The organism is Paractinoplanes ferrugineus (genome assembly GCF_016862195.1).
In the GTDB taxonomy this organism is placed as follows: domain Bacteria; phylum Actinomycetota; class Actinomycetes; order Mycobacteriales; family Micromonosporaceae; genus Actinoplanes; species Actinoplanes ferrugineus.
Window position 1 is genome coordinate 1 of sequence record NZ_BOMM01000079.1, and the last position, 53742, is coordinate 53742.

General features: G+C 71.6%; 39 protein-coding genes and 1 pseudogene. 18 read left to right on the forward strand and 22 right to left on the reverse strand.

Annotation, left to right across the window (positions count from 1 at the left end):
* From Afe05nite_RS39785 to Afe05nite_RS39810, 6 genes are all read right to left on the reverse strand, one after another.
* The coding region (locus Afe05nite_RS39785; protein ID WP_203822516.1) for a glycoside hydrolase family 10 protein at positions 1-1292 on the reverse strand (1292 nt) is incomplete at its 3' end.
* A 375-nt stretch (positions 1293-1667) separates the two neighbouring features.
* The gene (locus Afe05nite_RS39790; RefSeq protein ID WP_203822517.1) at positions 1668-3938 is read right to left on the reverse strand and encodes a glycoside hydrolase family 3 N-terminal domain-containing protein; all 2271 of its coding nucleotides are present in this window, start codon (positions 3936-3938) and stop codon (positions 1668-1670) included.
* Between the two features lie 149 nt (positions 3939-4087).
* Positions 4088-5329: an MFS transporter gene (locus Afe05nite_RS39795; RefSeq protein ID WP_203822518.1), complete on the reverse strand. Its 1242-nt coding sequence runs from the start codon at positions 5327-5329 to the stop codon at positions 4088-4090.
* Positions 5326-6669, reverse strand: coding sequence for a GH1 family beta-glucosidase (locus Afe05nite_RS39800; RefSeq protein ID WP_203822519.1), 1344 nt, complete (start codon positions 6667-6669; stop codon positions 5326-5328). The genes Afe05nite_RS39795 and Afe05nite_RS39800 overlap by 4 nt, the downstream gene beginning before the upstream one ends.
* An 82-nt stretch (positions 6670-6751) precedes the next feature.
* On the reverse strand, positions 6752-8065 hold the full coding sequence (gene xynC, locus Afe05nite_RS39805) for a glucuronoarabinoxylan endo-1,4-beta-xylanase XynC (protein ID WP_203822520.1): 1314 nt from the start codon (positions 8063-8065) through the stop codon (positions 6752-6754).
* 103 nt (positions 8066-8168) lie between these two features.
* The gene (locus tag Afe05nite_RS39810) at positions 8169-8888 is read right to left on the reverse strand and encodes a pectate lyase (protein WP_239118562.1); all 720 of its coding nucleotides are present in this window, start codon (positions 8886-8888) and stop codon (positions 8169-8171) included.
* 451 nt (positions 8889-9339) lie between these two features.
* On the opposite strand from Afe05nite_RS39810, the gene Afe05nite_RS39815 reads away from it, so the two are divergent.
* Both Afe05nite_RS39815 and Afe05nite_RS39820 read left to right on the forward strand, forming a co-directional pair.
* Complete coding sequence (locus Afe05nite_RS39815; RefSeq protein ID WP_203822522.1) at positions 9340-10824, forward strand: endo-1,4-beta-xylanase; 1485 nt, start codon at positions 9340-9342, stop codon at positions 10822-10824.
* Positions 10825-10932: 108 nt separating this feature from the next.
* Positions 10933-12411: a GGDEF domain-containing protein gene (locus Afe05nite_RS39820; protein WP_203822523.1), complete on the forward strand. Its 1479-nt coding sequence runs from the start codon at positions 10933-10935 to the stop codon at positions 12409-12411.
* Here Afe05nite_RS39820 and Afe05nite_RS39825 read toward each other — a convergent pair.
* A complete protein-coding gene (locus Afe05nite_RS39825; RefSeq protein WP_239118563.1) occupies positions 12408-12971 on the reverse strand; it encodes a Uma2 family endonuclease in 564 nt (187 codons plus the stop codon). The genes Afe05nite_RS39820 and Afe05nite_RS39825 overlap by 4 nt on opposite strands.
* Positions 12972-13078: 107 nt before the next feature.
* Between Afe05nite_RS39825 and Afe05nite_RS39830 the strand changes: the two genes are divergently transcribed.
* Positions 13079-13618, forward strand: coding sequence for a sigma-70 family RNA polymerase sigma factor (locus Afe05nite_RS39830; RefSeq protein WP_239118564.1), 540 nt, complete (start codon positions 13079-13081; stop codon positions 13616-13618).
* Between the two features lie 14 nt (positions 13619-13632).
* Here Afe05nite_RS39830 and Afe05nite_RS39835 read toward each other — a convergent pair whose 3' ends face one another.
* A complete protein-coding gene (locus Afe05nite_RS39835) occupies positions 13633-14085 on the reverse strand; it encodes a MarR family winged helix-turn-helix transcriptional regulator (RefSeq protein ID WP_203822525.1) in 453 nt (150 codons plus the stop codon).
* 79 nt (positions 14086-14164) lie between these two features.
* Here Afe05nite_RS39835 and Afe05nite_RS39840 point away from each other — a divergent pair, with 79 nt between their 5' ends.
* Both Afe05nite_RS39840 and Afe05nite_RS39845 read left to right on the forward strand, forming a co-directional pair.
* A complete protein-coding gene (locus Afe05nite_RS39840) occupies positions 14165-15100 on the forward strand; it encodes a quinone oxidoreductase family protein (RefSeq protein WP_203822526.1) in 936 nt (311 codons plus the stop codon).
* Positions 15101-15275: 175 nt separating this feature from the next.
* Positions 15276-17402 (forward strand): M3 family metallopeptidase, encoded by a 2127-nt coding sequence (locus Afe05nite_RS39845; RefSeq protein ID WP_203822527.1) that lies wholly within the window; start codon positions 15276-15278, stop codon positions 17400-17402.
* Positions 17403-17412: 10 nt separating this feature from the next.
* Here the strand turns inward: Afe05nite_RS39845 and Afe05nite_RS39850 are convergent, their stop codons facing one another.
* Entirely contained in the window at positions 17413-18015 is a 603-nt protein-coding gene (locus Afe05nite_RS39850; protein ID WP_203822528.1) for a TetR/AcrR family transcriptional regulator, read from the reverse strand.
* A 109-nt stretch (positions 18016-18124) separates the two neighbouring features.
* Here Afe05nite_RS39850 and Afe05nite_RS39855 point away from each other — a divergent pair, with 109 nt between their 5' ends.
* Positions 18125-18769 (forward strand): SDR family oxidoreductase, encoded by a 645-nt coding sequence (locus Afe05nite_RS39855; RefSeq protein WP_275407550.1) that lies wholly within the window; start codon positions 18125-18127, stop codon positions 18767-18769.
* A 206-nt stretch (positions 18770-18975) separates the two neighbouring features.
* Here the strand turns inward: Afe05nite_RS39855 and Afe05nite_RS39860 are convergent, their stop codons facing one another.
* The 5 genes from Afe05nite_RS39860 to Afe05nite_RS39880 are packed head-to-tail and all read right to left on the reverse strand — an operon-like array spanning position 18976 to position 26075.
* Entirely contained in the window at positions 18976-21750 is a 2775-nt protein-coding gene (locus Afe05nite_RS39860) for a DUF5682 family protein (RefSeq protein ID WP_203822530.1), read from the reverse strand.
* Entirely contained in the window at positions 21747-22859 is a 1113-nt protein-coding gene (locus tag Afe05nite_RS39865; protein WP_203822531.1) for an ATP-binding protein, read from the reverse strand. Before Afe05nite_RS39865 ends, Afe05nite_RS39860 begins: the two co-directional genes overlap by 4 nt.
* An 11-nt stretch (positions 22860-22870) precedes the next feature.
* Positions 22871-24154 carry a VWA domain-containing protein gene (locus Afe05nite_RS39870; RefSeq protein ID WP_203822532.1) on the reverse strand — a complete coding sequence of 428 codons (1284 nt, stop codon included), beginning with the start codon at positions 24152-24154 and terminating at the stop codon, positions 22871-22873.
* Positions 24151-25578 (reverse strand): hypothetical protein, encoded by a 1428-nt coding sequence (locus Afe05nite_RS39875; RefSeq protein WP_203822533.1) that lies wholly within the window; start codon positions 25576-25578, stop codon positions 24151-24153. The genes Afe05nite_RS39870 and Afe05nite_RS39875 overlap by 4 nt, the downstream gene beginning before the upstream one ends.
* Positions 25578-26075 (reverse strand): hypothetical protein, encoded by a 498-nt coding sequence (locus Afe05nite_RS39880; protein ID WP_203822534.1) that lies wholly within the window; start codon positions 26073-26075, stop codon positions 25578-25580. Before Afe05nite_RS39880 ends, Afe05nite_RS39875 begins: the two co-directional genes overlap by 1 nt.
* 123 nt (positions 26076-26198) lie before the next feature.
* Here Afe05nite_RS39880 and Afe05nite_RS39885 point away from each other — a divergent pair, with 123 nt between their 5' ends.
* Positions 26199-26708 (forward strand): hypothetical protein, encoded by a 510-nt coding sequence (locus Afe05nite_RS39885; RefSeq protein ID WP_203822535.1) that lies wholly within the window; start codon positions 26199-26201, stop codon positions 26706-26708.
* 131 nt (positions 26709-26839) lie between these two features.
* Here Afe05nite_RS39885 and Afe05nite_RS39890 read toward each other — a convergent pair whose 3' ends face one another.
* A complete protein-coding gene (locus Afe05nite_RS39890; protein ID WP_203822536.1) occupies positions 26840-27208 on the reverse strand; it encodes a hypothetical protein in 369 nt (122 codons plus the stop codon).
* On the opposite strand from Afe05nite_RS39890, the gene Afe05nite_RS39895 reads away from it, so the two are divergent.
* From Afe05nite_RS39895 to Afe05nite_RS39905, 3 genes are all read left to right on the forward strand, one after another.
* A complete protein-coding gene (locus tag Afe05nite_RS39895) occupies positions 27198-27599 on the forward strand; it encodes a hypothetical protein (protein WP_203822537.1) in 402 nt (133 codons plus the stop codon). The genes Afe05nite_RS39890 and Afe05nite_RS39895 overlap by 11 nt on opposite strands.
* A gap of 137 nt (positions 27600-27736) precedes the next feature.
* Entirely contained in the window at positions 27737-28306 is a 570-nt protein-coding gene (locus Afe05nite_RS39900; RefSeq protein ID WP_203822538.1) for a nitroreductase family protein, read from the forward strand.
* Between the two features lie 265 nt (positions 28307-28571).
* Entirely contained in the window at positions 28572-30146 is a 1575-nt protein-coding gene (locus tag Afe05nite_RS39905; RefSeq protein WP_203822539.1) for a tannase/feruloyl esterase family alpha/beta hydrolase, read from the forward strand.
* On the opposite strand, the gene Afe05nite_RS39910 is transcribed toward Afe05nite_RS39905, so the two are convergent.
* The gene (locus tag Afe05nite_RS39910) at positions 30143-30760 is read right to left on the reverse strand and encodes a ribonuclease FAU-1 family protein (RefSeq protein ID WP_203822540.1); all 618 of its coding nucleotides are present in this window, start codon (positions 30758-30760) and stop codon (positions 30143-30145) included. The genes Afe05nite_RS39905 and Afe05nite_RS39910 overlap by 4 nt on opposite strands.
* Positions 30761-31021: 261 nt before the next feature.
* Between Afe05nite_RS39910 and Afe05nite_RS39915 the strand changes: the two genes are divergently transcribed.
* On the forward strand, positions 31022-31657 hold the full coding sequence (locus Afe05nite_RS39915; protein WP_203822541.1) for a DUF4360 domain-containing protein: 636 nt from the start codon (positions 31022-31024) through the stop codon (positions 31655-31657).
* A 63-nt stretch (positions 31658-31720) separates the two neighbouring features.
* Here the strand turns inward: Afe05nite_RS39915 and Afe05nite_RS39920 are convergent, their stop codons facing one another.
* The gene (locus Afe05nite_RS39920; protein ID WP_203822542.1) at positions 31721-32359 is read right to left on the reverse strand and encodes a DUF4360 domain-containing protein; all 639 of its coding nucleotides are present in this window, start codon (positions 32357-32359) and stop codon (positions 31721-31723) included.
* Between the two features lie 333 nt (positions 32360-32692).
* Between Afe05nite_RS39920 and Afe05nite_RS39925 the strand changes: the two genes are divergently transcribed.
* On the forward strand, positions 32693-33313 hold the full coding sequence (locus Afe05nite_RS39925; protein ID WP_203822543.1) for a DUF6518 family protein: 621 nt from the start codon (positions 32693-32695) through the stop codon (positions 33311-33313).
* A 5-nt stretch (positions 33314-33318) separates the two neighbouring features.
* On the opposite strand, the gene Afe05nite_RS39930 is transcribed toward Afe05nite_RS39925, so the two are convergent.
* Positions 33319-33486 carry a TetR/AcrR family transcriptional regulator C-terminal domain-containing protein gene (locus Afe05nite_RS39930; protein WP_239118565.1) on the reverse strand — a complete coding sequence of 56 codons (168 nt, stop codon included), beginning with the start codon at positions 33484-33486 and terminating at the stop codon, positions 33319-33321.
* Between the two features lie 3 nt (positions 33487-33489).
* Between Afe05nite_RS39930 and Afe05nite_RS39935 the strand changes: the two are divergent.
* Positions 33490-33729, forward strand: a pseudogene (locus tag Afe05nite_RS39935) (SDR family oxidoreductase); the annotation flags it as partial.
* Between the two features lie 120 nt (positions 33730-33849).
* Here the strand turns inward: Afe05nite_RS39935 and Afe05nite_RS39940 are convergent.
* Positions 33850-34902, reverse strand: coding sequence for an iron-siderophore ABC transporter substrate-binding protein (locus Afe05nite_RS39940; RefSeq protein WP_203822544.1), 1053 nt, complete (start codon positions 34900-34902; stop codon positions 33850-33852).
* Between the two features lie 101 nt (positions 34903-35003).
* Between Afe05nite_RS39940 and Afe05nite_RS39945 the strand changes: the two genes are divergently transcribed.
* From Afe05nite_RS39945 to Afe05nite_RS39965, 5 genes are read left to right on the forward strand one after another with little or no spacing between them, the layout of a single operon-like run.
* Complete coding sequence (locus Afe05nite_RS39945; protein ID WP_203822545.1) at positions 35004-36062, forward strand: FecCD family ABC transporter permease; 1059 nt, start codon at positions 35004-35006, stop codon at positions 36060-36062.
* On the forward strand, positions 36059-37132 hold the full coding sequence (locus Afe05nite_RS39950; protein WP_239118566.1) for a FecCD family ABC transporter permease: 1074 nt from the start codon (positions 36059-36061) through the stop codon (positions 37130-37132). Before Afe05nite_RS39945 ends, Afe05nite_RS39950 begins: the two co-directional genes overlap by 4 nt.
* Before the next feature lie 20 nt (positions 37133-37152).
* Positions 37153-37980, forward strand: coding sequence for an ABC transporter ATP-binding protein (locus Afe05nite_RS39955; protein WP_203822546.1), 828 nt, complete (start codon positions 37153-37155; stop codon positions 37978-37980).
* 2 nt (positions 37981-37982) lie between these two features.
* Positions 37983-39635, forward strand: coding sequence for an ABC transporter ATP-binding protein (locus tag Afe05nite_RS39960; RefSeq protein ID WP_239118567.1), 1653 nt, complete (start codon positions 37983-37985; stop codon positions 39633-39635).
* Positions 39632-41350, forward strand: coding sequence for an ABC transporter ATP-binding protein (locus Afe05nite_RS39965; protein WP_203822548.1), 1719 nt, complete (start codon positions 39632-39634; stop codon positions 41348-41350). Before Afe05nite_RS39960 ends, Afe05nite_RS39965 begins: the two co-directional genes overlap by 4 nt.
* 33 nt (positions 41351-41383) lie before the next feature.
* Here Afe05nite_RS39965 and Afe05nite_RS39970 read toward each other — a convergent pair whose 3' ends face one another.
* The 3 genes from Afe05nite_RS39970 to Afe05nite_RS39980 all read right to left on the reverse strand — a co-directional run.
* On the reverse strand, positions 41384-41593 hold the full coding sequence (locus tag Afe05nite_RS39970) for an MbtH family protein (RefSeq protein ID WP_203822549.1): 210 nt from the start codon (positions 41591-41593) through the stop codon (positions 41384-41386).
* Positions 41590-52140: a non-ribosomal peptide synthetase gene (locus Afe05nite_RS39975; protein WP_203822550.1), complete on the reverse strand. Its 10551-nt coding sequence runs from the start codon at positions 52138-52140 to the stop codon at positions 41590-41592. Before Afe05nite_RS39975 ends, Afe05nite_RS39970 begins: the two co-directional genes overlap by 4 nt.
* Positions 52137-53742 (reverse strand): condensation domain-containing protein (locus tag Afe05nite_RS39980; RefSeq protein ID WP_239118568.1); only part of this gene is annotated, 1606 nt, incomplete at its 5' end. The genes Afe05nite_RS39975 and Afe05nite_RS39980, both read right to left, overlap by 4 nt.

Here is a 53742-nt window from a genome sequence, read left to right on the forward strand (position 1 = left end):
ATCGCCGCGGAGTTGCCGCTGCCGGCCGCGTCCAGGCACATGGAGCCGTACACCGTCAGTTGTTTGCTGGAGGTGTACGTCCACTGCTGGTTGGACTGGCGGTTGCAGTCGTACAGAGCGACCCGGGTGCCGTTGGTCTGCGAGGCGTTCGGCACGTCGATGCAGCGGCCGGACTGCGTGCCCCGGATCGCGTTCGCGCCGTTCGACGGGGCGGGCGTGGAGCCGGTCGGCGTCGGCCCGGTCGTCGGGGACGTGGGCGGCGTCGGCCCGGTCGGCGTCGGGGTGGCGGCGTTCAGCGCGTTGAGCACCGAGGTGTAGGCGGCCTTCTTGTTGCCGGAGCCGTCGAACAGCAGCGGGTTCTCGCTGGACCGCCAGGAGTCGCTGTCGCGCACTCCCCACACCGTGATGCCGATGCAGCGGGGCACGTTCATGCACGCCTGGGTCAGGCCGGCGTACTGGGACGTCGACGAGTTGGTGACGTCGACCTCGGTCAGGGCCACGTCCACGCCGGCGTTGGCGAAGTTGGTGAGCGTGGTCTGGAAGTTGCCGGGCAGCGAACTGCCACCGGTGAAGTGGGTCTGCAGGCCCACACAGTCGATCGGCACGCCCCGTGACTTGAAGTCCTTGATCATGTTGAGCACGGCCACGGTCTTGGCGTACGTCGCGTTCTCGATGTTGTAATCGTTGTAGCAGAGCTTGACCGACGGGTCGGCGGCACGCGCGGTGCGGAACGCCACCTCGATCCAGTCGTTGCCGGTGCCCTGCAGGTTGGAGCCGCGCCGGCTGCCGTCCTCGTTGTACGCCTCGTTGACCACGTCCCAGGCGGCCAGCTTGCCCTTGTAGTGGGCCATCACCCCGTTGATGTGGTCGATCATCGCCTGCCGCAGGGTGCTGCCGCTGAGGCTCTGCATCCAGCCGGGCTGCTGACCGTGCCAGGCGAGGGTGTGGCCGCGGACCCGCATGCCGCGCTGGGTCGCCCAGTTGTAGATCTGGTCGCCGGCGCTGAAGTTGAACTGGCCCCGGTTGGGCTCGGTGGCGTCCGGCTTCATCTCGTTCTCGGCCGTGATCATGTTGAACTCACGCCCGGCGATCGTCGCGTAGGTCGAGTCGCCCAGCCGGCTCGCCGCGATCGCGGTGCCGAAGTAACGGCCCGACTGGGCCGCGGCGGCACCCAGCGTGCCGGCCGCCGCCTCGGCGGACGGGACGAGGACCGCCACGCCGGCCGCCACCAGCAGACCCGTCGCGGCGGCCAACAGCAACCGGCTCGGGCCGGATCTCTTCAAGCGATTCATGACACTCCCTGATGACCTCGTGCCGGGTGGTGGCGTGCCGGTTGCCGGCGTGGGTCGCGCGGGTGTGGCGTTCTCGAGGCGGTGACCGGCCGCCCGGTGTACCCCGGCGAGCGGCGGCGTCCGATCGAGGCGGACCCAAGCCGTAAATATTCCGAAACATTACGGCAACTTTCGGCGAACGCTACTCCGGCAGATAGCAACCGGTCAATGCCTCAAGATTTCGCCTTCTGCACCGTCCGGGCTGGAAATATGGTTACGGCGACAGAGCCAACCCATAGACGTACGGCAATGGGGCTATTGACCTGTAGTTACAGCCGACGCGGCCGGGCAGCCGAAACTACCGGGTCCACCTGGAACTTCCGGATCGCTTCCGGGTCACTCGACGGTGCACGTGGCGCCGTTCAGCGAGAACGCCGCCGGACGCGGGTTGGCGCCACTGAGCGAGCCGTTGAAACCGAAGCTGACCGTCGCGCCCGGGGCCAGCGACGCGCTCCACGCCTCGCCGGTGGCGGTGACCGCCGCGCCGCTCTGGACGACCCGCGCCGACCACGCCTGGGTGACCGTCTGCCCGCCGGCGAAGGTCCAGGTCAGCGTCCACGGTGCGAGAGTCGTCGAGCCCGTGTTGGTGAGCGCGACGGTGCCGGTGAAGCCGGAACTCCAGTCGTTCGTGGTGTAACGGACCCGGCACGCCCCGGCCGGAGCCGAATCGGTCGGCGTCGGCGTCGGCGTCGGCGTCGGCGTCGGGTCCGGCTGGGTGGGCGCGTAGGTCAGCCCGAAGCCGTACGCGAACAGCGGCGTCTTGCCGTCACCGTCGTTTATCGGTTGCTGGGAGACCGACTGCATCCACGTCACCGGCAGCTTGCCGGTCGGCGCGTAGTCACCGAACAGCACGTCGGCGACCCCGGCCCCCTCGCTGCCGGGCAGCCACGCCGCGAGCAGCGCGGTCCAGTTACCGATCTCCGCGGCGACGTCCAACGGCCGGCCGGACACCAGGACGACGATCACCGGTACGCCCGCCGAGCGCAGCCGGGACAACGTGGCCAGGTCGGTGGCGTCCAGGCTCATCGAGCCGGTCCGGTCGCCCTGACCCTCGGCGTACGGCGTCTCACCGACCACCGCGATGGCCGCCCGGTAGGAGCTGTCGATGCCGCTGCCGTCCCGCTGGTAGGTGACGGTGGTGCCGCTGCCGGCCGCCGCGCGGATGCCGGCCAGGATCGACGTGCCGGGGACCGTGTTGCCACTGGCGCCCTGCCAGCTCAGCGTCCAGCCGCCGCTCTGGTTGCCGATGTCGTCGGCGCTCTTGCCGGCCACGAAGATCTTGCCGCCGGTCTTCGCCAGCGGCAGGATGCCACCGGCGTTCTTCAGCAACACCTGCGACTCGCGGACGGCCTGCCGGGCCAGGGCCCGGTGCGCGGCGCTGCCGACGGTCGAGGCGTAACTGCGATCGGCGTACGGTCGCTCGAAGAGCCCCAGCTCGAACTTCTTGGTGAGGATCCGGCGGTTGGCGTCGTCGATCCGCGACAGCGGGATCTGCCCGCTCTGCACCGCCGCCTTCAGGTAACCGACGAAGGTCTTCCAGTCGGTCGGCACCATGATCATGTCCAGGCCGGCGTTGACCCCGGCGACGACCTCGGCCTGGGTGAAACCGCTCCGGCCGTCGAGCTGGTCGATGGCGGCCCAGTCCGAGACGACGAACCCGGTGAACCCGAGCTCGCCCTTCAACAGGTCGGTGATCAGGTATTTGTTCCCGTGCAGCTTGACCCCGTCGAAGCTGCTGTAGGAGATCATCACCGAGCCGACCCCACGTCGCACCGCGGCGGCGAACGGCGGCAGGTGCACGGCCCGCAGCTCGGCCTCGCTGATCTGGGTGTCGCCCTGGTCGGTGCCGCCGGTGGTCCCGCCGTCGCCGATGAAGTGCTTGGCGGTGGCGAGCACCGAGGCGGGCCCGTCCAGCCGGGAGCCCTGCAGCCCGTCCACGATGGTGGTCATGGCCGTCGCGATCTCCGGCTTCTCGCCGAACGACTCGTAGGTGCGCCCCCACCGGTCGTTGCGGGCCACACACAGGCACGGCGCGAACGTCCAGTCCGGCCCGGCGCCGGTCACCTCCTCCGCGGTGGCCCGGCCGATCTTCTCGACCAGGGCCGGGTCGCGGGTGGCACCGAGGCCGATATTGTGCGGGAAGATCGTCGAGCCGAGCACGTTGTTGTTGCCGTGCACGGCGTCGATTCCGTACAGGATCGGGATCTGCAGTGGGGTGGCCAGCGCACCGCGCTGGTAGCCGTCGTAGAGGTCGGCCCATCCGGCCGGGGTGTTCGGCGTCGGCGCGGAGCCGCCGCCGGAGAGTACGGAACCCACGCGGTACGCGGTGATGTCGGCCGCGCTGGTGGTCCCCCGCTCGGACTGGGTCATCTGCCCGACCTTGTCGTCGAGGCTCATCCGCCCGAGCAGATCGGTGACGCGGGTGGCCACCGGCAGCGACGGGTCCAGATAGGGCAGCGCGGCGGCACGCGCCGCAACCGGTAGCCCAGCCGCCCGCGCCGCCACCGCCGGCTCGCCCGCACGAGCCTGCGCGGTCGACGGCACGGCGACGCCGAACAGGCCGGCGGCAGCCAGGGCAAGGGCGGCAGTCGCGGTTCCAGATCGCATGACGTGTCCTCACACCCGGCAGATATTGACCGCCATCGTGACATGGGAGCGCTCCCAGAGCAACCGGGGCGTGCCGTCAGCGACGATCGGGACCGCACCGCCGCCGGGTCGGCCGCCGGCAGGTCGGGCCCCGCCGCCGAATTCTCCGGTCAGCGCACGGACTTGATCCGGTACACCAGGGCCGCACCGGCCAGCGCGATCACCGACGACGCGACGTAGAGCGTGGGATACCCACCGGCGTAGGCGACGATCGGCGCGGCGATCGCCGGGGCGAGCACCTGCGGCAGCGAGTTGGCCACGTTGATCACGCCGAGGTCCTTGCCCCGGTTCAGTTCCGCCGGCAGCACCTGGGTCATCAGCGCGAAGTCCACCGAGGTGAACGCGCCGAAGCCGACGCCCAGGACCAGCGCGGCGATCGTCACGCCGATCCAGGTCGGCCAGCCGGCGAGCAGGAAACCGGCCACCGCCATGATGACGCCGGACCACGTGACGAAGGCGCGCCGGTTGCCGACCCGGTCGGACCACACGCCGGCGACCATCACGGTGATCAGGAGGGTGACGGCGTTGACACCGGTCAGAATCAGCACCGCGCCGTCGGGATCGGCCACCTTCACCTCCTCCTTGAGATAGAAGAGCAGATAGAGCAGGGCCAAGGCGTTGCCCAGGTTGATCAGGAACCGGGTGAGCCAGGCCCAGGCGAAGTCGGGGTGGCGGGCCGGGCTGATCCAGAAGCCGGCCAGGAACTCACGCCGGCTCCAGGCCGGCCGGAGCGCCGCCGGCAGCACCTGGTCGCGCCGGATCAGCAGGTACGGCACGGCGGAGACGACGACGAAGACGGCGCACGCCAGATAGCCGCCGGAGATGCCGCCGCCGGTGACCGCCAGCCCGACGCCCGCCGCCGACCCGACCGTCTGCGCCACGCCGAAGTAGCCGCCGGCCACCCCGCGCTGCGACACCGGGACCTGATCGGGGATCGCGGCGCTGAGCGCCGCGAAGGGGGCGTTCAGCGCCGTCTGCACCAGCACCCAACCGACGATCATCATGGGTACGCCGGTGGCCGTGGCGAGCAGCAACAGCCCGCCCGCGCCGACCAGAGTGCCGCCCGCGATCCACGGCAGCCGCCGGCCGTACCGGGAAACCGTACGGTCCGACAGGGCGCCCCAGAGCGGGTTCGCGATCAGCGAGAACAGCGCGCCGATCCCGGTCACCAGGGCGAGCAGGCCCTCCTTGCCGGTCGGCGCGAACAGTTCGGCCTGCTTGGCCAGCAGGATCTGCAGCGGCCCGTACCAGCCGACGAACATTCCGGTGACGGCCAGCGAGAACGCCAGGATCCAGCGGAGCGGGACGCGGTCGGTGGGTGCCTGCACCACGCCCGGCGGCGCGGCGGTCATCGGGCCGGCCCGCCGGCCGGAGCCGTCCGGTTCAGCCGGATCTGCTCGCGCAGCCAACCGAACGACGACTTGGGGGTACGCCGCTGGGTGTCGTAGTCCACGTGCACCAGGCCGAAGCGTTTGGTGTAGCCGGCCGCCCACTCGAAGTTGTCGAGCAGCGACCAGACGTAGAAGCCGCGGACGTCGACCCCGGCGTCCAGCGCGGCCCGTACGGCGTCGAGGTGCGCGGCGAGGAAGGCCACCCGGTCCGGGTCGGCGCACTGCCCGCCGGCGTCCACCACGTCGTCCACGGCACAGCCGTTCTCGCTCACCACCAGCGGCGGCAGCCGGTCGCCGTACCGGTCGCGCAGGGTCAGCAGGACCTCGGTGAGTCCTTCCGGGACGATGGCCCAGTCGAACGCGGTCACCGGGTATCCGGCCGGCGGCGCCACCTCGAGGGGGATGTCGCCGGCCACCGCGCGAACGCCGTTGACGGTGTAGTAGTTGACCCCCCAGAGGTCGACCGGGTTGGCGATGACCGCCATGTCACCGTCCCGGATCACCGGCTGCACCAGCGGCAGCGCCTCGTCCGGATAGCGGCCGAGCAGCAGTGGATCGGTGAACAGCCGGTTCTGCACGGTGTCGTAGAAGGCGGCCGCGGCGACGTCCGCCGCCGCGTCGCTCAGCGGCCGGGCCGGCGCGTAGCTGTTGATGGCCATGATCGGTGCCGGGCCGGCGGCCCGCAACGCCGCCACCGCCGAGCCGTGGGCCAGCAGCAGATGGTGTGCGACGGCACCGGACTCGGCCAGCGGCAGGCGCAGGCCGGGAGCGTGCTCACCGACCACGTGGCCCAGGACGAAGTGCTCGAACATCTCGTTGATCGCGGCCCAGGTGCCGACCCGGTCACCCAGCCGGGCCGCGACGACGGCGGCGTAGTCGGCGAACCGGTGGGCGGTGTCACGCCGGAGCCAGCCGCCCTCGTCCTGCAGCCACTGCGGGAGATCCCAGTGGAAGAGGTTCACCACCGGGGTGATCCCGCGCTCCCCCAACTCGTCGAGCAACCGGTCGTAGAAGTCCAGGCCGGCCGGGTTGGGGACGCCCGCCGCGCCGATCACCCGGGGCCAGGAGACCGACAGTCGGTAGGCATCCACCCCGAGGTCCGCGATCAGGGCCACATCCTCGCGCCACCGGTGCACGTGGTCGCAGGCCACGTCCCCGGTGCCGCCGTCCGCGATCGCGCCCGGACGGCGGCCGAACGTGTCCCAGACGGACGGCAGGCGGCCGCCCTCGGTCGTCGCACCCTCGATCTGAAAGGCCGAGGCCGCCACGCCCCAGACGAAATTCGGGGGAAAACCGGCCACTGTCCCGCTCCTCGCCAGACGATCACGCAATTGACGAGAATGATTCGCGTTCGTCGGGCGAAGCGCAATATCGCGGGGGCCGCTACTTCGTGCTGAGCGTGAAGGTCATGACGCTACGAGCCGGGATCGTCACCTTGAACGAGCCGCCCGACATCTTGATCGCGCTCTGCGCGGCCGCGTTCCGGCTTCCGTCGGTCAGCCAGTTCGAGACGTTGCCGGACGCGGCGGTGTTCGCCAGCGTGAACTGCTGGCTCACCGAGTTCGCGTTCTTGTTGACGGCGACGATGACGACGCTGGTGCCGTTGCGGTAGGCCGAGACGAACAGGTTCGACACCGGGTTGGCGGTCGCGTCGATCCGGACGAAGCCAGGGCGGACGAACCTGGAGAAGTGCGACATGACGGCGCCGCGCTTGCTGAGCTTGCCGTCCTCGCGCATCGGGCCGTAACTGCGCCGCAGGTACCACCAGACGTACGCCTGGAACTCGGCGTCGACCATCGCGCGGTGCATGTGCTCGCCGACGTCGAGCGCACCCGGCCACGCGTCACCGGAGTTGGTGTCGCTGTTCGGGTAGTACACCTCGGTCATCCAGAGTTCCTTGCCCGCGGCCTTCTGCTTGAACAGCGGGTACGGGAACTGGGAGAACTGGGTGCCGTAGAGGTGCGCCCCGATGATGTCCACGTTGGCGAGCGCCGCCGCGTCGTTGAGGATCGGGTCGGACATCGACTTCACATACTGGAAGGACTCCGGCGCCATCACCCGGGTGCCGATCGAACCGGCGTTCTCCTTCAGGAACTTCACGATCTCCGCCGACGTCCACCACGTCCACTCCGAGGCGAAGTCGGGCTCGTTCTGCACCGAGATGCTGTAGAGCGGGACGCCGTTGTTCTTCATGTACGTGGTGAAGTCGTTCAGGTGCTTCGCGTAGGCACCGTACGAGCTCGTCCGGAGTCGCTTCTGATTGGCCTTGCCGTTGCGGGTGAAGGTCTCGATCATGCTGGCGGGCGGGTTCCACGGCGTCGCGAAGACGGTCGCCCCGAGGGCGACGGCGCGCTTGGCGGTCGCCAGATCGCGCCCCCAGTCCGCCTGTTTCTCGTTCACCGGGATCCGCAGGACGGAGAAGTTGAGTTTCCCGTCGCCGGCGCCGAACGCGGTCTCCCGCTGCACGGCGGTGAGGTCACCGGCCCAGATCGCGTGGGTCATGGCGCCGAAGCCCTTGATGGTCTGCTTCGTGGCCGACGGGTTGATGTTGGCCGTCGCGGCGAAGGCATCGGAGGACACGACGACCGAGGCGGCGACCGCGGCGACCGGCACGGCCCCCGCCGTCGCCAGGAGCGTCCTGCGGCGCATCGTCTTCTTGCGGGCGGCACTGTCCGGCTCGTTCTGCTCCAACGTCATTTCTCGTCCTTCTGGAATGAACGCCGTTCTCGGCGTAGCTGCGATCGGGCATGGAACGACCGGTCCCCGCGGCGGCGCGTCACCCCGGGGACCGGTCGGGAATTCAGGAGACGATGCAGTTCTTGCCGTTCGGGCCGGTGCCGGTCTTGACCGGCTCGGCGCCGGTGTTGTTGCCGGTGTAGAGCCAGCAGGTGGGAATGCTGCCGATGTGGTTGCCCTTGAGCGTCGCGACGTCGCCGAAGTTGGTGTTGACGCCGGCGATCACCTTGCCGCTGGTGGCGGTGACGTTCTGGATGGTCACCTTGCGGGCGGCCTGGGTGGAGCAGTTGCCGCAGGAGCGGTAGAGCTTGCCGAAGTTGGAGACCTTGAAGTTCTTGATGGTCACCGAGCCGCCGGCACCGCGGTTGTCCTGGAACACCTTGTCCGACGCGCTGGCGGCGCTGCCGCCGTCGATCACGACGGTGGCGTTGTTGCCGCGGAAGGTGGCGGCGTCCTCGCCGACGTCCTGCCACACGACGTTCGTGATTTTGCAGCTACCGGCGCAGTGCACGCCGTCAGCGGCCGGGGCGCCCAGCACGACGTTCTTCAGGGTGGCGCCGGCGGCCAGGTCGAACAGCGGGTCCTGGCCCTCGGCCTGGCCACCGCTGCCGAGCTTGCCGGAGCCGATGTAGCGCTTGCCGCCGCCGTCGAAGGTGCCGGTCACCTTGATCGACGCGGTGACCTTCACGTCGGTGGCGGCGGACGCGAGGTTCACCGTCACGACGGATCCGGCCAGCGCGGCGGCCAGCACGGCGGCGCCGATGAGCACCCGTGGTCTTTTCATGGAAGGCCTTTCTTTACCACTTTCGAGCGAACAGGAACGGGAGCCGGTCAGCGCTGTCGCGGTGCGGGCCACACCGCGGCCCGGTGGCGGGACGCATTCGACATGACATTGCGCGCCATTCATGTCAATGAATTTGATTTGCAGGTTTTTTGCAGTTCGGGTGGCCCGTGGAGTGATTTCGCTGATCGGCAACCTGTAGTGGTTCGGCGGCCGGCAAAGGTTGCCCCGCGACGCGAATTTCTTTCCCGGGCAGCCACCGGGGCCGGGCGCCGCCGACCGCTGAGCGGGGATTCGGAAGTTTCGGCGACTGACGACGCGTCACGACGCCTGTATTGACAACTGCCGATATCTTGCCGAGGCTTACCCCACCGTACCGATGAGGAGAGATGTCGTGAGAACAGGAAAGGCACATCCCGGGAGACGCCCGAAACTTGCGGCGGCAGGGGCAGCGATGGTTCTCGTCGCCGGCGCGGCGGTCGTGCAATCCGCCGGCACCGCGGAAGCCGCCGCCACCACCCTGCGAGCCGCAGCCGCCCAGGCCGGCCTGTTCTTCGGCTCGGCCGCCGGGCCGGGCAAGCTGAACACCTTCTTCTCGAACGAGTTCGGCCAGCTCACCCCCGAGAACGACATGAAGCCGGACGCGATCGCCAACGCCAACGGCACGCTGCGTAACACCGGCAACGCCGACACCCTGGTCAACTTCGCCCAGTCCAACAACATGGTGGTACGCGGTCACACAATGGTCTGGTATTCCCAGGCCGGGCAGTTGCAGGGGGCGAGCCAGTCGACGCTGAACACGTACATCGGCAACGCCCTCACCCGCTGGGGCAGCCGCATCGCCTACTGGGACGTGGTCAACGAGTCGCTCGCCGACAACAACGCCGGCACCCGCCGCGGGTCCTGGCCGCACACCTTGGACCGCGACGCCAACGGCGACGGCGACTACTTCGACTCGGGCGACACCGACTACATCCGGGACTCGTTCACCCGCGCCAAGCAGGTCGTCCAGCAGAACGGGCTGAGCACGAAACTCTGCATCAACGATTACGACGTCGAGGGCCTGACGGTCAAGGGCGGCGGTCGCAACCGCAAGGCCGACGCGCTGTACGACATCGTTCGGACGTACACCCAGGGCTCGACCAAGCTGATCGACTGCGTCGGGTTCCAGAGCCACTTCAACGACAACCCCAACAGCATCATCACCGACGACCTGCAGGCGAACATCCAGCGCTTCGCCGACCTCGGTGTCGAGGTGCACCTCAGCGAGCTCGACATCGACGACGACCTCAGCAACAACGACATCGGCCAGGGACAGGCCGCCAACTACCGCAAGGTCGTCCGGGCCTGCCTGAACGTCGCGCGGTGCACCGGCATCACGGTCTGGGGCATCTCCGACAGCGAGTCGTGGCGCTCCTCCGAGCGAGGTCTGCTCTTCACCGGCTCCAACGGCAACTACCAGAAGAAGGCCGCCTACTCGGCCGTGCTGGACGAGCTCAACAAGGGTCGCGGGACCACCCCGACGAACTCACCGACGGTCTCGCCCTCCGTGTCACCGTCCGTCTCCCCGACGGTCTCGCCATCCGCCTCGCCCACCGTGTCGCCGTCGGTGCCGCCGACCGACCCGCCCAGTTCCTCCCCCGCACCGGCCGGTTGCTCGGCCTCGGTGTCGCTCAACTCCTGGAACGGCGGGTTCGTCGCCTCGGTGCGCGTCACCGCCGGCTCCGCACCGATAAACGGCTGGTCGGTCGGCCTGACCCTGCCCAGCGGTGCCTCCGTGACGAGCGCCTGGAGCGCGACGAACACCGGCACCAGCGGCGCCGTCCGGTTCGCCAACGTCAGCTACAACGGGCAGGTCGCCGCCGGCCAGTCGGTGGAGTTCGGCTTCCAGGGCACCGGCAGCGCCACCGGCCTCACCCCCACCTGCACCCCCGCCTGACCCGGCCGCACCGGCTTCCCCGCGCCCATGGACCGGCGCGGGGTTGCCGTGCGGTTGAGATCCGGTGACGCCGCTCATGTTCAGTGCGCCCGCACCGAAATCGAGAGTGTGGACACCACCGTGGGTCGCCGGCTTTTCGTCGCCTATCTGGCCTGTGCCGTTACGTTGACCGTCGCCGGGTTCATCGGGTCGGTCGGGTCAGGGCTCGGCCCCGCGCTGCGGTGGACGGCCTCGCTGATCACCGTCCTGGCCCTGGTGGCCGGGCTGGGGCTGCACCGGCCGGCCCGCAAACTCCCCTGGTTGCTGCTGCTGGCCTCGGTCGTGGCGGGCACGTCCGGGGCGGTGGTCTTCGCGTGGTACCTGAAAGCCGGTGAGCCGCCGTACCCCTCGGGTGCGGATGCCCTGTGGCTGGCTTCGCTGGGTATTCAGCTCACCGGGGTGACGCTGCTGGTCAATGGCTTCTCGTGGCGGCGCGACCCGGCCGGAATACTCGACACCATGATCGTCACCGTGGGCCTCGGCCTCGGCGTGTGGCTGCTCTTCCTCCGCGACCTGCTGGACCCGGCCATGTCACCGGCCGCTCGACTCGTCACCATCGCCTATCCGCTGGGGGACCTGCTGCTGCTGGCCACCGCGATCCGGCTCAGCATCTCCGCGGCCCGGCGCAGCCCGGCGTTCGTCATGCTCACCGCCTCGCTGGTGGTGCAGAGCTCGGCCGATTTCGTCGGGGCCTGGCAGATCTCGCAGGGGGTCAACAACCTCTCGCTGGCGCCGGCGTTCGCCCTGAGCGCGATGCTGCTGGGCGGTGCCGCCCTGCACCCGTCCATGGCGCGCTTCGCGGTGGTGAGCCAGCGACCGGGCGGGCAGGCGACTCCGCTGCGGGTGGCGCTCATCGGCTCGATGTGCCTGCTGAGCCCGGTGTTGCTGATCATCGAGGGGATCACCGGCGACGGCCGGGTCGACTGGCTGGCCGCCTCGCTGTGCTGTGTCGTGGTGTTCCTGCTGGTCATCGCGCGGATGGTGGGGCTGGTCCGAACCGTGCACCACCAAGCCGCGGAGCTCGAGGCGCTTGCCTACCTCGACAGCCTCACCGGCATCCCCAACCGCCGCGCGTGGGACGCCGAGCTGCGACGCCGCCTCGCCGTCGCCCGCCGGCACGGCGAGGTGCTGGTCGTCGGCATCATCGACATCGACCACTTCAAGTGCTACAACGACATGTTCGGCCACCCGGCCGGCGATCAGCTGCTGCGCGACGCCAGCACCGCCTGGCAGGCCCAGCTACGACCGGAAGACCTCATCGCCCGGTACGGCGGCGAGGAGTTCGGCCTGATCATGCACTGCCGCCTGCGGGACGCCGCGATCGTGATGGACCGCCTGCGCGACGCCACCCCCGAGGGGCAGACCTTCTCCGCCGGGCTGGCCCTGTGGACCGGTCAGGAATCGCCCGACCAACTGACCGCACGCGCCGACGCGGCCCTCTACGCCGCCAAGCGCGACGGCCGTGACCGCTTCACCGTGACCGGCGACCCGGGCCGTACGGACCTGGTCACCGACTTCCTCGCGGTCCACGCGGTGTCGAGCGACTAGGCGCGCTCGAGCCGGCCGAGGTCGATCTCGACGGCGAAGGGCGCGGCCAGTCTCACGACGCCCGCGAAGACTTCGCCGTCGTGATAGCGGCCGGTCGCCGGGTCGAGAACGTAGGTGTGGACCAGGGGCGCTCCGGTGGCGGCTTGCTCGACACGCCAATAGAACTGGATGCCGGCCCTGGCGTACTGATCGGCCTTGACGATCCGATCGGTCGTCTCCGACCCCGGGGAAACCACCTCGACCACCAGCAGCACGTGCTCGGGTCGCGTCGGAGTGACGTCGATGGTCTCCGCGCGGTAGACCGTCACGTCCGGACGACGGTTGTTGAGCGGCACATCCTGAAGCCGCACGTCGAAGTCGGTGTCCGCGTTCCAGTCCGGTCCCGCCGCCACGTCCAGGGCGTTCGCCAGAAGCCGGGCCAAACGGTTGTGCCGCTTGGGCGCGCTCGGACTCGCCAGGACCATCCCATCCACGATCTCGATGCCCGCACACTGCTCTTCGGTCCAGGACTCATACTGCTCGGCGGTGACCTGCTGATGCATCCAGGCCGGCGCGACCATCTCGGCAGTCATAGACACCTCCTGGACACGATCGGCTGCCGACTCAAGATACCGTGACTCCGACCGAGGTGATGAACCCGCGGGCGCCACCGTCCGTACCACCGGCCGTGAAAACGACCCCCGATCCCCTGGCCGAGCTGGCATACCTCGCCGGCCGCGGCGATCGGGACGCGCTCACCGACCTCATCCGGCTGACCCAGCGTGATCTGCTGCGCTTCCTGCTGCCGCTGACCACGCCGGCCGACGTCGAGGACCTCGCGCAGGAGACCTACCTGCGCGCGGTCGGGGCGCTGCCCCGGTTCGCCGGCCGGTCCACCGTACGGACGTGGCTGTTCTCCATCGCCCGCCGGGTCGCCGCCGACCACGTACGCCGCGCCACCCGCCGCCCGCGCACGGCACCGCTGCCGGTCGAGGAGATGAACGGCAACGCCACCCGGTTCGAGGAGCACCACGCCCTGACCGACCTGGTCCGTGGCCTGGCCGACGACCGCCGTGAGGCGTTCCTGCTGACCCAGGTCGCCGGCCTGTCCTACGCCGAGGCCGCCGAGGTCTGCGACTGCCCGATCGGCACGATCCGGTCCCGGGTGGCCCGCGCCCGCGAGGACCTGGTCGCCGCGCTGGCCGACCGCTCCGCCAAGTCGGCCTGACCGGTCCGCCGGTGCTATTCCGTGGCTGCGGCGTGGGCGAGGATGCGGCCCAGGAGCTGGGTGAGTTGGTCGCGTTCGGCCGGGGTGAGGGCTGCGGTCAGTTGCATGTTGGCTTGATCGCCGAGTTGTCTCGTCCGGTCCAGCAGCGCCGCGCCGGCCGGCGTGCTGGAGATGGCGTTCTTGCGCCGGTCGGCCTGGTCGGTGGTGCTGACGACCCAGCCGTGCCGGCGTAGGTCCCGCACGATCGCCACCATGTCCTTGGGGTCGACGCGCAGGAGCCGGGCCAGGTCGGCCTGAGAGACGGGGCCAAGTTCGGCGATGCTGGCCAGGACCGCGTGATGCATCATCCGTACGCCCTCACCGGCGAGGGCCTGCGCGACGAGCCGGTGACCGTAGGCGGCGGCGCGGCCCAGCAGCCAGCTCGGCAGCACCCGGATCCCGGCCGGCGCGTACGTCTCATCGGCCATCTCTTCTCCTGCCGAAATACCGTTGGGTTATCCCAACGGATCTCCTACCATTGGGTGGTCCCAAGGATAGGAGATGCCGATGCGAGTCATGCGTCTGCACGAATACGGCAGCTCCGCCGTGCTGCACCTCGACGAGGCACCGGAACCGGTCCCGGCTCCGGGCGAGTTGCTGCTGCGCACCGAGGCGATCGGCGTGACCCTGCCCGCGGTGCGTCAGCTGCGCGGGGAGGGTGAACAGGCGCCGCTGCCTCGAGGCCTGGGCGGCGAGGTCGCCGGGACGGTGCTCGCCGTCGGCGCGCAGGTCACCGGCTATCAGGTCGGTGACCGGGTCACGGCCGTCGCGTTCGCCGACGCCTACGCCGATCTCGTCACGGTGCCCACCGCCACCGCCAGCCACATCCCCGGCCACGCCGACAGCGTGCAGGCCGTCGCCCTGGTCCGCTCCGGACAGGTGGCACTCGCGACCCTGACCACCGCCAACCCACGGCCGGACGAGTCCGTCCTCGTCACCGGCGCCGCCAGCGGGGTCGGACACCTGGCGCTGCAGCTGGCGAAGATCCGGGGAGTCGGCCGGGTCGTGGCCGCCGTCGGCTCCGCGGCCAAGAAGAACTTCGTCCGAGACCTGGGCGCCGACGAAGCAGTCGGCTATGCCGACGCCGACTGGGGCACCCCCGTCGACATCGTGCTCGACGGCGTCGGTGGACCAGTGCTGCCCGCCGCGCTGGCCGCCCTCAACCCGGGCGGTCGGCTGATCTACTTCAACTCCGGCGGCGGAACCGTACCCGCCCACGCTCTCCTCGCCGGTTCCACCACCATCACCGGCATGACCATAAGACGGTTCGCAACCACCCAACCCGAGCTCTACCAGCGCCACGACCAGCTGCTCTGGCAATTGCACGCCACCGGCCGGCTGCGCCCGAGCATTCACGCCGAACTCCCGCTGACCGACGCCGCGGCCGCGTTGCGAATCATCGAAACCCGCACCAACAAGGGAAAAGTCGTCGTCCGTCCATGACCCAGGCCGCTCCACGACTCCCGCGAACCGCCACGAGCCATTCAGTCCTGCGCGCCTCACTCGGGAAACCGCGGAAAGGGGATATATTGCGTTATACCGCTCATGCCGTACATAAGTCTGGCATCAGGGTCTGGGTGCGGCCTGCGGCCGCGCCGCATCGATGCCGGAGGATTCCATGCGACGCCGCGTCTTTCTGCAGTCCGCCGCCACCGCGGCCGTGCTCGGCTCGTTCGAGTTCGCCGGCTTCGCGCTCGCGGCCGGGCGCGACCCGGAGGATAAGCTGATCGGGGTGTGGACTGGAGAGCATGGCGGTTACCCGGCTTTCGACCAGGTGAGCCCGACCTCGATCAAAGCGGCGCTCGAGAAGGGTATGCAGCTCAGCAGGGCCGAGATCGCCGAGATCGCCGGCTCGGCCGAGGCGCCGACCTTCGCCAACACCATCGCCGCGCTGGAGGACAGCGGCCGCGCTCTCGACCGGGCGCAACGCTTCTTCGACATCTTCACCTCGACGATGAACGACCAGGCGATGCAGGACCTGGAGACCGAGATGTCGCCGGTCCTGTCGGCGGTCAAGGACGACGTCATTCAGAATGCCCAGCTTTTCGCCCGGATCAAGGCGGTCCACGACAGCCGGGCCACCGCCGGCCTGTCGCCGGAGCAGAAGCGTCTCGTCGAGAACTACTACCGGAACTTCACTCGGCAGGGCGCGGCGCTCGACGACGCCGATCAGGCCACGCTGAAGGACCTCAATCAGAAGCTGGCCTCGCTCTACACCAAGTTCGGTCAGAACGAGCTCGCCGACGAGGAGAACTACCGGCTCACCCTCGAGACCGAGGCGGATCTCGAGGGCCTGCCCCCATCGCTGCGCGAGGCGGCCGCCGCGACGGCCGAGGCACACGGGGCCAAGGGCAAGTGGGTCTTCACCAACACGCGTTCCTCGATGGAACCGTTCCTCGCCTATTCCGCCAGGCGTGACTTGCGGGAAAAGGGCTGGCGCATGTGGATCATGCGCGGGGACAACGGCACAGCCACCGACAACAAGGCCGTGATCAGCGAGATTCTCCAGCTGCGCACCCGGCGGGCCCGGCTGCTCGGTTTCCCGACGCACGCCGACTGGGCCGTCGAGAACAACATGGCGAAGACCCCGCAGGCCGCCATGGACCTGCTGATGAAGCTCTGGAGCCCGGCCCTGCGGCGCGCCCAGGAGGAGATCGCCGACATGCAGGCGATCGCCGACAAAGAGGGCGCCGGCCTCACGATCGAGGCCTGGGACCACCGGTTCTACGCGGAGAAGGTGCGCAAGGCGACGTACGACCTCGACCAGAACGAGGTGAAGACCTACCTCCGGCTCGACAACGTGCGCGACGGCATGTTCTGGGCCGCCGAACAGCTTTACGGCCTGCGGTTCACCGAGCTCGACGGGCTGCCGGTCTACCACGAGGACGTGTCGGTCCACGAGGTCACGCGCGACGGCAAGCGCGTCGGCCTGTGGTATTTCGACCCCTACGCCCGGCCCGGCAAGAGTTCCGGTGCGTGGATGAACGAATACCGCACCCAGGAACGGTTCAAGGACGACGTCACCCCGATCGTCTCCAACAACGCGAACTTCGTGAAGTCGGGTTCCGGGCCCGTCCTGATCTCGTGGGACGACGCCGTGACCATGTTCCACGAGTTCGGCCACGCCCTGCACGGCCTCAACTCGAACGTCACCTATCCGGGCGTCGCCGGAACCTCGGTCAAGCGCGACTTCGTCGAGTTCCCCAGCCAGATCAACGAGCACTGGTTCCCGACACCGGAGGTGCTCGATCGATTCGCCCGGCACGTCGACACCGGCAAGCCGATGCCCGCCGAACTGTTCGCCAAGATCCAAAAATCCCGGAAGTTCAACCAGGGCTTCAGTACGGTCGAATTCCTCGCGTCGGCGATCTACGACATGCGGATCCACCTGGCCGCGACGCCGGACGGCACGATCGATCCCGGCGCCTTCGAGAAGAGCTGCATGGCCGAGATCGGTCTGCCGAAAGAGATCGTCATGCGGCACCGCCCGACCCAGTTCGGGCACATCTTCTCGGGCGACGGATATTCGGCCGGCTACTACGTCTATCTCTGGGCCGACGCGCTGACCGCCGACGCGTGGGAGCTGTTCGAGCAGAACGGTGTCTGGGACCCGGCCACCGCCAAGGCGTTCCTCGACGACATCCTGTCGGTCGGCGATGCCGTCGCCCCGGACGAGGCCTTCCGCCGGTTCCGTGGCCGCGACGTCGACACCGAGGCGCTGATGCGGTTGCGCGGCTTCGCCTGACCGTTCCCGGTCACCGCACCTGTAGAGCGGCGAGCACAACGTCGTCCACCAGCGAGACGAAGAAGTCACGCCGGACAGGCCCGCGGCCCGCGGCCAGGTGGTGCGTGCTCATCGCCGGGATGACCTCGGCCAGGACGGGAACGCTCGCGACCAGACGCGCGGCGATCTCGCCCCGGTCGACGGCGCGGAGCAGCAGGCGCCGATAGACCTCGACGTACGGCTCGGTGACCTCCGAGCGGACGACCTCGGCCAGCCGTTCCGAGCCGCGCGTGGCCGAGGACAGGCCGGCGAAGATCGCAAGCCGCCGGTCGGGGCCGCCGAGCCAGGGCGAGTCGAGGACCGCGAGCAGATCCGCTCGCACGGAGCCGAGATCCGGCAACCGCTCGGCCTCCGGCGGGCGGCCGGCGGCCCGCACAGCGGCGAGGACAAGGTCTTCCTTCGTCGGCCATCGACGGTAGAGCGTGGTCTTGGCTTTGCCGGTGCGGGCGGCCACCTCGTCCAGGGTGACCCGTTCGTAGTCCCGCTCGGCCAGCAGATCGAGCGTGACCGCCAGGATCCGGTCATCGCTCGAATGGTCGTACGGACGACCGGTCCGACGGGGTGAGATCTCCACCCACCGGAGGTTAGGACATGCGCCGTGACTTTCGCTACTCCGCAGTATCGCATTACGATACCGCCGAGTAGCGTAACGGTCTTGGGCTGCCTCGCTGGCCGGTGCCCGCCTGGTGCTGGCCGCCCGGCGCGAGGATCGCATCCGCGGCCTGGCCGACGAGCTCGGCCGGGCGATCGCGGTGCGCTGCGATGTCACCGATCAGGCTCAGACGGACGCGTTGGTGCGCGCTGCCCTGGAAGCGTTCGGGCGGATCGACGTCCTGGTCAACAACGCCGGTCAGGGCCTGCAGGCGGAGGTCGAACAGATCTCGCTGGACGACTTGCGGGCCGTGCTCGAACTCAACCTCGTGGCCCCGCTCGCGATGATGCAGGCGGTACTGCCGTCGATGCGTCGCCAAGGCACCGGCGCCATCATCAACGTCAGCTCCGGCACGACGTTCGCGGATGTCCCCGGAACCGGCGGCTACGTCGCCTCCAAGATCGCGCTCGAGCGGCTGTCCGCCATCGCCCGCAACGAGCTGGCCGGCACCGGGATCGTGGTGTCGACGATCATCCCGTTCGCCACCAGCACCGAGTTCCTCACCTCGATCCGGGCCGGCCGCGCGGACGCCGAGGCGATGACGGCCGGCGCCGTCTTCGACCCACCCGAGCAGGTCACCACCGCGATCCTCGACCTGATCCGCAGCGGTGCCCCCCGAGCGGACCTGGTCCCGGCCGCCTACGGCGGCACCCGAACCTCCACGCCGACCCTCTGACCCACCCCGGCCGCCCGGCCTGCTCGCGGCCACCCGGCCGGCTCGCGGCCACCTGACCCGGCCCGGCGACCTGCCCCGACGCCGGCCACCTGCACGGTCCGGCCGCCCGGGACCTGGCACGGCCCCCTGATCCGGCCGGGCCGGCGGAGCCAGCGCGACCGGCAGACCCGGCCCGGGTGCGACGGACCCGGCCCGGCGCGAGTGGGTCAGGCCAAGGGCGACCCGACGAGCAGGTGGATGGCCGCGGCGGTGTCCGGGAAATCGGTCAGGAGCGCCGCCGGGCCGGCGGTGGCGGGCTCCGGCAGCGGCCATTCGCCGGGGCAGCCGAGCAGGTCGGCGACCGCGTCGGTGGTCGCCGGATGTTCGGCCAGGAAGGCGAACGCTCCGCTCGTGGGCGCGACCCGGGCGGCGGTCGGCGACGTGCCGCGGGCGTTCCACGGCGCGGTCCAGTCGTCCAGCGCGGCCAGCGAGCCGGGGAAGGTCCGGCCCGCCTCCCGGGTCAGGACCGGGACCAGCTCGGCGGCCTGGGCGCGCAGCGTGGTGATCAGGTTGGGCAGCCAGGGCAACAGCACCGGATCGGGGAGGCGGGCGAACGCCGTCGACAACGTCTCGACCACGAACGGCGCAAGGCGCGGCACCGGCTCGAGCGCCTGCACGAACCCGCTCACGTACTGCGGGAACGCCGGCACGACAAGCGGATTGGCCAGCAACTCCCCGACCCGGGTGCGCAGCTCGGGCAACGGCATGGAGCCCAGCTGATGCTCGGCCGCCCACAGCAGGGCCACCTTGGCCGGTGACTCGGGGTGCGACTGCCGGACCGCCAACTCCAACTGGGCGCGGTCGCACCCGAACGACAGGGCCAGGCTCTCCATGCTGAACAGGAAGCCGAGCATCGCGCCGACCTGTCGCACGCCCGCCTCGCCGTCGACGAACGCGGTGGGCAACATGGTGCAGTAATGCGCGTAACCCTCGGTGACGAACCGCCGGCACCATCCCGGGAGCGCCGGCGCCGTGCTGCGGTAATGCGCCAGCAGCCGCCGGATGCGACGCAGCACGACCGGGGCGTCGTCGACGGTGCGCTCGGCCGCCAGCAACTCGACCGCCCGGTTGCCCAGTTCGTCGGTCAGCCGTGGACTTGCCAGGAACAGCAGGGAGTCCTCGACCGCCTTGAGCGCCACCGCGGCGGTCGCCTTCGGGTCCCAGGCGGCCCGGCGCAGGCGCTGCTCCAGGACCTGTTCGACGGTCACACCCTCGTAGCCGAGCTCGATCACGGTTCGCTGGTGGCGACCGAGGTCGAGGTCCCAGCTCTCCTGCACGTGTTTCTCGCCCAGCCGGCGGGAGCCGATCACCGGGCGTACGGCGTGGTCGGGCAGGAGATAGCGCAGCACCCAGAGCAGCTGGGAGCAGGCGGCCAGCTCCGGTTTCGCGGCCAGGTCGAGCAGCGCGCGCTGGATGGTCCGTTGCTCCAGGTTGAGCCCGAGCGGGGCGAGCCGGTCGTAGACGTCGCGGGCCAGCGGCGGCAACGCGTCGTAGCCGACCTGGCCGACCCGGTCGCCGCCGAGCAGGATCTCGCAGAGCCGCCGCACGTCGCGACGGCCGGGGACGACGTCCTTCTCGATGCAGGTGACCGCGGCGTCGGAGAAGTCGTAAGGCGTCGGCCGGGCCCGGCCACGCATGCCGGCCAGCAGGATCGACGTCTCGAAGATCGCGATCGCATCGGCCGTGCTCGCCAGGTAACCGCTGCGCCGGGCCAGCCGGACGATGTCCACGCACCAGCCGCGCAACTCCTGCTCGTCAAGCCCGTCGAGGGTCGGCGGGCCGGACAGAAAACCGGTGAGCTGGTCGGCCGGCACCGCTTCGGCGGTCGGCGGGGGCAGCGCCTTGCGGGTCTTGCGGCCGCCTTTCTGCCCGGCCAGTTCGAAGGGGGTGAGCCGGGTCTTGGTGAGCGACTTCTGCCAGGTGGCGGCGGCGATCGAGACCGAGCCGGGGGCCAGTCCGAACTGCGCCTCGATCGCGGAGTGGCTACTGGGGATGAGGCCGTAGAGCCATTTCGTAGCCGTACGCGGGGTGATCTCGAAGTCGGGCGTACCGTCGGCCGAACCCACCTCGGCGAGCCGGCTCGCCGCGTGAAAGGCCCCGCAGACGTACAGGCAATCGGCCCGATCGACACCGGTCGCGGCGAGGTGCTGGCGGATGCGGGTCCACATGTACCGCTCGCGGTCCTCGTCGCTGTCCCACCGCGCGGTGTTCTGCGGCGCCAGGCGCCGGAACAAACTTCCGATCAAAACCATCACTTGCCGGTACGTGTCATGGTCGGCCCCGGCGAGCGGCTGCTCCACGTACTGGTCCCACCACTCCGACCAGTGCCGGACCCGCCCGTGATGAAGCAGGTGCTCCTCCAGTTCGGCGAAGCGCGGCCGCAGATCACCGATCTCGAGGCCGACCGCGTCGCCGTGCAGATCCTCCTCGGGCGTCCCCGCCGACCCGACGGGGTCGGGCTCGGCCGACATGGCGGGCTGCCACTGGAAGACGTGATCGGTGGACCGGTCGACGAGCACCAGTTCCACGCCGGGGGTCTCCAACGCGTACGCGATGGCCTGGTATTCGGCGGAGCCCCCGGTGATCGGCGCGATGACGCTCAGCGGCGCCGATTCGACCGGGAAGCCGTCCAGCTCGGACGCGAAGGCCTGCAGCGCGACCGGCAGCCGGCAGTTGCGCAGCTCGGTCAGCAACGGCGCCATGTCCTCGCACAGCTCCAGATAGATGACCTTCGGCTGCTTCTCGCGGAGCCGCCGGACCATGGCGAGGGCGGAGGCCGGCGAGTGGTGGCAGACCGGGAAGATCTCCAACGGCTCACGCAGCGCGTGGTCGACGTCGTCCACCATGCCGGCGAGGATCTCCGGCAGCGCGGCCGGGCCGTCCCCGAGCTCCTCGGCGGCCCCGAGCAACTGGTCGCGCAGAGCGTCGAACGGGCCACTCATGACAGGGTGGCGATCGCCTGGCGGCCGCCCTCCAGGAAGCCGGTCCACTCGCCGCCGTTCTCCTTGCTGCGCGGCTCGACGACGCCGTGCAGGTATTTGTTGAGGATGGCCAGGTCCTCCGGGCTGCGCCGGGCGAGCGAACCGACGAGCGAACCGGCGAGCGTCTCGGCGTCGAGGGTGGCGGCGCCGAAGAAGTTGCTGTGCAGGATCGCGTCCTCGAGCACACCGATCTGCTCGGCGGTCGACAGGGCCGACTCGAGCTTCTCGTCGTCGCTGGTGGCCGCGCCGGCCGCGGCGCGCAGGTCGGCGAAACTCTGCAACAGCACGTCGAGCAGCGTGGGCGGCACCTCGAGCTCGATGTTGTGCCGGCGCAGCAGCTCCTCGGTGCGGAACCGGACGATCTCCGCCTCGCTCTTCTTGTTGGTCACCACCGGGATGCGGACGAAGTTGAACCGCCGTTTCAACGCCGAGGACAGGTCATTGACCCCGCGGTCGCGGCTGTTGGCGGTCGCGATGATCGAGAAGCCGGGCTTGGCGAAGACGATGTTGTCGGAGTCGAGCTCGGGAATCGAGAGGTACTTCTCGGAGAGGATCGAGATCAGGGCGTCCTGGACGTCGCTGGTCGAGCGGGTCAGCTCCTCGAAGCGGCCGATCACGCCGCCTTCCATCGCGGTCATGATCGGGGACGGGATCATCGAGGCCCGGGACTGACCCTTGGCGATCACCATCGACACGTTCCACGAGTATTTGATGTGGTCCTCGGTGGTGCCGGCGGTGCCCTGCACCACGAGCGTGGAATTACGGCTGATCGCGGCGGCCAGCAGCTCGGCCAACCAGCTCTTGCCGGTGCCCGGGTCACCGATGAGCAGCAGTCCGCGGTCGGAGGCGAGGGTGACGATGGACCGCTCGACGAAGCTGCGGTCGCCGTACCACTTCTGCTCGACGTCGCGGTCGAGGCCGTCGGCGCGTTCCGAGCCGAGGATGAACAGGCGCACCATCTTGGGGCTCAGTCGCCAGGAGAACGGCTTCGGCCCGTCGTCGATCGACTCGAGCCAGTCCAGCTCGTCGGCGTACTTGATCTCGGCGGGGGCGCGGAGCATGTCACTCATGTGAGGGCCTTTCAGGCGATGAAGTTCTTGAGTTCGATGACGAGCTTGCGGATCTGACCGGAGATCACCGGGGTGCCCAGGTCCTTGAAGCGCTGCCGGAACCACGGGTTGACGCTCTGCGTGCCGGAGCTGTTGACCGAGCCGACCGGGATGAAGCGCACGCCCGAGCGGTGCACCGCCTCGATGCCGTCGAACAGCGGCTGCGACCTGTCGAACTCGTAGAAGTCGGAGATCCACACCAGGACGGTGTTCCGCGGATCGGCGATCTTGGGGCGGGCCAGCGCCATCGCGACCGGTCCGTCGTTACCGCCGCCGAGGTTGGTGCGCAGGAGCACTTCGAACGGGTCGTGCACCCACGGTGTGAGGTCGAGCGCGCGGGTGTCGTAGGCGATCAGGTGCACGTCCACCCTGGGCAGCCCGGCGAAGATCGACGCGAGGATGGTGCAGTTGACCATCGAGTCGACCATCGACCCGGACTGGTCGACCACCACGATCAGCCGGGCCGGGGTGACCCGTTTCGCGGTCTGGCGGTAGAACAGCCGGTCCACGTAGAGGCGCTCGTCCTCGGGGTTCCAGTTGGGCAGGTTCTTCCAGATCGTGCGGTCGATGTCGAGGTTGCGGAACACCCGCTTCGGCGGGATCGACCGGTCGACCGTGCCGGCGCTCGCCTGGGCCACCTGGGTGCGCAGCACCTCGGCGACCTCGTCGACGAACTGGCGGATCAGTCGCTTGGCGTTGGCGAGCGCGACCCCGTCCAGGTTGTTCTTGTCGCGCAGCAGCTGCTCGATCAGCGACATGCTGGGGGTGAGCTGCTTGGCGAGCTTGGGATCGGCGAGCACCTCCCGCAGGTGCATCCGCTTGACCAGGTCGCCCTCGAGGCCGGCCAGCACCTGCCCCTCGGGACGGCCGCGCAGCTGACCGGGCTCGTGGCCGAGCGCGCGCTCGAACCAGCCGGCGTCGGCCTGCCATCGGCCGAGCTGCCCGGCGGTGACCGCGCCGGAGCCGGTGGCGAACACGTTGAGCAGCAGTTTCGACGCGAGTGCGGCCCGGCGTACCTCGCCCTCGCGGTCGTCGTCGCCCGGCGTCATCAGGCCGTCGAGTTCGGCCGCCAGGTGCGGGAACCGCTGCACCACGTTGTCGATCGAGACGGCCGGGTCCAGCAGGGCCGCGGGCAGCCCGAGGTCGTCGACCACCGCGACGCTCGCCGACTCGAGGGCGGCCTGCTCCTCGGGGTCGAAGAGCCGGGCCAGCAGTCGCCAGTAGAGAACCTGTCGCCGGTTTTCCGCGCTCGTCATTTCCGCAGCAGCCTTCCCGCGCGCTCACGCAACACGTCGACAGCGGTGCCGGCGACGGCCTCCGTCTTGGCCGCCTTGGCGTCGGTGGGGCCGAGCGCCCAATCGCCGGTGTGCGCGGTCACCGCTTTCTTGCGGACGGTGGACCGCACCGCGATCGGCTGGACCGCCCAGCGGCCGCCGTCGAAGCGCAGCAGCCCGATGCAGGCGGTCGAGCCGGCGACCAGCTCGGGGGTGAGCGGGCCGGCCGCGGGCAGCCGATCGGTCTCGACGGCCACCGTGCCGCCGCCGAGGTCGAATGCCTCGGCGGTCGCGGTGTAGCCCTCCAGCAGCACCGGCTCGGCGATCACCGACGGGTGCCGATCCAGCGGGGCGGTGGACGTCGCGACCGCACCGGCGAGCAGCACCCGGGCGCTGACGAACGGGTCGGCCGGCTCCCCCGCCGAGGCCCGGGTCTCGTCCCAGATCAGATCGCCGCCGGCGGTGAGCGTCATCCGGGCCACCTCTAGACAGCGGTGCTCGGCCAGCCCGGCAAGCAGGATGGGGAACGCGGAGAGCATCCGCCAGGCGGCGGCGCCGCTTATCGTGTCGACCTTGGCCGCGGCCACGCTGGTGCGCACCAGCCGGACCCCGCCGGCGGTTTCGAGCAGACCGTGCACCTGGCAGCGGAACACGGTCGGGTGCTCGTGCAGGTCGGCGCCGAGGATCAGAAGCCGGCCGTCGACCAGCGTGCCGGACCCGGCAGGCCGGCCGTCGACAGGCGAGCCGGGCTCGGCGGGCCGGCCGGCCTGGGCGAGGATCAGCGCTCGCGACCAGAGGTCGGCCCACCGGCGGACCGGCACCCGCGGCAGGGTCGCGACCGGAGCGGCCGCTCGCAGTTCGGCCGCGAAGCCGTCGAGCAGCACCGCGAGCCGGCGCCGGGACGGCTCGCCGAGCAGCGCCTGCACGGCCGGGGAGCCGCCGGCGGCCAGCTCGTGGTCGACGCCACGCCACCCGGCGATAGCCAACTCACGCAGCCAGGACCGGCTGCCCGCACTCAGCTGACCGCCGCCCGCCGACGCCATGGAACCCGCCGCGCCGCCGGCCGGGGCGGGGGCCGCCGGGTGCGGCTCGCGGGTGCGGGTGAGGGCGGCGTCGAGGTCGGTGAGCAGGGCGTCGTGGGCGGCGCCTAGCAGGGCCAACCGGCAGCCGGCGAGCACGGCCAGGTGCTCGTCGGTCACCGTACCCGAAATGATCTTGCCGATGGCTTCGGTGACCCGATCGGCGAGCGGGGTCGCGGAGAAGGCCCCGACCAGCGCGTCGAGGGCGGCCGCGCGGTCGTCGTCGAGCCGGGCCAGACCGTGGACCAGAGCGTCGTCGAGGCCGTCGACCAGGGCGAACGCCTCATCGAGACCGGGCGGACGGGCGCGGAGCGCGTCGGCGAGCATCAGCGCACCACACCGGCGGCCGGGAACCACTGCAGCTCGGGCAGCGGATCGGTGCTCGGCGGCAGCTCCAGGTAGCCGAGGTGGCGCAGGAAACTGCTGAACACCTCGGGCGTGCGGCCGGGCGCGGCGACCGGGTGCAGCACCGACCAGATCTCGGTCTCCTCCTCGGGCGGCTCGACCCGCAGGTAGCGAGCGACCCGGTCGATGCCGTACTGAGCGACGGCGGCCTCGACGAGCGCCCGCAGATGATTGCAGGGGTAGGCCCCGCTGAGCCCGCCGCACGGACGGTTGTTGTTGGTGTTGCAGCTCAGACCGTGCTCCCGGGCGGTGATCGACGAGACGTAGACCCGGGAGACGTCCGACCCGCTCGACACCACCCCCTGCAGCCGGTCCTCGGCGAGCTCGACGAACGGCACCTTGGCCAGCTTGCGTGGCCGGACGGGCGCGATGACCCGGGCCGCGCCGCGCCGCTCGTAGGCGACACCCTCGCTTGTCACAACCGAACCTCCTCACGAACAGGTGGCGTAGTTCTATCGGATGGGTCCGACAAAACTTGCCTCAAGGCTCAACTTGCCTGCTCAGCGGCCGATCGGAGCTTCCCCCGACCGTGGAGGCCGGCTGTGAGTCCCGCCCGATACCTCGCCCGGACCGCCGGGTTCGCGGTGAGCTACCTACTGGCCCTGATCGTGGGGTCGGCGACCGACGGAATCGTCTGGCCGGCCGCCGCCGTGGGCGCGATCTGGCTGGTCGCCCAGGCCGGCCACGGCCCGCTGCGCTACGGCGTGCTCCCGATGATGGTGCTGTCCGCCCTGGTGCCGTCGACCGACGACCTGCTGGTGGGCCTGGCCCAGGCCGTACCGCAGGTGGTGCCCGCGGTGTTGTTCGCCTGGCTGGTCCAACGCCGGCAGAGCCGCAACCGGACAGCCGTCATCGCCGTGGCGGCCGCCACGGCGGCCGCCGCCGGCGTGGTGCTGCAGGGCGTGGTCGCCGCCGCGGACCTCGATTGGGCCACAGCCGGGTACGCCCTGGCACGCGACACAGTGACGGTCCTGGCCGCGATGGTCCTGATCCGCCACCTCACACGCAAGGACCCCGGCCCGGCGAAGCCCCGCCTCTACGTCGTCCGTTGAGACAGTGACCGCCGGGCCGCCCGGAATCATCGCGCCGATACGAGAGCGAGCCTTTCCAGGCCGTCGATTCGAGAAATCACGGTGGAGCCGATCCCGCCGGAATGGTGCCGTTGCCGAGTTGCGCGCGGGCCTCAGCCCGCGAAAGGCAGGACCTGAAGAGTGCTGCCGACGTTGTTCGCGCCGACCGCGCCGTAGGCACCGCGCAGCTCGAACAGGCCGGAGTCGCCGGCCGGCTGCACCCGCCAGATCTGTGACGACTTGCCGGGCACGCACTTCTCCAGTGCGAGCGCGACGTCCGGAGTGGCGGCGACGCAGTAACCGGTGCCCACCTCCTCGTTCCAGAACGGCGGCACGATGACCACCCGGTTGGGCTCCGACACGTTCGCCGGCTGGAACGACATCATCGTGGCGTCGGACCGGGTCCGGCCCGTGAAGTCGACCTTGCCACCCTTACCCACCTGCAGGAATCGGTCCGCGTCGGCGGTGGCGATGTCGATCACGACGCTCGCGCCGGGCCGGATGTCAGTGATCTTGATGCCGGACAGATCCGACTTCGCACCGGACCTCGCCTTCGCCGTTCTGGTGGCGGTGGTGGCCTTCTCGACCGGCGTGGTGTCGGCAGTTCCGGCCGGGCTCGGGGCCGAGGACGCCGGGGCCGCCGACGAAACCGTGTCGGGCGCGGTCGCGGTGATCGGCTCCCCGGTTTCGGCGCACGCCGTGAGCGACGCAGTGAAGGTGAGGGCCGCCGCGATGACAAAGGAACGGGAGAAACGCATGGTTTTCACTCCGGAAAGTAATGCGGAAAGGCGACGAAAGCCTGCCGGGATGCTGATTTCCCCGGCCCGTGGCGGCCTGCTGGAACAAACCCTATGGGTTCGGCAGCCGCCTTGATTCACCCATTCGTGCCACGACCGGAAACGGTTTCACGCGGCCGCGCCGGCAATCCCTTGTCGATGGGTTCGATCGCGTCCGGTGCGGCGGACGTCGGTTACCTCAGCGGCCCCGGGGGGCTGTGACAGGCTGTCGGCATGCCGGACGACGTGCTCGTGCCGAAGCTTCATCCCCTGCTCGCGACACGGTGGAGTCCGACGACGTTCGACCCGGGGTTCGAGCTCGATGCGGACCAGACCGAACTGCTTGTGGAAGCGGCGCGGTGGGCCCCGTCGGCCGGGAACTCGCAACCGTGGGCGTTCATCGTGAGTCGCCGGGGCGACGACACGCATCGCCGGCTGGTGCGTCATCTCGCTGCCAGTTCGAGCCGTTGGGCGCCCTCGGCAAGCGTTCTCGTGGCCAACCTGGCGCACCGCTACGTCGACGGCACCGACTGGGAATACTCCGAATTCGCGCTGTACGACCTGGGTCAAGCGGTCGCCCACATGACGATACAAGCGCAAGCTCTCGGGCTGTTCGCCCGGCAGTTCCGGGCCTTCGACCGCAGCGCCCTGGCGCACGAGTTCGGCGTACCGCCGCACTGGGAGGTCACCACCATGTCGGCCTTCGGCCGGGTGCCGAGCAGCCCTGACTCGGCCACGCCGCAGCCGCTCGAGGCGGCCCGCATGCGCCGTCCCATCGGGGATCTGCTCTGGACCGGGCCCTGACCGACGGGTGTCGGCTTCGGTATTGACACCCGTTCACGGCCATATTTAGCTTTCCGTGCTCGTATCGGAGGGGGCACGTATGCGCGCACATGGTCGGGGTGGGACACCGGGACGCGTTGTCCGTACAGCAAGAGTCCGCGCACTATCGGTCGCTCTCGCCGTCCTGGCCGTGTTCGGCATGGCCGGCGGCGGCCAAGCCGCGCCCCGTCCGGTCGCGACCGTAGCGCGTGTTTCGCCCGCCGACCCTCCGGTGGTACTGCCGAGGATGGACTGCGCGGGGCTGGCCGGGGCGGACCTGTCGGGGACGCCGGACGCTGCGGCGGTCATCGGGTCGGCGACCGCGGCGACGTCGCCGGACGGCTCCGCGGCCTGCGAGGTCAAGGGAGTCGTGGCGCCGCAGATCCAGTTCGACGTCTTCCTGCCCACCATGACGTGGCGGCAGCGGTACCTGCAGATCGGGTGCGCGTCGTTCTGCGGCAACGTCGACTTCTACGCCGACGCGACGGACGGGTGCGTGCCGCTGAACCGCGGTGACTTCGTGCTGGCCACCGACAACCAGGGGCATGTCGGCGCCGCCGGCTTCGACGCCACCTTCGGCGCCGACCCGCAGTTGCGTGTCGACTTCGGTTACCGGGCCGACCATGTCGTGGCGCTCGTCGCCAAGCGGCTCATCACCCTCTACTACGGACAGGGCCCGCGGTATTCGTACTTCGACGGTTGCTCGCAAGGCGGCCACGAGGGCCTGACCGAGGCGCAGCGCTACCCGCACGACTTCGACGGCATCGTCGCCGGCGCCCCGGCGTCGCTGTTCTCCTCGCTCAGCGTGTGGTCCGCGGGCTGGCACGCGACGGCGAACACCGATCCGCGGGGGCGGCCCATCCTGACCGCCGCCCAGCTTCCCGCCCTGCACGCCGCAGTCCTGGCTGCGTGCGACGCACGGGACGGCCTGGCCGACGGCCAGATCGACGACCCACGCGCCTGCGCGTTCGACCCGCGGAGCCTGCGCTGCGCGCCGGGAACCAGCCACGCGAACTGCCTCACCGACGCGCAGATCGATGCCGTACGCAAGCTGTACGACGGGCCACGCGACGAGCGGGGCCGGCTGATGTACCCCGGTGGTGAGCCGGTGGGCTCGGAAGCGAACTGGGCCCGCTGGGTCACCCCGACCGCGGCCGGCAACCCGGCCGGGGCCGCGGCCACCGCGACGAACGCGCTGAAATACCTTGCTTTCCCGTCCGCCCGGCCGACGATGACGCTGCCCGACCTGCACTACGACTCGGCGACCTTCCGTGAGATCGCCCAGCAGGCCGGCATCTACGACGCGAGCGACCCGGACCTGACCGCCTTCCGCGCCGCGGGCGGCAAGCTCCTGCTCTGGCACGGCTGGGCCGACCCGGCGATCTCGCCGTACGGGACGATCGCCTATTACCACGCGGTCACCGAGCGCATGGGCGGGCCGGCGGCCACGCAGCGGTTCGCCCGCCTGTTCCTGCTGCCGGGCGTCTCGCACTGCGGTGACGGCCAGGGACCGGACGCGATCGACGCGCTCACCCCCACCATCGCGTGGGTCGAGAGCGGCGTCGCACCCGAGCGGCTCGTGGCCACCAAGCGCCAGGACGACGACGTCGTACGTACCCGGCCGGTCTTTCCCTATCCGACAGTCGCCCGCTACGACGGCAGCGGCAGCGTCGACGACGCGGCGAATTTCGTCCCGACCCCGCCGCCCACCCGCTACCGGGACGACATCGCCTGGCTCGGGTCTTTCCGCTCGGGCTACGAGCAAACCTGCGGCTGGCACGACGGCCGCTGGGTCTGCACCCCGGCCCGGCACCCGGACTAGCTCGGCCGGCCCAGGTCTTCGGGCAGGACCGGCACCGGCCAGGTGGGGTCGGGGCGGAAGTCGACGTGGGTGCCGTCGAACGGGAAAGCGCCGGCTTCCGCCAGCCTGATCAGCCGCTCCCCCTCGGCCCGGACGACAGCGGCCTGCTCGGCGTCGAAATAGGCCGGGTTGCCGATGCGGGCGGCCATCTCGTCCTCATCCTTCCACTCCCAAGTGCGGTCGGGCCTGACCCAGACGTCGAGCACCAGGTCGGTCAGGTCGATCGCGTTCTCGTGGCGGGCGCAGGGCGTCTCCAGATTGACGTACCAGCCGACGAAGTCGCCCCTCTCGAAGAACCACCAGATCGAATGCCAGCCGTCGTACGGTCGAAGAACCAGAATGTCGTTGTCTTCCCACGTCTTGCGGACCAGCCGTGGCGAGCGCATCTCATTGATCGGCAGCTCGTGTTGCGAGTTGCCGGCGGCGTCCCGGAGCACGGCGAATTCGCTTCCCGCCGGGGTCCACAGCAGAAGGCCGGCGTGGTCGTCGCGGATCACCCGCATCGGCTGCACGAACGTGTAGTGCACGCCTCGAAAATAGCGACGCAGCACGGTTCTTCCGGGTTCGAAGGGCATGGTCGACACCGTAGCGACCGGCCGAAAGCCGGAGCCGGACCCGTCGACCGGCCGACCTCGAATGTGATCATCCGGACGGCTGATAGACCATCGCCTCTTCGACCCAGCAGGCGAATTGGTTTTCCCTCTTTGGCCGTCGGCCGAAAACCCGATTCGGACATAAGCTAGCTAATGGTACGTTTTGCGAGATGCCACCGTCGGACAATTTGTCTCGTTCGACCGGGTGGCAGGGCACAACTCCCGACCCAGCAGAGGATCACCATGTTGAAGGCTCTCGCCACCGGCGCCACGCTTCTCGCCTCATTGGCCGCAACCGCGGCACCCGCGGCGGCCTCCCCGGCACCGGCGCCACGAAGCGACATGACAATCAAAGTGGTTGCGGCCAACGGCTCCGGTTGTCCGTTGGGCAGCGCCCAAGTGACTCCCGCCCGGGACGGCAAGGCGTTCACCGTGACGTACAGCCAGTTCACCGCCCAGGTAGGAGTCGGCACCAAGCCGGGCGACTTCCGCAAGAACTGCCAATTGGCGCTCGACGTGCGGGTTCCGCAGGGTTACACCTACGCCGTCTCCAGGACCGACTATCGGGGTTTCGCCAGCATTCAGCGCGGCGCAAACGCGTCCCTGACCGCCTTCACCTATTTCCAGGGCGACTCCCGTACCGGCATGACCAGGTACAACTTCAACGGACCCACCGACGGGAACTGGCAGCGGAGCAAGGCGGTCGGGATCAGCGCGCTGTCGTTCCGCCCCTGCGGGGGACAGCGCTATCTCAATATCAACAATGAACTGCGCGTTTCCGCCGGTTCGACGGCGAACAGGGCGGCCAGCCTCATCACCATGGACTCCACCGATGGCAACCTGGACACCACTTATCACGTCGCCTGGAAGAAGTGCTGACCCGTTCTTCACCACGACCGGCCCGGGGCTGCTGCCCCGGGCCGGTTCGGCTGTGCCTGCTTGTCAGCACTTCTTCCAGGCGACGTGGTAGACGGTGTCGATGCGGCCGTCGGTCGAGTCCATGGTCAGCATGCTCGTCGTCTTCCTGATGTTGGAAGATCCGGCATTCACCCGAAGCTCGGTATTGACATTGAGGTAGCGCTTCTCACCGCACGGCAGGAAAGCCAGCGAACTGATGCCGACGGTGTCGGTGCGCTGCCAATTGCCGTCGATCGGGCCCCGGAAATCGTGCCGGATCTGGGTGCTCTGCCGTTCACCCTGGAAGTAGTAGTTGGCGGTCTCGGACCCGGAGGCACCACGCTCCAAATGGGCGAAACCGCGGTAGTCGGTGCCGGAAATCGCGTACGTATACCCCTGCGGGACGTGCACGTCGAGGGCCAGCTGACAATTCTTGCGGAAGTCCGCCGCCTTTGTTCCGAGACCCACCTGCGCGGTGAACTGGCTGTACGTGACGGTAAAGGCTTTGTTGTCCGGAGCCGGCGTCACCTGGGCACTGCCCAATGGACATCCGGAGCCGTTGGCGGCGACGACGCCGATGACCATCTCTTCGTCCGGGAGCGCAGAACCAGCAGCGTTCGCCGGCACGCCGGTGGCGACGAGGGAAGCCGCCAAAGTGGCGCCGACAGCAAGAGCTTTGAGCACGGTAACCCTTTCTAATACGTGAGCCGATCCACAATTCGTTCACGCGAGAACATGACGTAGTTCGACCGCGTACTCGTGATCGATGCACTACGAAATACTCCGGCGACATCAAGACAACGATGCAGAAGACGCTCGCGTAACTATTCTTCGGACATACCGACCGAGTAGGCGAGCACGATTTCGCCCATTTGGCCTACCCATCCCGTCGGTGGCGCGGGCCGATATCACATTAATTGTTATCGAGACAATGCCAGCTTGCGGAGGCCGTCCGGGCAGCGAGGACGGTCCGGCATCATGGGGGCCATGCGGTCCCGGAACGTTCGATTGTGGTGGATGGTCGGCCCGGCCGCCGGCACGCTGTTGGGCCTGCTCGACTCGGCCGTCAACCATGTGCCGGCGCTGCTGGGTGAGGTCGGGAAGGCACGTGCTGAGCGGGGCGGCTGGTCGCAGGCCGCGGAGTTCGCGAGTTTGATTCTGGATGCCGGGTGGGCTTGGGCGGCGACGGCTGTCCTGGCGGGCCGGCTGGTGAGCCGGCCCGCCAGTGCGGCGGCGGGGATGTCGGCCGGCGCGCTGGCGGGTGGTCTCGTGCTGGTCTTCGCCACCGTTGGCTACTACGGGGCGGACGTGCTGTTCGACGGCGGCACCTGGTGGAGCCCGACGACTCGCTACTGGCTGGTGGGCAGTGTGTTGCTCGGTCCGCCGCTCGGGGTGGTCGGCGCGCTGATCCGGTGCCGCGGTCCGATCGCGGCGGTGGCCGCGCTGGTTGTGCCCGCGGGCGCGGCCCTGCAGATGGCTCTGTTGCCGCCGCCGCCGGAAAGCCGGATGGCGGAACCGGTGCGCTGGAGCGTCTGGGTCGCGGCCGTTGTCGCCACCGTGTCGGTCGCCCGCGGAATCCGCCGTCGCGGCGCGAGATCGCCGCGCGAAAACATGAGGGCGGGCTGCGACACGCGGTGACGAGTTCAGCGGTTCGGGCGGTCGAGACCGGTGCCGTAACGCGCCACCAGGGTGCGGACGGCTTCGTCGACCACCGCGGTCGTGCGGGCCGGGGTCACGGTCCGGTCCGGGAACACCAGGCTCGGCCAGAACAGGTAGTTGGAGATCATCCCGAGGAACTGCGTGGCGGCCATCTCATGTCTCGTTTCGCCGAGCAGACCGTGCTCGTGGCGGTCCGGGGACTCACTCGGACCGCCACCCTCGAGTTGGGCCGCGACAACATCCGGGTCAATGCCCTCCACCCCGGCGTTGTCGCCACCCCGTTCATCACCGAGCCGGCGGCCGGCGGTGACGTACCGATCGCCGATTTCTACTCACCCGAGCCGTTCGCCGTCCCGCGACTGGGGCCGCCCGCCGACGTCACCGCACTGCTGTTGGGCCTGACATCGCCGCAGGCGGCCTTCGTCACCGGCGCCGAAATGTCGTCGACGGCGGGCTGCTCCTCGGTCCCGCCCTGGGCAAGGAGGCCGCATGACGGCCGAATCCAGGGGTGCGGGTCAGGGCGCCGGGCGCTCGACGGCGGTCGCCGGGTTGCCGTCGACCGCGGCCTTGAGCAGCGGGGTCAGCTTCTCCAGCAGGAACGGCAGGCTCAGCGGGGTGATGAACGAGGTGGCGCCGCCGGTCAGTTCCTCGTTCTCCAGGTAGATGTCCCGGCCCTCGGTCTTGACCTTCAGCTTCGCGTACAGCGGGTCGGCCTGCACCTTCGCCTTGTCGGTGTCGTACTTGTCGACCAGCCAGATCAGTACGTCGGTGTCGAGCATGTCGGTGCGTTCCTTGCTCAGGTTCGCGCCGAACTCCTTGCCGGTCACCTCGGCCAGACCGGCCGGCAGCTTGAAGCCGAGGTCGGTCAGGAACCGGCCGCGAGGGTCCTGCGGGCCGTAGACGTAGTAGCCCTCGTAGGTCATCGCCATCAGTCCGGTGGCACCCTGGAACTCCGGATTGGCGGCCTTGACCGCGTCGATCCTGCCCTGCACCCCGGCGACGACCTTCTCGGCCTGGTCGGACCGGCCGACCGCCTTGCCCACCGTGCGGGTGACGTCCTGCCAGGAGACGCCGTAGTCGACCTGGCCCTTGGGCTGGGCGATCACCGGGGCGAGTTTGGACAGGGTGTCGTACTCGGCCTTGGTGAGGGCGGAGTACATCCCGATGATGAGGTCCGGCCGCAGCGCCGCGACCTTCTCCACCTGTACGCCGTCGGTGCTGGTCAGCACCTGCGGCTTGGGGTTGCTGCCGAGCGCGGCCTCGGCCCACGGCCAGATCGCGCCGGGCTTCTCGCCGAACCACTCGGTGGTGGCCACCGGGACCACGCCCAGCGAGAGCAGCGCGTCCTGCTCGACCAGGCCCACCACGACGATCCGGCGAGGTTCGGCGGGGACGGTGGTGGTGCCGTACTTGTTGTCGATCGACACGGGGAACGCGTTGGCGGTGGGGGCGCCACTGGTCGAGGACGCCGCCGGTTCCTCGGTGCTCCCGCCACATGCCGCGACAGCGAGCAGGAGCCCGGTCGCCACCGTCGCGCTGACGGTCCGCCGGATATCGATTAGCCGCACGGTTGGTCCTTTCTGCTCGGACGAGACCCAGGGGAGATGGCCTCGGATGGGAGTGTAGGTTAGCCTCACCTAATCAGACGAGCTCAGAGGGGTGGGAACGCGTGACCACAGGCACCGGCCTCCGCCCGGCGCCGGTCGGCGCCCAGCCGGACCAGGCCCCGCCCTCGCGCACCGCGCGGCGCTGGACCGGACTCGCCGTCGGGCTGGTCCTGCTCGCCGTGGCGGTGGCCCTGAGCATCGCGGTGGGCAGCCGCACGATCGGTCTGTCGACTGTGTGGCAGGTGCTCTGGCACGACACCGGCACGCCCGAGTCGGTGATCGTGCACCAACTGCGCCTGCCCCGTACGGTCCTCGGCATCGGGGTGGGGGCCGCGCTCGGCCTGGCCGGCACGTTGATGCAGGCGCTGACCCGCAACCCGCTCGCCGAGCCCGGTCTGCTCGGGGTCAACCTGGGCGCCTCCACCGCGGTGGTGCTGGCGATCGCCTTCCTCGGCGTCACGTCGCCCACCGGCTACGTCTGGTTCGCCTTCGTCGGCGCCGCGCTCACCTCCGTCGTCGTGTTCGCGCTCGGCGGCTCCGGGCGGGCCCCGACACCGGAGCGTCAGGTGCTCGCCGGCGTCGCGTTCACCTCGGTGCTCGGCGCGATCGTCTGGGCCGTCCTGGTGTCCCGGCGGGAGGTGTTCGATCGCTACCGGCACTGGGACGTGGGCTCGCTGGCCGACCGGGAGACCTCGACGATCGTCGCGCTCGCCCCGTTCCTGGCCGCCGGGATGGTGCTCGCCCTCGTGCTGGGCCGGCAGTTGAACGCGCTGGCGCTGGGCGACGAGTCGGCCACCTCGATGGGCGCCCGGCCGGGCCGGATCCGCGCGCTCGGCATGGTCGCGATCACGCTGCTCTGCGGCGCCGCCACCGCCGCGTCCGGGCCGATCTGGTTCCTCGGGCTGGCCGTGCCCTACGCGGCCCGCATGTTCGTCGGCTCCGACCACCGCTGGATCCTGGCCTACGCGCTGGTTCTCGGCCCGGCCCTGCTGCTCGCCTCGGACGTGGCCGGCCGGGTGCTGGTCGCCCCGGCCGAGCTCCCGGTCGGCGTGGTGACCGCGTTCGTCGGCGCGCCGCTGTTCATCGCCCTGTGCCGCCGACGCCGGCTGAGCGTGCTGTGACCGCCCCGGTGCTACGGCTGACCCGGGTCGGCGGGGCGCGTCGGATCGTCCTCGGCAGCCCGGCCGGCCGGTTCTCGCTGCGGATGCCGCTGCGCTCGGCGCTCGTCGGGACCGGGTTGCTGGTGCTCGCGCTGGCCGTGTCGCTGGTCAGTCTGACCTCGGGCGACTTCCCGATCCCGGTGACCGACGTGCTGCGCAGCCTGATCGGGCAGGGCAACCCCGGCACCGACTTCATCGTGCACGAGCTGCGCCTGCCCCGGGTGCTGGTCACGCTGCTGGTCGGCGCGGCGTTCGGGGCCAGCGGCACGATTTTCCAGGGGCTGACCCGCAACCCGCTGGGCAGCCCCGACTTCGTCGGCCTGACCGTGGGCGCGGCGACCGGCGCGCTGATCGTGATCCTGGTGCTCGGTGGCGGCGGGTTCGCGGTCGCGGCCGGCGCGGTCATCGGCTGTCTGGTCACCGCGGTCGCCATCTACCTGCTGGCGTTCCGGCACGGTGTGCAGCCGTTCCGCCTGGTGCTCATCGGCATCGGCGTCTCGGCGCTGCTCGAGGCGATGAACTCCTATCTGATCTACCGCGCCCGGCTGGACGAGGCGGTCTCCGCCCAGGTCTGGCTGATCGGCAGCACCAACGGGCGCGGCTGGACCGAGGTCGCGCTGGTCGGCGTCGCGGTCGCGGTGCTGCTGCCGATCGTGCTCCACCACGGCCGGCACCTGGACATGCTGGCGCTCGGCGACGAGACCGCCACCCTGCACGGCGTACCGGTCGAGCGCAGCCGGGCGGTGCTCGCGCTCTGCGGCGTGGCACTGGCCGCCGCGGCCACCGGTGCGGCCGGGCCGATCGCCTTCGTCGCGCTCGCCGCCGGGCCGCTGGCCGGCCGACTCACCCGTTCGCCGCACGCCGGGATCCTGCCCGGCGCGCTGATGGGCGCGGCGCTGCTGGCGGTCAGTGACTGGCTGGCCCAGCACGCGTGGCCGGGCGGGGACATCCCGGTCGGCAACGTCACCGCGGCGCTCGGCGGCGTCTACCTGACCTGGCTGCTGGTGCACGAACGCAGGAGGCTCGGATGAGCCCGGAGGGGAGCACGGCGATGACCGAGGCACGGCTGCGGGCCGACGCGCTGACGCTGGCCTACGACAAGCGGGTGATCGTCGAGGATCTCGACGTGAAGATCACCGACGGCTCCTTCACGGTGATCGTCGGGCCGAACGCGTGCGGCAAGTCCACCCTGCTCAAGTCGCTGGCGCGGGTCCTCAAGCCACGGTCCGGGGCGGTCTGTCTGGACGGGCAGGCGATCGCCTCGTACCCCTCGAAGCAGGTCGCCAAGCAGCTGGGCATGCTGCCGCAGTCGCCGGTGGTGCCGGGCGGGATCGTGGTCGAGGAGTTGGTCGCCCGGGGCCGGTACGCCCATCAGAAGCTGCTCCGGCAGTGGTCGCCGGCGGACGAGGCGGCGGTCGCCGACGCGATGCGGCAGACCGAGGTGACCGACCTGGCCGATCGGTTCGTCGACGAGCTCTCCGGCGGGCAGCGGCAGCGGGTCTGGCTGGCCATGGCGCTGGCCCAGCAGACCCCGATCCTGCTGCTCGACGAGCCGACCACGTTCCTCGACCTGTCCCACCAGTTCGAGGTGCTGGACCTCTGCGCCGAGTTGCACGAGCAGGGGCGCACGGTGGTCGCGGTGCTGCACGACCTGAACCACGCCTGCCGCTACGCCACCGAACTGATCGTGATGAAGGACGGCCAGGTGCTCGCCCAGGGCGCGCCGGCCGAGGTGATGACCGCGGAACTGGTCGAGCGGGTGTTCACGATGCCCTGCCGGGTGATGAACGACCCGGAGACCGGCACCCCGATGATCATTCCGGCCAACCGGCAGCGGCGCCGTTCCGCGCGTACCGAACTCGACCTGGCCACCGCGTGAGCGTGCTCCGGGAAACCCTGCGCGGGCAGCGCGGACCGCTCGCCTGGAGCACCCTGTTCGTCACCGGGCACCAGGCCGGCGAGGCCGCGGTGCCGTTCCTGATCGGCGTCGTGATCGATCGCGCGGTCGGCGGCCGCACCGGCGACCTGTATCTCTGGCTCGGCGTGCTGGCCGCGGTCTACGTGATGCTCAGCTACAGCTACCGATGGGGCGCCCGGTTCGGCGAACGGGCCGCCGAGCAGGGCGCGCACGACCTGCGGATGCGGATCACCCGGCGGGTGCTGCACGAGCGCGGCGGGGCCGAGACCGACCGGCTGCCCGGCGCGCTGGTGTCGATCGCGACCAGCGACGCGGCCCGGGTCGGCGCGGTCGCGCTGGCGGTCACCTACGCGGTCGCGGCGAGCGTCGCGCTGATCTTCACCGCCGTGCTGCTGCTGACCATCTCGATCCCGCTGGGTCTGCTGGTGCTGCTCGGCACTCCCCCGCTGCTCTGGCTGACCCGCAAGCTCGGCGAGCCGCTGGAGGAGCGCAGCGAGACCGAGCAGGAGCACGGCGCGCAGGCCTCGGGCATCGCCGCCGATCTGGTCGCCGGACTGCGGGTGGTCAAGGGTCTGCGGGCCGAGAACGCGGCGGTCGCCCGCTATCGCGAGCGCAGCCGGAACGCGCTGGCCGCCACCGTGCGGGCGGCCCGCGCCGAGGCCGCCTACCAGGGCGTGGTGCTGGTGTTCAGCGGCGCCTTCCTGGCCGTGGTGGCGGTGGTCGGCGGAATCCTCGCGGTGCGCGGTCACCTCACCGTCGGGCAGCTGATCTCCACGCTGGGCCTGGCCCAGTTCCTGGTCAATCCGATGTCGACATTCGGCTGGGTGGGCGCCGATCTGGCCCAGGGCCGGGCCTCGGCCCGGCGCGTGCAGGCGGTGCTCGACGCGCCCGAGGCGGTGCCGGGCGGCCGCGACGAACCATCCCTTCCGGTACGCGGCGGGCTGACGATCCGGGGCGTACGCGGCGGCATCGACCTCGACGTGGCGCCCGGTGAACTGGTCGGGATCGTCGCGAGCGACCCGGCCGACGCCGCCGACCTGGTGCGTCTGCTGGGTCGCGACCACGACCCCGCGGACGGCCGGATCGAGCTGGACGGGCGTGTGCTGACCGAGCTGTCCCCCGGGTCGCTGCGAGCCGTCCTGCTGGCCACCGAACACCACACCGACCTGTTCGACGGCACCGTGCGCGACGCGGTGTCGCTCGGCGGCCGGGCCGGGCCGGAGGTCGTCGACGCGGCGGTCACCGCGGCCGGTGCCGACGAGGTGGCCCGCACCCTGCCCGACGGTCTGGACACGGTGCTCGACGACCGGGCGCGCTCGCTCTCCGGCGGCCAGCGGCAACGCATCGCGCTGGCCCGGGCGCTGGCCGGGGAGCCGCCGGTGCTCGTCGTGCACGACCCGACGACCGCGGTCGACACGGTCACCGAGGCGCGGATCGCCGGGCGACTGCGCGAGATGCGCAGTGGCCGGACGACCGTGCTGATCACCACGAGCCCGGCGTTGCTCGCGGTCACCGACCGGGTGGTCGTCGTGCGCGACGGCGCGGTGACCGCCGACGGCGCCCACAGCGAACTCGTCGCGTCCGACGCCGACTATCGGGAGATCGTCCTCGCATGACCGCCCTTCTGCCCATCGCCACCGGCCGGCGCACCCGGGCCTGTCTGCGGGTGCTCGTGCGCCCCCGGCGTGGCCGGCTGGCCGGGGCATTGCTGCTGCTGGTCGCCGGCACGATCGCCGGACTGGTGACGCCCCCGCTGCTCGGGCACATCGTGGACCTGGCCGACGGCGGCGGCAGCACCACCGACTTCGTGGTCACCGGGGCCGCGCTGGTGGCCGGCGCGATCGGGGAGGCGGTGCTGGCCGGGTTCGGGGTCGCGCTGCTCGCCCAGGTCGGCGAGAGCATGCTGGCCGGGCTGCGGGAACGGTTCGTCGAGTCGGCTCTGCGCCTGCCGCTCGAGAAGGTCGAGCGGGCCGGCGCCGGCGACCTCACCTCGCGCGTCACCAACGACGTGTCGGTGATCGCCGAGGCGGCCCGCGGCGCGCTGCCCGAGTTCACCCGGGCGGTGCTGACTATCGGGCTCACGCTGGCCGGGATGGCCGTCCTGGACTGGCGGTTCCTGGCGGCCGCGCTGATCGCGGTGCCGGTGCAGGCGTACACGGTCCGCTGGTATGCCCGCCGGGCCGTTCCGCTCTATGCCCGGCAGCGGGTCGCGGTCGCCGACCAGCAGCACCACCTGCTGGCCACCATCTCCGGCGCGCCCACGATCCGGGCGTTCCGGCTCGCCGCCGAGCACCGCGACCGGGTCGGCACGAAGTCGCAGCAGGCGGTCGACCTGCTGCTGCGCGGGATCGCGTTGCAGACCCGGTTCTACGCGCGGCTGCACGTGGCCGAGTTCGCCGGCCTGGCCGCGGTGCTCGCGACCGGCTTCTCCCTGGTCCGAGGCGACCTGGTGAGCCTCGGTACGGCGACCGCGGCGGCACTCTACTTCCACGGGCTGTTCGGCCCGGTGAACGTGGCGCTCGCGCTTGTCGACGACGCCCAGGCGGCCGCCTCCGGCCTGGACCGGCTGGTCGGGGTGGCCGACCTCGACACGCCCGCGCCGGCACCGGCCGAGCGGGGCGCCGGACCGGACGCGATCGTCGTCCGCGACCTGGACTTCGGCTATCTCCCCGGGCGCCCGGTGCTGTCCGGTGTGGACCTGACGATCCGGCGGGGCGAGCGGGTCGCGGTGGTCGGGTCCAGCGGGGCCGGCAAGACCACCCTGGCCAAGGTGATCGCGGGGGTGCACCCGCCGACCGCCGGGACGGTGGCGGTGCCGGCCGGCGAGGTCGCGCTGATCACTCAGGAAGTGCACGTGTTCGCCGGGCCGCTGGCCGACGACCTGCGGCTGGCCCGGCCGGAGGCGTCCGACGACGACGTGCGGGCCGCGCTGGCCGAGGTGGACGCGCTGGGCTGGGTCGAGCGGCTGCCGGCGGGCCTGGACACCGCGGTCGGCTCGGGGGGCCACCCGCTCACCGCGGCGCAGGCCCAGCAGCTGGCGTTCGCCCGGCTGATCCTGGCCGACCCGCCGGTGGCGATCCTCGACGAGGCCACCGCGGAGGCCGGCAGTGCGGGGGCCCGGCTGCTCGAACGGGTGGCCACGGCGGCGCTGCGGGACCGGACGGCAGTGATCGTCGCGCACCGGCTCACCCAGGCGGTGGCGGCCGACCGGGTGGTCGTGCTGGCCGACGGCCGGGTCGTCGAGGTCGGCGCGCACGACGAGCTGATCCAGCGCGACGGCCCGTACTCGGTGCTGTGGCAGGCCTGGTCGGACCAGCGCGCCCGGCGGTGAGAAAGGGCCGGCCCGACCGGGCCGGCCCTTCGATCAGCGGTCCGCGTCGATCAGGCTCTGCGGGCGCATGTCGGTCCAGTTCTCGTTCACGTAGTCCAGGCAGCCGGCCCGGCCGGCCGGGCCGTAGGCGGTGCGCCAGCCCGCCGGTACCTCGGCGAACACCGGCCAGAGGCTGTGCTGGTTCTCGTCGTTGACGAGCACGAGAAACGTGCCCTCGGCGTTGTCGAACGGGTTGGTGCTCATCGGATGCTCCTCGTGCGGATGTGGACTACCAGGGTCTGCAGGGCGTCGAACCAGGCCGTGGCCAGGTCCCGTACCGACTTCTCGGCGAGCACGGCGTCGGGCCACGCCCAGGTCGCGGTCAGCTGGGGGCCGAGCGCCCGATCCTCGGTCTGGGCGTTGACCACCAGCTCGTACGTCTCGGGCATGGCGTCGTCGGCGCCGTTCTCGGCGGCCTCGGCCTCCGGCGCGTACTCCCAGTCCTCGGCCTCCGGGAAGTCGAACCGGCCCATGTAGTTGAACTGGATCGGCGGATGCGGCAACGCGGCCAGCGCCGGCCCGGTCCGCGGGTTGAGATGGCGGAGCAGGCCGTAGCCCATGCCGTTGTCGGGCAACGCGGCCAGGTGCGCGCGCACCCGGGCCACCGCCTCGGCCACCGCCGCTCCGCCGGCCGTGAGGTCGATCCCGGCGGTGTCGAGGCAGACCGGGAAGATGTTGGTGAACCAGCCCACCGTGCCGGACAGGTCGGCCCCGGGAACCAGGTGCTCTTCCCGGCCGTGGCCCTCCAACGCGACCAGCACGGCGTCGCCGGAGCGCCAGCGGGCCACCGCGACGCCGAGCGCACCGAGCAGCACGTCGTTGATGCTCGCGCCGAGCGCCACCGGCACCCGGGTGAGCAGTTCCTCGGTGATGTCCACCGGGAGCGCCAGGGTGTGGTCCCTGAGCGTGCCGGCCACGTCGACCTTCGGGTCCAGCGGACGGCGTACCGGCAGCGGGTCGCCCCGGCCGACCAGCTCGGTCCACATCGGCAGCTCGGCCTCCCGTTCGGGGGCCAGGGCCCGCGCCGCCAGTCCGGTGGCCCAGCGCCGGAACGACGTGCTCGGGGCGGCGGTGACCGGGGCACGCCCGGCGACCGCGTCCCGCCAGGCCGCACCGATCTCCGGCAGCAGCACCCGCCAGGACACCCCGTCGACGACCAGGTGGTGGACGAGCAGCAGCAGCCGGCCGGGCCGGGTCGGCCCGGCGTCCAGCCAGGCGGCCCGGATCAGCACGCCCCGGTCCGGGTCGAGCGCGGCCTGGGCCAGCCGGGCCTGCTCGGCCACCGCGTCCCAGAGCTCGCGCTCGGTCAGCCCGGCGACGTCCACCCGGACGGTGAAGTCGGCGGCCCGCACGCCGCCCGGCGGGGGAACCACCAGCGACCAGTCGCCGGACCGGTCCAGCCGGGCCCGCAGCAGGTCGTGCCGGTCGACGACGGTCTGCAGGGCGGTCAGCAGCGGCGTCCGGCCGAGGTCGGCCGGCACCTGCACGACCGCCGACTGGTTGAACCCGTCGATCGGCCCGTCGATCTCGCTCAGCCAGCGCATCACCGGGGTCAGCGGGACCGAGCCGACACCGTCCGCGGGGTCCGCCCCGGCACGGTCCAGCGCGGTCGCGACCAGTGCCAGGCCGGCCACCGTACGCTCGGCGAACACCTGCCGCGGGGTGATCCGCAGCCCGGCCGCGCGGGCCCGGCCGACCAGTCGCATGGCGAGGATGCTGTCGCCGCCGAGCGCGAAGAAGTCCGCCTCGACGTCGACCGCGTCCAGCCCGAGCGCCGCGGCGGCCACCTGGGCCAGCGCCCGCTCCCGATCGTCGGCGGGCGCCCGCCCGGTGCTCGTCCCGCCCACCTCCGGGGCGGGCAGCGCGGCCCGGTCGAGTTTGCCGTTGGCCAGCGTGGGCAGCCGGTCGAGCCGGATCAGCGCGGCCGGGACCATGTAGTCGGGCAGTTCGGCGGCGACCGCGGCGCGCAGCACGGCCGCGTCCAGGTCGCCGGCGCCGGTGACGTAGCCGGCCAGCCGGCGGACACCGGGGCGGTCCTCCCGGGCGATCACCACCGCCTCGGTCACGCCGGGCTGGGCGGCCAGCACGGTCTCGATCTCGCCGAGCTCGATCCGGAAGCCGCGGATCTTCACCTGCTCGTCGACCCGGCCGAGGTATTCGACATGCCCCTGGCCGGTCCAGCGGACCAGGTCGCCGGTGCGGTACATCCGGTCGCCGGGCGCGCCGTACGGATCGGCGACGAACCGTTCGGCGGTCGGCCCGGGGCTACCCAGATAGCCACGAGCCAGCCCGGCGCCGGCCACGTACAGCTCGCCGGCCACCCCGGCCGGCGTGTGCCGCAGCGCGTGGTCCAGCACGTAGGCACGGGCCCCGCCGACAGCGCGGCCGATCACCGGCGTACGGGTGTCGGCGATCCGGGCCGACAGTGCGTCCACAGTGGCCTCGGTCGGGCCGTAGAGGTTGAACGCCGCGGTGCCCGGAAGTGCCGCCAGCCGCTCCCAGAACGCCGGGGCGATCGCCTCCCCGCCCACCCCGACCACCGCGAGCGGGCATTTCCCGTCGCGGATCAGGCCGGCGTCGGCGACCTGCGCGAAGTGCGCCGGGGTCAGCTCGATGAAGTCGATCCCCTCGGCATGGATCTGCGCGGCCAGCTGTTCCGGGTCGCGCTGGACCGGCTCGGTGACGATGTGCAGCGCGTGCCCGTCGAGCAGCCACAGCTGCGGCTGCCAGGAGGCGTCGAACGCGAACGACCAGGCGTGCCCGACCCGCAGGTGCCGTCGCCCGGTGGCGGCGCGGGCGGGCCGGTGCAGCTGGGCGTTGTGGCTGCGGAACAGGTTCACCAGGTTCCGGTGGGTGACCACGACGCCCTTCGGGCGGCCGGTGGAGCCGGAGGTGTAGATGACGTACGCCGGGTGCTGCGGCCGGGCGATCCGCGGGTTCGGGTCGTCGCCCGGGTGCCCGCTCTCGTCGACGAGCACCCGCTGCACGCCGGCCGCGACGATGTCCACGCCCTCGGCCGTGACCAGCAGCCTCGGCCGGGCGTCGGCGAGCATCGCGGCGATCCGGGCGGCCGGGTAGGCCGGATCCAGCGGCAGGTAGGCGGCCCCGGACTTGAGTACGCCGAGGATCGCGGCGATCGCGTCGGCCCCCCGGGGCAGCGCGAGCGCGACGATGTCCTCGGGTCCGGCCCCCCGTTCGACGAGCAGCCGGGCGAGCCGGTTGGCCCGCGCGTTGAGCTCGGCGAAGGTCCAGCGCACCGGCCCGCACACCACGGCGACGGCATCCGGCGACTCGGCCGCCTGCCGCTCGAACAGCTCGGCCACCGTCGGGTCGCCGGAACGCGGGACCGGGGCCGGGTTCCAGCCGGTGCGGTCCTCACCGGAGACCAGGTCGAGGCGGCCCACCGGGCGTCCGGGGTCCACCGTGAACGCGGTCAGGACGGCGGCCGTCGCGGCCACCAACCGATCGGCCACCGCATCGGGGAACAGGTCGGGCCGGTACTCCAGGCCCAGCCGCAGCCGCTCGCCGGGGTCGACGACCAAGGTCAGCGGGTAGTGGGTGGCGTCCCGGCCGCCCGCGTCGGCCACCGCCAGCAGCGCGTCCCCGTCGGCGCCGCGGTCCGGGTAGTTCTCCACGATCAGCAGGGTGTCGAACAGCTCGCCCACGCCGGCCAGCCGCTGGATGTCGGCCAGCCCGAGGTACTGGTGGTCGAGCAGCGCGGACTGTTCGTCCTGCACCCGGGTCAGCAGGTCGCGCACCGGCTCGGCCGGATCGATCCGGACCCGGACCGGCACGGTGTTGATGAACAGGCCGATCATCGACTCGACCGCGGGCAGCTGGGCCGGGCGGCCCGAGACGGTCGCGCCGAACACCACGTCGTCGCGGCCGGTGAGCCGGCCCAGCACCACGCTCCACGCGGCCTGCACCAGCGTGTTCAGCGTCAGGCCGTGCGACCGGGCCAGCGCGGTGAGGCCGGCCGTGACGTGCCGGGGCAGTTCCCGGTCGAGGAGTCCGGGGACGGCCGGTTCGCGTCGCGGATCGGCCGGGGCGAGCCGGGTGGCGTCGGTGATCCCGGCCAGCGCGGCGCGCCAGGCGTCCTGGGCCGCCGCGCGGTCCTGCCCGGCCAGCCAGGCCAGGAAATCGCGGTACGGCGCGACCCGGATCTCCTGCCCGGCGTAGAGCGCGGCCAGCTGCTCGATCAGCGGCCCGCGGGACCAGCCGTCGAGCAGCATGTGCTGGTGGGTGAGGATCAGCCGATGGCCGCCGGCCACCCGGACCAGCATCATCCGCAGCAACGGCGCGGTGGCCGGGTCGAAACGGCGGCCTTCCTCGGCGAGGCAGCGCTCCCACGCCTCGGCGTCCGCACCGGTCAGGTCGGCGGTCGCCCAGGGCAGCGTGACGTGCCGGGACACCACCGCCACCGGCCGGCCCGAGCCGAGCTGGTGGAACGAGGCGCGCAGGTTGGCGTGCCGCTCCAGCAGTGCCTGCCCGGCCGCCCGCAACCGGTCCGGGTCGACCGTGCCGGGCAGGTCGAACACCATCTGCACGGTGTAGAGGTCGAGGCCACCCTCGTCGAACGCGGCGTGGAACAGCAGCCCGGCCTGCAGCGGCGAGAGCGGCAGCACTTCGGCGACGTCCAGGCCCAGCCCGGCGACCTCGGCCGTCTCCGCGTCGGTGAGCTCGACAAGGGCGCCCCCGCCGGGGCCGGTGGTGAACGCGGACCCGGCCGCGGCGGCGAGGGCGGCCGGGGTGCGCAGCTGGAACACCTGGCGCAGGGTGAGCGCGAGGCCGGCCGCGCGGGCCCGGCCGACCAGCTGGATCGAGATGATGCTGTCGCCGCCGAGCGCGAAGAAGTCGTCGTCGACGCCGATTCCGGGCATCGCGAGCACGTCCGCGAACAGGTCACGGAGCAGCCGTTCGCGCGGGGTGCGGGGGGCGGTTCCGGTGCTCGCGGCGGCCAGGTCGGGGGCCGGCAGCGCGGCCCGGTCGAGCTTGCCGTTGACGCTCACCGGCAGGGCGTCCAGCTCGATGAACGTGGCCGGCACCAGGTGGTCGGGCAGCACCCGGCGGAGCGCGGCCGGGTCGGCCCGGCCGGCCACGTAGGCGACCAGATGCCGCCCGTCGTGCAGCTGCACGGCGGCCGCGCGCACCCCGGGCTGGCCGGTCAGCGCCGCCTCGATCTCACCGAGCTCCACCCGCTGCCCACGGATCTTGACCTGGCCGTCGCCGCGACCGAGGAACTCCAGCACCCCCTCGGCGATCCAGCGCACCCGGTCGCCGGTCCGGTACATCCGCTCCCCCGGCTCGCCGTACGGGTCGGCCACGAACCGTCCCGCGGTCAGCTCGGGCCGGCCGAGATAACCGCGGGCCAGCTGGACACCGGCCAGATAGAGCTCACCGGGCACACCCACCGGCACCGGCCGCAGCGCGTCGTCGAGCACCCCGACCCGGGTGTTCCAGACCGGAGCCCCGATCGGCACGCCGGTCGTCCCGGTCCCGCGCGCGGCGGGCCAGGAGGTCACGTCGACCGCTGCCTCGGTGGGCCCGTAGAGGTTGTGCAGCCCGGCCGTGGGCAGCACCTCGGCGAACCGCTCGGCCAGCGGGGAGGGCAGCGCCTCACCGGAGCAGAGCACCCGGCGCAGGCTCGGGCAACCGGCCGCCGCGGGCAGGAACGCGGCGAGCATCGACGGGACGAAGTGGACGGTGGTGATCCGCTCGGCGCGGATCAGCGCGGCCAGGCGGTCCGGGTCACGATGGTCGTCCGGCCCGGCCACCACGAGGGTGGCGCCGGTGATCAGCGGCCAGAAGAACTCCCACACCGACACGTCGAAGCCGGCCGGGGTCTTCTGCAGCACCCGGTCGTCGGCGGCAAGCGCGTACTCGTGCTGCATCCAGCGCAGCCGGTTGACGATCCCGGCGTGCTCGACGGCCACTCCCTTGGGCGCGCCGGTCGAGCCGGAGGTGAAGATGACGTACGCCGGGTTTCGCGGCCCGGGGCCGACCGGCACCACCGCCGGGTCGTCGAGCGGCTCGTCCAGCCGGATCACGTGACCGGGCAGCCGGTCGGCGGACGCGGCGAACGCGAGCACCGCGACCGGCCCGGCGGCGGCCAGCATCCCGGCCAGCCGGGCGTCCGGGTGGTCGAGGTCGAGGGGCAGATAGGCGGCCCCGGCCCGGACCACCGCGTGGATCGCCACCACCAGGTCGGCCGAGCGCGGCAGGGCCACCGCCACCACGGTCTCCGGGCCGGCGCCGGCCGCGGTCAGCACCCGGGCCAGCCGGTCGATCCGCGCGTCCAGCTCGCCGTACGTCAGTGTCACGCCGTCCGGCCCGACCAGCGCGGGCGCGTCCGGGGTGGCCGCGATCCGGGCGGCGACCAGCTCGGGCAGCGTGGCCGGCGGCAGTTCCCGGGGCTCGCCCCGGCCCCCGGGCGGCGGCGTGGCGAGCAGCCCGAGCCGGCCGACCGGCGCGTCCAGCCCGGCCGCCAGTCCGTCGACCAACGCGACGAGACCGTCGGCGAGCCGGGCGGCCAGGGCCTCGTCGACGACGTCCGGCCGGTACTCGATGGCCAGCCGCAGCGTCTCGCCGGGCTCGGCGATCAGCGTGAGCGGGTAGTGGGTGGCGTCCTGTCCCTCGGTCCCGGTGACCGGCAGCCCACCGGCACCGGCGGGGTCGTCCGCCGGGTCCGGGTAGTTCTCGAACACCACCAGCGTGTCGAACAGCTCGCCGCCACCGGCGAGCCGCTGGATCTCGGTGAGGCTCAGATATTGGTGCTCCATCAGCGCGGACTGCTCGTCCTGCAGCCGGTCGAGCAGCGCCCGGACCGGTTCGGCCGGGTCGATCCGCACCCGCACCGGCACGGTGTTGATGAACAGCCCGATCATCGACTCGACGCCGGGCAGGTGTGCCGGGCGGCCGGCCACCGTCGCGCCGAACACCACGTCGTCGCGGCCGGTCAGCCGGGCCAGCAGCAGCGCCCACGCGGCCTGCACGACGGTGTTGACGGTGAGACCCGAGGCCCGGCCGATCGTGGTGAGCGCGGCGGTGCGGCCGGCCGGCAGCTCGACCTCGACCACCGCCGGGGTGAGCGCCTCGCGCGGCCCGCCCGCGGCCACCCGGGTCGGCCCGCTCAGCCCGGTGAGCGCGGCCGACCAGGCCCGCTCCGCGGTCGCCCGGTCCTGCGCGGCCAGCCAGGCGAGGTAGTCCCGGAACGGGCGCCCGGCCGGTTTGGCCGCCGGGTCGTGGTAGAGCTCGGCCAGCTCGGCCAGCAGCGGGGCACGGGACCAGCCGTCGAGCAGCAGGTGGTGGTGGGTGAGCACGAGCCGGTACGCGTCCGGGCCGGTGCGGGCCAGCGCGAACCGGACGAGCGGGCCGGACGCCGGGTCGAACCGGTGACCTTCAGCCGCGAGCAGTCGCACCCAGGCCTCGTCGTCCGGGGTGTCGGCCTCGGTCCAGGGCACGGTCACCGCGGCCGGCACGACGCTGACCGTGGCCCCCGAGCTCAGCTGGTGGAACGAGGCGCGCAGGTTGCCGTGCCGGTCCAGCAGGGCCTGGGCGGCGCCGCGCAGCCGGGCCGCGTCCACCGGGCCGGTCAGGTCGAACACCATCCGGACCGTGTAGACGTCCGGGCCGGCCTCGTCCAGCAGGCTCTGGAACAGCAGGCCGGTCTGCAGCGGGGCGAGCGGCAGCACCTCGCGTACCGGGAAACCGAGATCGGCGATCTCCCGCCGGTCCGTCTCGGAGAGCGCGACCAGCGACAGGGTGGCCGGCACCGGCTCGGTGCCGGTGACCGTGCCGGCCACCGCGACCAGCCGGGCCGGGGTGCGGTTCTGGAAGACCTGCCGGGGCGAGAGCGACAAGCCGGCGGTACGGGCCCGGCCGACCAGTTGCATCGACATGATGCTGTCCCCGCCGAGCGCGAAGAAGTCGTCGTCGATGCCGATCCCGGCCACCCCGAGCACCTCGGCGAACACGTCGCAGAGCAGCTTCTCGCGAGGCGTGCGCGGGGCCCGGCCGGCTCGCCCGGCGGTGAAGTCGGGCGCCGGCAACGCGGCCCGGTCGAGCTTGCCGTTGACGCTCACCGGCAACTTCGCCAGGGGTACGAACGCGCCCGGAACCATGTAGTCGGGCAGCAGCGCGCTCAGGTCGGCTCGCAACCGGGCCGGGTCGGCGTCGCCCACGACGTACGCCACGATCCGCTTGACCCCGCCGTCGGTCCGCAGCACCACGGCGGTCTGCCGGACGCCGGGCCGGCTCGCCACGACCGCCTCGATCTCGCCCAGCTCCACCCGGAACCCACGGATCTTCACCTGGTGGTCGGCGCGGCCGACGAACTCCAGCGCGCCCTGTCCGGTCCAGCGCACCAGGTCGCCGGTGCGGTACATCCGGGAACCGGGGCGGGCAAACGGGTCCGGCAGGAATCGCTCGGCGGTCAGACCGGGCCGGCCGAGATAGCCGCGCGCCAGCCCGAGGCCGCCGAGGTAGAGCTCGCCGACCGTGCCCGGCGGCACCGGGTGCAGACCGCTGTCGAGCACGTAGGCGAGCTGGCCCGGGTCCGGCACGCCGATCGGCACGGTTCCGGTGCGAACCGGCTCGACGTCCCACAGCGTGGCGTTGACGCTGGTCTCGGTCGGCCCGTACGCGTTGTACATGTGCCGTCCGCGCGCGAACCGCTCGGCCAGCCGGGCCGGTACCTCCTCGGTGCCGACGATCAGGTGTACGCCGAGCGGCAGGTCGACGTCGGCGGGCAGCGCGCCGAGCACCGACGGCGGCAGCGCCATGTGGGTGAGCTCGTGCTTGACGAGGTAGTCGACCAGGGCCGCACCCGGCGCGCGCAGCTCGGCCGGCACGACCACCAGGGTGCCGCCGGAGAGCAGCGCCCAGCACATCTCCCAGTAGGCGAGGTCGAAGCTGGGCGAGGCGAACTGCAGGGCCCGGCTGTCCTCGGTGACGCCGATCCGCCGGGTCTGGGTGGCGAGCAGCTTGGCCACGCCCTCGTGGGTGACGACCACGCCCTTGGGCCGGCCGGTGGACCCCGAGGTGTAGATGACGTAGGCGGCGTCCAGCGGTCCGGGCTCACGCGGCTCGGCCTGCGGCCCGTCGCCGAGCCGGTCGGCCTCGGTGATGGTGACCAGCGGACGGGCGTCGTCGAGCATGTAGCGCAAGCGATCCGGCGGGTAGTCGAGGTCGAGCGCGAGATAGGCGGCGCCCGACCGCAGCACGCCGACCAGCGCGGTGATCAGGTCGGCCGAGCGGGGCAGCGCCACCGCGACGACCTCGCCCGGACCGGCGCCGCGGGCGGCCAGGGTGCGGGCCAGGCGAGCCGACCGGGCGTCCAGCTCGGCGTAGGTGACCTGCTCGTCGCCGCAGATGAGCGCGACGTGGTCGGGCCGGGCCGCGGCGATCTCGGCGAACCGGCGCGGGAACGTGGTCGGCTCGATCCCGTCGGTGCGACCGGCCCATCGGTCGAGCAGCCGCGCGCGCTCGGCCGGGTCGAGGATGTCGATCCGGCCGACCGGCCGGGCGGGGTGCTCGGCGAACGCGGCGAGGATCCGGACCAGCCGGTCCAGCAGTCCGCGCGCGGCGGCCGTGTCGAACACGTCGGCGCGATGCCGGATCTCCAGGTTGATCCGGTCCCCCGGCTCGGCGATCAGCACCAGCGGATAGTGCGTGGCGTCCTCGTCGTACGCCTCGGTGACCCGCAACCCGGGCACCGGCTCGGCGGGACCGCCCGGATAGCTCTCGAAGACCGTCAGCGTGTCGAACAGCTCGCCGTGCCCGGCCAGCCGCTGGATGTCGCCGAGGCCGAGGTACTGGTGCTCGATGAGCGTCGCCTGCTCGTCCTGCAGGCGGCACAGCAGGTCGCCGACCGGCTCGGCGGGGTCGATCCGGACCCGGACCGGCACGGTGTTGATGAACAGGCCGATCATCGACTCGACGCCGGGCAGCTGCGGCGGGCGGCCGGAGACGGTGGCGCCGAAGACCACGTCGTCGCGACCGGTGGCGCGGGCCAGCAGCAGGCCCCAGGCCGCCTGGACGAGGGTGTTCACGGTGCAGCCCCGGGTGCGGGCCAGCGCGGCGAGGCGGGCGCTGAGCGGTTGCGGGAGCGCGGTCTCGACCGACTCCGGCACCGTCGGCTCGGCCGGGGCGCCGGCCGGGGCGATCCGGGTGGGTCCGTCGAGGTCGGCCAGGGCGGCCCGCCAGGCGGTCCGGGCGGCCTCGGAGTCCCAGCGGCCGAGCCAGGCCAGATAGGCCTTGTACGGCGGGACCGGCGCCAGTTCCCTACCGGCGTAGAGGTCGAGCAGCTCCTTCACCAGCAGCGGGGACGACCAGCCGTCGAGCAGGATGTGGTGGTGGCTGATGACCAGGCGGTGGACGTCGTCGGCCATCCGTAGCAGCGTCATCCGCAGCAGCGGCGGCCGGGTCATGTCGAAGCGCGGGGCGGGCCGGTCGACGTCGTCCTGGCCGCGTACGTCACGGAACTCCCACGGCAGCGGCACCCGGGCCGGGATCGCCGCGACCGTGCCGCCCTTGGCCGTGCGCCGGAACCCGGCCCGCAGGTTGGCGTGCCGGTCCAGCAGTGCCTGCCCGGCCGCCCGCAGCCGCGCCGGGTCGAGGTCGCCGGTCAGATCGAGCGCGGTCGACACCGTGTAGACGTCCGGGCGGTCGGCGTCGTACAGGGCGTGGAACAGCAGGCCCTCCTGCAGCGGCGACAGCGGCAGGACGTCCTGGAGCCCGGTCTTCTTGGTCACTGCGTCTCCCACTCCGACGCGAAGTCGGCGAAGTCGGCCTCGAGGCCGTCGATGTCGTCCTGGCTGAGTTCGACCAGGTCCAGGTCGGACGGGGTGTAGCCACCGCCGTCGGTACCGGTGGCCAGCGCCCGCAGCGCGGCCCGGAACCGCTCGGCCAGCTCGTGCGCCCGCTCGGCGTCGAGCAGCCCGCGCGGCCAGGTGAGGGTGGCGACGAGCCGGGGCCCGTCGGGGTGGTCCTCGGTGATCGCGTTGATCTCGAGCGGATGGTCGGCCGGCATGCCGTCGTCGGCGCCGCCGCCCCAGCCCTCCCCGGCCGGCTCCCAGGGACCCTCACCGGCGTCGCCGGCCGCGAACCGGCCGAGATAGTTGAACCCGATGAGCGGCCGCGGTTTCCCGGCCAGCGGCGCGGCGGGATGCGACCAGCGCAGCAGGCCGTAGCCCACCCCGTCGTCCGGCACCGCGCGCAGGCGTTCCTTGACCACCCGGAGCGCGTCGCCGGGGCTCTCGTCGCCGAGGTCGAGCCGGACCGGGTACTCGGTGGTGAACCACCCGAGGGTCCGGGACAGGTCGGCCCCCGGCACGAGCTGTTCCGCCCGGCCGTGGGCCTCCAGCATGACCGGCCAGCCCGGGCTGTCGGCCCAGTCCCGCAGGGCCAGTGCCAGCCCGGTCAGCAGCACGTCGCCGACGGTCGCGTGGAAGCCCGCCGGCACGGTCGTGAGCAGCGGCTCGGTCTCCGCCGGCGGCAGCGTGACGGTGTGCTCCAGGCAACTGCCGACGGTGTCCCGGGCGGGGTCGAGCGGCCGGTGGCCGAGCGCGGCGCGCGGCCCGTCCAGCACCTCGGCCCAGTACGGCGTCTGGCTCTCGGTGCGCGGGTCACGGGCGAGCCGGTCGAGCTCGCGGGCCCAGCGCCGGAACGAGGTACCGGAGCGGGTCAGCGGCCGGCCCCGCCAGGCGTCGGCGAGGTCGGGCAGCAGGATCCGCCACGAGACCCCGTCGACGACCAGGTGATGGATCACCAGCAAGAGGTACGGGCCGGTCAGCACCGCCTGGAGCAGGACGCCCCGGGCCGGGTCGAGCCGGTCGCGCGCCTCGGCGACGATCCGGGTCAGCGCGGCCGGGTCGGCGGTCTCCACGCGTACCGGATCGATCGGGGCCCCGGGCTCGGGGATCTCGATGCCGGCCGCGGTGATCCGGGCGCGCAGCAGGTCGTGCCGGTCGGCGACGGCCCGAAGCACCGCGGTGAGCCGGTCCGCGGTGGCGTCCGCCGGCGCGTGCAGCAGCATCGACTGGTGGTAGCCGCGGGTCGGTCCGTCCACCTCGAACATCCAGCGCATCACCGGGGTCAGCGGTGCGCTGCCGCGGGCCTCGGCCGGCTCCTCGACGATCGTCGTCGTCTCGACGGTCGCGGTCCGGGCCAGCGCGGCCGGGGTCTTGTGCCGGAACACGTCCCGCGGGCTGATCCCCAGGCCGGCCGACCGGGCCCGGCTGACCAGCTGGATGGAGACGATGCTGTCGCCGCCGAGCAGGAAGAAGTCGTCGTCGGCGCCGACCGAGGGCAGGCCGAGCACTTCCGCGAACAGGTCGCAGAGCTGCTGCTCGCGC

Excerpts from the sequence above, each read along its gene's own strand:
- Afe05nite_RS39895 (WP_203822537.1), top strand. The coding sequence starts at position 27,198 with ATGTCGATCACGACGCTCGCGCCGGGCCGGATGTCAGTGATCTTGATG.
- Afe05nite_RS39910 (WP_203822540.1), bottom strand. The coding sequence starts at position 30,760 with ATGCCCTTCGAACCCGGAAGAACCGTGCTGCGTCGCTATTTTCGAGGC.
- Afe05nite_RS39930 (WP_239118565.1), bottom strand. The coding sequence starts at position 33,486 with ATGGCCGCCACGCAGTTCCTCGGGATGATCTCCAACTACCTGTTCTGG.
- Afe05nite_RS39905 (WP_203822539.1), top strand. The coding sequence starts at position 28,572 with ATGGACTGCGCGGGGCTGGCCGGGGCGGACCTGTCGGGGACGCCGGAC.
- Afe05nite_RS39915 (WP_203822541.1), top strand. The coding sequence starts at position 31,022 with ATGTTGAAGGCTCTCGCCACCGGCGCCACGCTTCTCGCCTCATTGGCC.
- Afe05nite_RS39825 (WP_239118563.1), bottom strand. The coding sequence starts at position 12,971 with ATGGTCGCGCCGGCCTGGATGCATCAGCAGGTCACCGCCGAGCAGTAT.
- Afe05nite_RS39835 (WP_203822525.1), bottom strand. The coding sequence starts at position 14,085 with ATGGCCGATGAGACGTACGCGCCGGCCGGGATCCGGGTGCTGCCGAGC.
- Afe05nite_RS39870 (WP_203822532.1), bottom strand. The coding sequence starts at position 24,154 with ATGACGAGCGCGGAAAACCGGCGACAGGTTCTCTACTGGCGACTGCTG.
- Afe05nite_RS39810 (WP_239118562.1), bottom strand. The coding sequence starts at position 8,888 with ATGAAAAGACCACGGGTGCTCATCGGCGCCGCCGTGCTGGCCGCCGCG.
- Afe05nite_RS39815 (WP_203822522.1), top strand. The coding sequence starts at position 9,340 with ATGGTTCTCGTCGCCGGCGCGGCGGTCGTGCAATCCGCCGGCACCGCG.
- Afe05nite_RS39795 (WP_203822518.1), bottom strand. The coding sequence starts at position 5,329 with ATGACCGCCGCGCCGCCGGGCGTGGTGCAGGCACCCACCGACCGCGTC.
- Afe05nite_RS39900 (WP_203822538.1), top strand. The coding sequence starts at position 27,737 with ATGCCGGACGACGTGCTCGTGCCGAAGCTTCATCCCCTGCTCGCGACA.
- Afe05nite_RS39955 (WP_203822546.1), top strand. The coding sequence starts at position 37,153 with ATGACCGAGGCACGGCTGCGGGCCGACGCGCTGACGCTGGCCTACGAC.
- Afe05nite_RS39840 (WP_203822526.1), top strand. The coding sequence starts at position 14,165 with ATGCGAGTCATGCGTCTGCACGAATACGGCAGCTCCGCCGTGCTGCAC.
- Afe05nite_RS39790 (WP_203822517.1), bottom strand. The coding sequence starts at position 3,938 with ATGCGATCTGGAACCGCGACTGCCGCCCTTGCCCTGGCTGCCGCCGGC.
- Afe05nite_RS39860 (WP_203822530.1), bottom strand. The coding sequence starts at position 21,750 with ATGAGTGGCCCGTTCGACGCTCTGCGCGACCAGTTGCTCGGGGCCGCC.
- Afe05nite_RS39965 (WP_203822548.1), top strand. The coding sequence starts at position 39,632 with ATGACCGCCCTTCTGCCCATCGCCACCGGCCGGCGCACCCGGGCCTGT.
- Afe05nite_RS39970 (WP_203822549.1), bottom strand. The coding sequence starts at position 41,593 with ATGAGCACCAACCCGTTCGACAACGCCGAGGGCACGTTTCTCGTGCTC.
- Afe05nite_RS39845 (WP_203822527.1), top strand. The coding sequence starts at position 15,276 with ATGCGACGCCGCGTCTTTCTGCAGTCCGCCGCCACCGCGGCCGTGCTC.
- xynC (WP_203822520.1), bottom strand. The coding sequence starts at position 8,065 with ATGACGTTGGAGCAGAACGAGCCGGACAGTGCCGCCCGCAAGAAGACG.
- Afe05nite_RS39865 (WP_203822531.1), bottom strand. The coding sequence starts at position 22,859 with ATGAGTGACATGCTCCGCGCCCCCGCCGAGATCAAGTACGCCGACGAG.
- Afe05nite_RS39925 (WP_203822543.1), top strand. The coding sequence starts at position 32,693 with ATGGTCGGCCCGGCCGCCGGCACGCTGTTGGGCCTGCTCGACTCGGCC.
- Afe05nite_RS39875 (WP_203822533.1), bottom strand. The coding sequence starts at position 25,578 with ATGCTCGCCGACGCGCTCCGCGCCCGTCCGCCCGGTCTCGATGAGGCG.